This window comes from Ralstonia mannitolilytica (assembly GCF_000954135.1).
Classification (GTDB): domain Bacteria; phylum Pseudomonadota; class Gammaproteobacteria; order Burkholderiales; family Burkholderiaceae; genus Ralstonia; species Ralstonia mannitolilytica.
Genome location: NZ_CP010799.1, coordinates 2,658,489 through 2,715,731, shown reverse-complemented (window position 1 = coordinate 2,715,731; position 57,243 = coordinate 2,658,489). Strand labels below are relative to the sequence as shown.

The 57,243-nt window shown below is 63.6% G+C and carries 51 protein-coding genes and 1 tRNA gene (2 of these 52 running past the window's edge); 29 read left to right on the top strand and 23 right to left on the bottom strand.

Going from position 1 to position 57,243, the window contains the following annotated elements:
- The 5 genes from TK49_RS12820 to TK49_RS12800 form a co-directional block, all read left to right on the top strand.
- Positions 1-2,778, top strand: partial view of an efflux RND transporter permease subunit gene (locus TK49_RS12820; protein ID WP_045787042.1) — the 3' portion only. 390 nt of this gene lie to the left of the window's left edge; 2,778 of the gene's 3,168 nt are visible here — the last part of the coding sequence; its start codon lies off the left edge, out of view; the stop codon is at positions 2,776-2,778.
- Between the two features lie 2 nt (positions 2,779-2,780).
- Positions 2,781-4,244, top strand: coding sequence for an efflux transporter outer membrane subunit (locus TK49_RS12815; protein ID WP_045787041.1), 1,464 nt, complete (start codon positions 2,781-2,783; stop codon positions 4,242-4,244).
- A gap of 99 nt (positions 4,245-4,343) precedes the next feature.
- On the top strand, positions 4,344-5,681 hold the full coding sequence (locus tag TK49_RS12810; protein WP_045787040.1) for a paraquat-inducible protein A: 1,338 nt from the start codon (positions 4,344-4,346) through the stop codon (positions 5,679-5,681).
- A 47-nt stretch (positions 5,682-5,728) separates the two neighbouring features.
- The gene (locus TK49_RS12805; protein WP_045787039.1) at positions 5,729-7,324 is read left to right on the top strand and encodes a PqiB family protein; all 1,596 of its coding nucleotides are present in this window, start codon (positions 5,729-5,731) and stop codon (positions 7,322-7,324) included.
- Entirely contained in the window at positions 7,324-7,995 is a 672-nt protein-coding gene (locus TK49_RS12800; RefSeq protein WP_045787038.1) for a PqiC family protein, read from the top strand. The genes TK49_RS12805 and TK49_RS12800 overlap by 1 nt, the downstream gene beginning before the upstream one ends.
- Before the next feature lie 42 nt (positions 7,996-8,037).
- On the opposite strand, the gene TK49_RS12795 is transcribed toward TK49_RS12800, so the two are convergent.
- Entirely contained in the window at positions 8,038-8,793 is a 756-nt protein-coding gene (locus tag TK49_RS12795) for a TetR/AcrR family transcriptional regulator (protein ID WP_045787037.1), read from the bottom strand.
- A gap of 218 nt (positions 8,794-9,011) precedes the next feature.
- On the opposite strand from TK49_RS12795, the gene TK49_RS12790 reads away from it, so the two are divergent.
- The 5 genes from TK49_RS12790 (at position 9,012) to TK49_RS12770 (ending at position 15,558) form a co-directional block, all read left to right on the top strand.
- Positions 9,012-10,643 carry a bifunctional 3-(3-hydroxy-phenyl)propionate/3-hydroxycinnamic acid hydroxylase gene (locus TK49_RS12790; RefSeq protein WP_045787036.1) on the top strand — a complete coding sequence of 544 codons (1,632 nt, stop codon included), beginning with the start codon at positions 9,012-9,014 and terminating at the stop codon, positions 10,641-10,643.
- Between the two features lie 10 nt (positions 10,644-10,653).
- The gene (locus TK49_RS12785; RefSeq protein WP_045787035.1) at positions 10,654-11,724 is read left to right on the top strand and encodes a VOC family protein; all 1,071 of its coding nucleotides are present in this window, start codon (positions 10,654-10,656) and stop codon (positions 11,722-11,724) included.
- A gap of 48 nt (positions 11,725-11,772) precedes the next feature.
- A complete protein-coding gene (locus TK49_RS12780; RefSeq protein ID WP_045787034.1) occupies positions 11,773-12,726 on the top strand; it encodes a fumarylacetoacetate hydrolase family protein in 954 nt (317 codons plus the stop codon).
- Between the two features lie 5 nt (positions 12,727-12,731).
- Positions 12,732-14,672 carry an acyl-CoA synthetase gene (locus tag TK49_RS12775; RefSeq protein WP_045787033.1) on the top strand — a complete coding sequence of 647 codons (1,941 nt, stop codon included), beginning with the start codon at positions 12,732-12,734 and terminating at the stop codon, positions 14,670-14,672.
- Between the two features lie 160 nt (positions 14,673-14,832).
- Positions 14,833-15,558 carry an OmpW/AlkL family protein gene (locus TK49_RS12770; protein WP_045787032.1) on the top strand — a complete coding sequence of 242 codons (726 nt, stop codon included), beginning with the start codon at positions 14,833-14,835 and terminating at the stop codon, positions 15,556-15,558.
- A gap of 602 nt (positions 15,559-16,160) precedes the next feature.
- On the opposite strand, the gene TK49_RS12765 is transcribed toward TK49_RS12770, so the two are convergent.
- From TK49_RS12765 to TK49_RS12725, 9 genes are all read right to left on the bottom strand, one after another.
- Complete coding sequence (locus TK49_RS12765) at positions 16,161-16,898, bottom strand: response regulator transcription factor (RefSeq protein WP_045787031.1); 738 nt, start codon at positions 16,896-16,898, stop codon at positions 16,161-16,163.
- A gap of 88 nt (positions 16,899-16,986) precedes the next feature.
- The gene (locus TK49_RS12760) at positions 16,987-17,772 is read right to left on the bottom strand and encodes a winged helix-turn-helix domain-containing protein (protein ID WP_052698608.1); all 786 of its coding nucleotides are present in this window, start codon (positions 17,770-17,772) and stop codon (positions 16,987-16,989) included.
- Positions 17,773-17,916: 144 nt separating this feature from the next.
- Positions 17,917-18,933: a fimbrial protein gene (locus TK49_RS12755; protein ID WP_045787030.1), complete on the bottom strand. Its 1,017-nt coding sequence runs from the start codon at positions 18,931-18,933 to the stop codon at positions 17,917-17,919.
- The gene (locus TK49_RS12750) at positions 18,930-19,613 is read right to left on the bottom strand and encodes a fimbrial biogenesis chaperone (protein ID WP_240479985.1); all 684 of its coding nucleotides are present in this window, start codon (positions 19,611-19,613) and stop codon (positions 18,930-18,932) included. Before TK49_RS12750 ends, TK49_RS12755 begins: the two co-directional genes overlap by 4 nt.
- A gap of 50 nt (positions 19,614-19,663) precedes the next feature.
- Positions 19,664-22,147 (bottom strand): fimbria/pilus outer membrane usher protein, encoded by a 2,484-nt coding sequence (locus TK49_RS12745; protein WP_045787028.1) that lies wholly within the window; start codon positions 22,145-22,147, stop codon positions 19,664-19,666.
- Positions 22,148-22,241: 94 nt separating this feature from the next.
- Complete coding sequence (locus TK49_RS12740) at positions 22,242-22,760, bottom strand: fimbrial protein (RefSeq protein WP_045787027.1); 519 nt, start codon at positions 22,758-22,760, stop codon at positions 22,242-22,244.
- A gap of 137 nt (positions 22,761-22,897) precedes the next feature.
- Positions 22,898-23,641: a response regulator gene (locus tag TK49_RS12735; protein WP_240479879.1), complete on the bottom strand. Its 744-nt coding sequence runs from the start codon at positions 23,639-23,641 to the stop codon at positions 22,898-22,900.
- Between the two features lie 62 nt (positions 23,642-23,703).
- The gene (locus TK49_RS12730) at positions 23,704-27,159 is read right to left on the bottom strand and encodes a YadA-like family protein (protein WP_045787025.1); all 3,456 of its coding nucleotides are present in this window, start codon (positions 27,157-27,159) and stop codon (positions 23,704-23,706) included.
- 157 nt (positions 27,160-27,316) lie between these two features.
- Positions 27,317-27,994, bottom strand: coding sequence for a response regulator (locus tag TK49_RS12725; RefSeq protein ID WP_045787024.1), 678 nt, complete (start codon positions 27,992-27,994; stop codon positions 27,317-27,319).
- Positions 27,995-28,420: 426 nt separating this feature from the next.
- Here TK49_RS12725 and TK49_RS12720 point away from each other — a divergent pair, with 426 nt between their 5' ends.
- Positions 28,421-31,795, top strand: a complete 3,375-nt coding sequence (locus tag TK49_RS12720; RefSeq protein ID WP_082076319.1) for a hybrid sensor histidine kinase/response regulator — start codon at positions 28,421-28,423, stop codon at positions 31,793-31,795.
- Positions 31,796-32,301: 506 nt separating this feature from the next.
- On the top strand, positions 32,302-33,321 hold the full coding sequence (locus TK49_RS12715) for a site-specific integrase (protein ID WP_045787023.1): 1,020 nt from the start codon (positions 32,302-32,304) through the stop codon (positions 33,319-33,321).
- Between the two features lie 14 nt (positions 33,322-33,335).
- Here the strand turns inward: TK49_RS12715 and TK49_RS12710 are convergent, their stop codons facing one another.
- From TK49_RS12710 to TK49_RS24190, 3 genes are all read right to left on the bottom strand, one after another.
- Positions 33,336-33,806, bottom strand: a complete 471-nt coding sequence (locus TK49_RS12710) for a hypothetical protein (RefSeq protein WP_197742978.1) — start codon at positions 33,804-33,806, stop codon at positions 33,336-33,338.
- Between the two features lie 191 nt (positions 33,807-33,997).
- On the bottom strand, positions 33,998-34,522 hold the full coding sequence (locus tag TK49_RS12705; RefSeq protein ID WP_045787022.1) for a hypothetical protein: 525 nt from the start codon (positions 34,520-34,522) through the stop codon (positions 33,998-34,000).
- 81 nt (positions 34,523-34,603) lie between these two features.
- Positions 34,604-35,080 carry a DUF4145 domain-containing protein gene (locus tag TK49_RS24190; protein ID WP_240479878.1) on the bottom strand — a complete coding sequence of 159 codons (477 nt, stop codon included), beginning with the start codon at positions 35,078-35,080 and terminating at the stop codon, positions 34,604-34,606.
- Positions 35,081-35,655: 575 nt separating this feature from the next.
- On the opposite strand from TK49_RS24190, the gene TK49_RS12695 reads away from it, so the two are divergent.
- The 14 genes from TK49_RS12695 (at position 35,656) to TK49_RS12635 (ending at position 47,382) form a co-directional block, all read left to right on the top strand.
- Positions 35,656-35,871 carry a recombinase family protein gene (locus tag TK49_RS12695; RefSeq protein WP_045787021.1) on the top strand — a complete coding sequence of 72 codons (216 nt, stop codon included), beginning with the start codon at positions 35,656-35,658 and terminating at the stop codon, positions 35,869-35,871.
- 52 nt (positions 35,872-35,923) lie between these two features.
- Positions 35,924-36,295 (top strand): IS66-like element accessory protein TnpA, encoded by a 372-nt coding sequence (tnpA, locus tag TK49_RS12690; RefSeq protein ID WP_004633552.1) that lies wholly within the window; start codon positions 35,924-35,926, stop codon positions 36,293-36,295.
- Positions 36,283-36,627 carry an IS66 family insertion sequence element accessory protein TnpB gene (gene tnpB, locus TK49_RS12685; protein ID WP_146049720.1) on the top strand — a complete coding sequence of 115 codons (345 nt, stop codon included), beginning with the start codon at positions 36,283-36,285 and terminating at the stop codon, positions 36,625-36,627. Before tnpA ends, tnpB begins: the two co-directional genes overlap by 13 nt.
- Positions 36,628-36,689: 62 nt before the next feature.
- The gene (gene tnpC / locus TK49_RS12680; RefSeq protein WP_009238807.1) at positions 36,690-38,219 is read left to right on the top strand and encodes an IS66 family transposase; all 1,530 of its coding nucleotides are present in this window, start codon (positions 36,690-36,692) and stop codon (positions 38,217-38,219) included.
- A gap of 36 nt (positions 38,220-38,255) precedes the next feature.
- A complete protein-coding gene (locus tag TK49_RS12675) occupies positions 38,256-38,732 on the top strand; it encodes a recombinase family protein (RefSeq protein ID WP_240479877.1) in 477 nt (158 codons plus the stop codon).
- A 463-nt stretch (positions 38,733-39,195) separates the two neighbouring features.
- On the top strand, positions 39,196-40,179 hold the full coding sequence (locus TK49_RS12670) for a hypothetical protein (protein WP_045787020.1): 984 nt from the start codon (positions 39,196-39,198) through the stop codon (positions 40,177-40,179).
- 530 nt (positions 40,180-40,709) lie between these two features.
- The gene (locus TK49_RS24560) at positions 40,710-40,940 is read left to right on the top strand and encodes a hypothetical protein (RefSeq protein ID WP_157773999.1); all 231 of its coding nucleotides are present in this window, start codon (positions 40,710-40,712) and stop codon (positions 40,938-40,940) included.
- A gap of 125 nt (positions 40,941-41,065) precedes the next feature.
- Complete coding sequence (locus TK49_RS12665; RefSeq protein ID WP_045787019.1) at positions 41,066-41,584, top strand: hypothetical protein; 519 nt, start codon at positions 41,066-41,068, stop codon at positions 41,582-41,584.
- Entirely contained in the window at positions 41,584-42,111 is a 528-nt protein-coding gene (locus tag TK49_RS12660; RefSeq protein ID WP_045787018.1) for a hypothetical protein, read from the top strand. The genes TK49_RS12665 and TK49_RS12660 overlap by 1 nt, the downstream gene beginning before the upstream one ends.
- Positions 42,112-42,253: 142 nt before the next feature.
- Entirely contained in the window at positions 42,254-42,577 is a 324-nt protein-coding gene (locus tag TK49_RS12655; protein WP_045787017.1) for a hypothetical protein, read from the top strand.
- A gap of 7 nt (positions 42,578-42,584) precedes the next feature.
- Positions 42,585-42,995 carry a hypothetical protein gene (locus tag TK49_RS12650; RefSeq protein WP_045787016.1) on the top strand — a complete coding sequence of 137 codons (411 nt, stop codon included), beginning with the start codon at positions 42,585-42,587 and terminating at the stop codon, positions 42,993-42,995.
- A gap of 441 nt (positions 42,996-43,436) precedes the next feature.
- Positions 43,437-43,910, top strand: coding sequence for a hypothetical protein (locus TK49_RS12645; RefSeq protein WP_045787015.1), 474 nt, complete (start codon positions 43,437-43,439; stop codon positions 43,908-43,910).
- Between the two features lie 120 nt (positions 43,911-44,030).
- Entirely contained in the window at positions 44,031-46,427 is a 2,397-nt protein-coding gene (locus TK49_RS12640; RefSeq protein WP_157773998.1) for a hypothetical protein, read from the top strand.
- A gap of 172 nt (positions 46,428-46,599) precedes the next feature.
- Positions 46,600-47,382, top strand: a complete 783-nt coding sequence (locus TK49_RS12635; protein ID WP_045787013.1) for a TIR domain-containing protein — start codon at positions 46,600-46,602, stop codon at positions 47,380-47,382.
- A gap of 97 nt (positions 47,383-47,479) precedes the next feature.
- On the opposite strand, the gene TK49_RS12630 is transcribed toward TK49_RS12635, so the two are convergent.
- The 4 genes from TK49_RS12630 to TK49_RS24185 all read right to left on the bottom strand — a co-directional run bounded on the left by TK49_RS12630 (position 47,480) and on the right by TK49_RS24185 (position 49,932).
- The gene (locus tag TK49_RS12630; RefSeq protein ID WP_045787012.1) at positions 47,480-48,130 is read right to left on the bottom strand and encodes a hypothetical protein; all 651 of its coding nucleotides are present in this window, start codon (positions 48,128-48,130) and stop codon (positions 47,480-47,482) included.
- Between the two features lie 64 nt (positions 48,131-48,194).
- Positions 48,195-49,280, bottom strand: a complete 1,086-nt coding sequence (locus TK49_RS12625) for a tyrosine-type recombinase/integrase (protein WP_045787011.1) — start codon at positions 49,278-49,280, stop codon at positions 48,195-48,197.
- Between the two features lie 281 nt (positions 49,281-49,561).
- Positions 49,562-49,638, bottom strand: a tRNA-Arg gene (locus tag TK49_RS12620).
- Between the two features lie 93 nt (positions 49,639-49,731).
- Positions 49,732-49,932 carry a hypothetical protein gene (locus tag TK49_RS24185; protein WP_082076316.1) on the bottom strand — a complete coding sequence of 67 codons (201 nt, stop codon included), beginning with the start codon at positions 49,930-49,932 and terminating at the stop codon, positions 49,732-49,734.
- A 363-nt stretch (positions 49,933-50,295) separates the two neighbouring features.
- Between TK49_RS24185 and TK49_RS12615 the strand changes: the two genes are divergently transcribed.
- Positions 50,296-50,499, top strand: a complete 204-nt coding sequence (locus tag TK49_RS12615) for a hypothetical protein (RefSeq protein WP_045787875.1) — start codon at positions 50,296-50,298, stop codon at positions 50,497-50,499.
- A 12-nt stretch (positions 50,500-50,511) separates the two neighbouring features.
- Here the strand turns inward: TK49_RS12615 and TK49_RS12610 are convergent, their stop codons facing one another.
- From TK49_RS12610 to wrbA, 3 genes are read right to left on the bottom strand one after another with little or no spacing between them, the layout of a single operon-like run.
- Positions 50,512-51,924: an FAD-binding oxidoreductase gene (locus TK49_RS12610; RefSeq protein WP_045787010.1), complete on the bottom strand. Its 1,413-nt coding sequence runs from the start codon at positions 51,922-51,924 to the stop codon at positions 50,512-50,514.
- 6 nt (positions 51,925-51,930) lie between these two features.
- Positions 51,931-52,323, bottom strand: coding sequence for a DUF2069 domain-containing protein (locus TK49_RS12605; protein WP_045787009.1), 393 nt, complete (start codon positions 52,321-52,323; stop codon positions 51,931-51,933).
- Positions 52,320-52,913, bottom strand: a complete 594-nt coding sequence (gene wrbA, locus TK49_RS12600; RefSeq protein WP_045787008.1) for an NAD(P)H:quinone oxidoreductase — start codon at positions 52,911-52,913, stop codon at positions 52,320-52,322. Before wrbA ends, TK49_RS12605 begins: the two co-directional genes overlap by 4 nt.
- A gap of 68 nt (positions 52,914-52,981) precedes the next feature.
- On the opposite strand from wrbA, the gene TK49_RS12595 reads away from it, so the two are divergent.
- Positions 52,982-54,298, top strand: a complete 1,317-nt coding sequence (locus tag TK49_RS12595) for a YihY family inner membrane protein (protein ID WP_045787007.1) — start codon at positions 52,982-52,984, stop codon at positions 54,296-54,298.
- A 9-nt stretch (positions 54,299-54,307) separates the two neighbouring features.
- On the opposite strand, the gene TK49_RS12590 is transcribed toward TK49_RS12595, so the two are convergent.
- From TK49_RS12590 to TK49_RS12580, 3 genes are read right to left on the bottom strand one after another with little or no spacing between them, the layout of a single operon-like run.
- Positions 54,308-54,625 carry an Mpo1-like protein gene (locus TK49_RS12590; RefSeq protein WP_045787006.1) on the bottom strand — a complete coding sequence of 106 codons (318 nt, stop codon included), beginning with the start codon at positions 54,623-54,625 and terminating at the stop codon, positions 54,308-54,310.
- A 25-nt stretch (positions 54,626-54,650) separates the two neighbouring features.
- Positions 54,651-55,475 (bottom strand): alpha/beta fold hydrolase, encoded by an 825-nt coding sequence (locus TK49_RS12585; protein ID WP_045787005.1) that lies wholly within the window; start codon positions 55,473-55,475, stop codon positions 54,651-54,653.
- Complete coding sequence (locus TK49_RS12580) at positions 55,475-56,809, bottom strand: O-acetylhomoserine aminocarboxypropyltransferase (RefSeq protein ID WP_045787004.1); 1,335 nt, start codon at positions 56,807-56,809, stop codon at positions 55,475-55,477. The genes TK49_RS12585 and TK49_RS12580 overlap by 1 nt, the downstream gene beginning before the upstream one ends.
- Before the next feature lie 241 nt (positions 56,810-57,050).
- Here TK49_RS12580 and TK49_RS12575 point away from each other — a divergent pair, with 241 nt between their 5' ends.
- A protein-coding gene (locus TK49_RS12575) for a CBS domain-containing protein (RefSeq protein WP_045787003.1) crosses the window boundary here: on the top strand, positions 57,051-57,243 show its 5' portion. The gene runs 263 nt beyond the window's last position; the window shows 193 of its 456 coding nt (coding positions 1-193); it begins with the start codon at positions 57,051-57,053; its stop codon lies beyond the right edge, outside the window.

The following is a 57,243-nucleotide window of genomic DNA, read 5'->3' as shown; positions in this document are numbered from 1 at the left end:
CCCGAGACCTGGTATCAGGTGAGAAAGAAAGTGGGCGACATCCGCGCGACATTGCCCAAGGGCACGGTCGGACCGTTCTTCAACGATGAGTTCGGCGATGTCTACACCAATATCTATGCGCTGGAAGGCGATGGCTTCTCGCCGGCGCAGCTGCACGACTATGCAGACAAGCTGCGGACCGTTCTGCTGCGCGTGCCCGGCGTCGCCAAGGTGGACTACTTCGGCGATCCGGCCCAGCACGTCTTCATCGAAATCTCAAACACGCAGCTGACCCGCCTCGCCATCACGCCGCAGCAGATCGCACAGGCCATCGACGCACAGAACACCGTGGCACCGGTCGGCACGATCACGACCGCCGATGACCGCGTCTTCGTGCGGCCGACCGGCGCGTTCAAGGATGTGCAGGCGCTGGCCGACATGCTCATCACCGTCAACAAGCGCACCTTCCGGCTGGGCGACATCGCCAAGATCACACGCGGCTATGACGACCCGCCCGTGACGCAGATGCGCGCCAACGGCCATGCCGTGCTGGGCATCGGCGTCACGATGCAAAAGGGCGGCGATGTGATCGACCTCGGCAAAGCCCTCGACGCAACGGCGGGTGAACTGCAGGCGACGCTGCCGGCAGGGCTGAAGCTGTCTCCGATTTCGAGCATGCCGCATGCCGTCAAGCACTCGGTGGACGAATTCGTGCGGTCGGTCGGTGAAGCCGTGGCGATTGTGCTGATCGTGAGCCTTGTATCGCTGGGCTTGCGCACGGGCATGGTGGTGGTGATTTCCATCCCCATCGTGCTGGCGGTGACCGCACTGTGCATGCACATCTTCGGCATCGGGCTCGACAAGGTTTCGCTCGGCACCCTGGTGCTGGCGCTGGGGCTGCTCGTGGACGACGCCATCATTGCCGTCGAGATGATGGCCGTGAAGCTGGAACAAGGGTGGAGCCGCCTGCGCGCCGCCGCCTTTGCCTACTCGAGCACGGCATTCCCGATGCTGACCGGCACGCTGGTGACGGTGTCCGGCTTCCTTCCGATCGCGCTCGCCAAGTCGAGCACGGGCGAGTACACGCGCTCGATTTTCGAGGTGTCCGCCATCTCGCTGATCGTGTCGTGGTTTGCTGCCGTGGTGCTGGTGCCGCTGCTGGGTTATCACATGCTGCCCGAGCACAAGAACGGCGCCTCTGAACATGGCCATGACCACGACATCTACAACACCGGCTTTTATCAGCGCCTGTCGGGGTGGATCGCGTTCTGCATCCAGCGCCGATGGGTGATCCTGGGTGTGACGGCGGTGCTGTTCGCGCTGGCCATGGCGGCGTTCACGCGCGTGCCCCAGCAGTTCTTCCCGAATTCGGAACGCCCCGAATTGCTGGTGGATCTGCGCTTGCCCGAAGGGGCGTCGTTTGACGCCACGCTGCGCGAGGCCAAGCGCCTGGAGAAAGCGCTCGACGGTCGAAAGGAGATCGAACACTTTGTCGACTACGTCGGCACCGGCGCTCCGCGTTTCTATCTGCCGCTGGATCAGCAGCTTCAGCAGCCGAACTTCGCGCAGTTCGTGATCACGGCCAAGAACGTTGAAGAACGCGACGCGCTCTCGCGCTGGCTCAACGCCACGCTCGAGAAGGATTTCTCCGGCGTGCGCACCCGTGTGGCCCAGCTCGAGAACGGCCCGCCCGTGGGCTTCCCGATCAAGTTCCGCGTGAGCGGCGACGACATCGCCACCGTGCGCAGCATCGCCGAGAAGGTGGCCGAGAAGGTCCGTGCCGACGCGCGCACCCAGAACGTGCAGTTCGACTGGGATGAACCGGCAGAACGTTCGATGTCGTTCGAGATCGACCAGATCAAGGCGCGTCAGCTTGGCGTGACGTCGGAGGATGTCTCCAACTTCCTCGCCATGACGCTGTCCGGCTATACGGTCACGCAGTATCGCGAACGCGACAAGCTCATCAACGTCGACCTGCGCGCGCCGAAGACGGAACGCGTCGACCCCGCCAGGCTGGCCGGCCTGGCCATGCCGACGCCCAACGGCCCGGTTCCGCTCGGCGCGCTTGGGCATATGCAGAACAAGCTCGAGTACGGCGTGATCTGGGAACGCGATCGCCAGCCGACCATCACGGTGCAGGCCGACGTCCGCGGCAACGCGCAGGGCATTGGCGTGACGCGTGACATCGATCAGGCCCTGGCCGACGAACGCGCCAAGCTGCCGGTGGGCTATCGCATCCAGATTGGCGGCGCGGTGGAAGAGAGCGTGAAGGGACAGACGTCCATTAATGCCGAGATGCCGCTGATGATCATTGCCGTACTGACGCTGCTGATGATCCAGCTCAAGAGCTTTTCGCGCACGTTCATCGTCGTGCTGACGGCACCGTTGGGCCTGATTGGCGTGGTGACTGCGCTGTTGCTGTTCGGCAAGCCGTTCGGGTTCGTGGCGCTGCTCGGCGTGATTGCCATGTTCGGGATCATCATGCGCAACTCCGTGATCCTGGTGGACCAGATCGACCAGGACATCGCGGCCGGCCAGAAACGCTTCGATGCCATCATCGGCGCAACGGTGCGGCGCTTCCGACCCATCATGCTCACGGCGGCCGCCGCTGTGCTGGCGCTGATTCCGCTGCTGCGCTCCGGCTTCTTCGGGCCGATGGCCACCGCGCTGATGGGCGGTATCACCATCGCCACGGTACTGACCATCTTCTTCCTGCCGGCGCTGTATGCCGCGTGTTTCAAGGTGCGGCCGGACGAACGGCAAGTGCCTCCGACCGGCACCGCAGCCCTGGAGAATTGATCATGAAACTCTCTCGTATGACGTGCGCGCTTGCAGCGACATCGGTGCTCGCGCTCACGGCGTGCTCCTTGGCACCGACCAGCACGCCGCCAGCCGTGCCTTCGCCGGAGCACTATGGCGTGACCACGCCGCCTGCAAAGACGGTGGAAGCTGCAGGCGTTGCCCAGCAGTTTGATGTGGGCGCCGCACCTGTGCCGCAGTGGTGGAAGCTCTATCGCTCCGATGCATTGAACGCGCTGGTGGAAGAGGGCTTGCGCAACAACCCCACGCTGGCCGCAACGCAGAAGACCTTGTCCGCCGCGCAGGAGGAATTGCGTGCGCAGGTAGGGGCATCAACACTGCCGTCCCTTGACGCCGGGGCGCAGGTCGCGCGCCAGCGTACGCCAAACCTCGCTGGCGTGGGGCCCGAGGCGCTGCGCTACAACGTGTTTGTTGGGCAGTTGCAGGCGCATTACACCTTCGATCTCTTCGGTGCGACGCGCTATGCCAACGCCGCGAGCGCGGCGCGGGTGGATGTGCGTGGCTGCCAACTGGAGGCAGCACGGCGTGCGCTCGCAGCGAATATTGTCGGCACGGTCATCAATGCGGCCGCGCTGGATCAGCAGATCGCCTTGACGGAGCGTCTCGTTGTGGTGGCAGACGCCACGGCGCGGGATGCCCAACGGCGGTACGAGCTGGGGGCGCTCTCACATGCGCAGGCGCTGGCATCCACGCAGAGCGCCGCATCGCTGGCGGCGACGCTGCCTCAGCTGCGTCAACAGCGTGCGGTGTCCATCCATGCATTGGCCGTGTTGCTGGGCCGCACGCCGGACGCAGCGCCCGCGGTGCCGGAATTCAGCAGCCTTTCGCTCCCGAACCAGGTGCCTGTGGCGGTGCCATCGGATCTGCTGCGGGCACGGCCGGATATCCGCGCTGCCGCCGCTGCAGTCAGGGCAGCGTCCGCAGACGCGGGCGAGGCCACCGCGCAGCTGTTCCCAAGCCTGTCGCTCACAGCCTCGCTCGGTCGCGGTGGGTTGAGCTGGCCGGCGTTGCTCTCAGGTGCAGGCGGCTTATGGGCGGTGGGTGCCGGGCTGTCGCAGCCGATCTTCCACGGCGGCGCATTGATGGCGCACCGCCGGGCCACGCTGGAGCTGTATGACGCCGCGGTCCTGCAATACAAGTCGGCTGTGTTGTCGGCATTTGAAAACGTTGCCGATGCGCTCGCCGCGCTCGAGAACGACGCGCAGACGCTCGCTTCAGCCGAAGTGGCGTCGTCCGCAGCGCGTACAGCGTTCAACGAGACCGCATCGCGCCGCCGCCTCGGTGCGCTGCCGGCATCCGCGGAGCAGTCGAGCGAGCAGCAGTACCTGACTGCGCAACTCGACACCGTGCGTGCGACCAGCCGCCGGATGAGCGACACGGCGGCGCTGCTCCAGGCCATGGGCGAACTGCCCGAAACCACCGCTCAGACGATCGCCAAAGACTGACATTGCCTTGGGTCGGGCTCGGCCTCCACGCCACAAGCGTGGAGTGCCGTGCTTCGCCTGCAATGTCGCTTGGCTAGTCGATTGGCTTAGTCCACGCCCATGGAATCCGCCCACCTGATTGCCTGTCATGAGTGCGACCGCATGTTTCGGCGGCCGCCAATGTTGGACGGTTTGAACGTCCGGTGCTCGCGTTGTGCGAGCGACCTGACCAGTGTCCACAGCGCCCGCCCGACATTGGACGCCGTATCGGCAATGGCGGTTGCGGCGCTCATTACGCTGCTGATCGCCCAATGCTTCCCGATCATTACCCTCAGGGCGCAGGGCATGGCGTCGCAAGCCACGTTGTTTGACGCGGTGTCTTCGCTATGGGCGGGGCACATGCGCTTGGTGGCTGCGGCCGTGTGGTTCACGACCACGCTGTTTCCGTCGATGGAACTGGTCGCCTTGCTGTACGTGTTGCTTCCCTTGCGCGCGGGCACTGTGACGCCTGGCTTTCGCCACGTCATCCGCTTCCTGCAATGGCTGCGGCCTTGGGGAATGATCGAAGTGTTCATGCTGGGCGTGCTCGTCACGACGGTGAAGATGATCAGCCTCGCGCGGGTGATTCCCGGTGCCGGCCTGTTTGCATTCGCCGCGTTGACGGTGCTGCTGGCGCTTGTGTCGCGGTTCGATCCACACAGGCTCTGGCATGCCTGCGACGAAATCAGGGCAGGGGATGGCGCAACGCCGTCTGCTGAACTGCGAGCTGACTCGCCGCAGAACGAAGCCGTCGTGGCCGACCCGGTCAAGGGCGTCTGCACGAAGCAGGCGGGGCTCGTGGCGTGCCACACATGCGGCAGCGTCCAACCGTTTCAGCGGGGCGAGGCACACCAGCGGTGCCATCGTTGTCATTCGATCCTGCACGAACGCCGCCCGGCCAGCGTTTCGCGGACAACCGCCTTGCTGCTTGCCGCTGCGCTGCTTTACATCCCCGCCAACCTGTTGCCGGTGATGCACAGCACTTCGCTCGGCCGTTCGGAAGACGACACCATCCTGAGCGGCGTGGCGTACTTCTGGACGTCCGGCGATTGGGGTCTGGCCGCCGTCGTCTTCATTGCCAGCGTGGTGGTGCCGATGCTCAAGCTCGCCATTCTTGCGGTGCTGGTATTTGCGGCACATCGGCGCTCCACATGGCGTCCGCACGAAAGGACACGGCTCTATCGCTTGGTCGAACGCATCGGCCGGTGGTCGATGCTCGATGTGTTCGTCGTGGCGCTCACGGTTGCGTTGGTGCACTTCGGCTCCTTCGCCGTCATCACCGCGGGCCCGGGCGCACTGGCCTTTGGCGCGGTGGTGATCCTGACCATGATCGCCTCCATGCAATTCGACCCCCGGCTTATCTGGGACCCGATCCCCGACGCCGACGCCCATGCCGACGCCGCGCAAAGCGACTCCTGAACGCATCCCGCGCACACCCCTCGTTCGCCACCTCTTCTTTCCAAGCAATGCGTCCTATCGATCTCCCCCTTCCCGACATCACGCCGCCGCGGCGCTGGCTTCCGTCCTTGGTCTGGCTCGTGCCGTTGATCGCCGCGCTGATCGGGCTCGCGCTCGTCGCCAAGACCATCTCCGAGAAAGGCCCGGTCGTCACCGTCACCTTTGCCAATGCGGAAGGCCTCGAAGCTGGCAAGACGAAGGTCAAATACAAGGATGTCGAGATCGGCACGATTCAGGCCATCTCGCTCACGCCGGATCTGAAGCGCGTGATGGTGACGATTCAACTGGCGCGTGAAGCTGAGCGCTTTGCGGCCAAGGACACCCGGTTCTGGGTGGTCCGCCCGCGCGTGGGCGCGAGCGGCATCTCCGGGCTGGGCACGTTGCTTTCCGGCGCGTATATCGGCGTGGATATTGGGCATTCCAAAGAGAGCCGGACCCAGTTTGTCGGGCTGGAGAGTCCGCCATCCGTCACCACCGATCAGCAAGGGCGCCAGTTTTCGCTGCACGGCGATTCGCTGGGTTCGGTCGATATTGGTGCGCCGGTTTTCTATCGCCATCTGCAAGTGGGGCAGGTGGTGGGTTTTGCATTGGACAAGCAAGGTGGGGGCGTGCAGGTGAAGGTGTTCGTCAACGCCCCCTACGACAAATACGTGGGCACCAACACGCGCTGGTGGCATGCCAGCGGGGTCGACCTGCGGCTCGATTCCAGCGGCTTGAAGCTGAATACGCAGTCGCTGGCGACAGTCATCGTCGGTGGGCTGGCGTTTCAGTCGCCGCCGGGCCAGGCGGATGGGCCCCCGCCACCGGATAGCACCGTGTTCCACCTGGCGTCCGATGAAGCCGATGCGATGCGCGAGCCCGACGGTGCGCCGCTGACTGTGGTCATGCGGTTCAACCAGTCGCTGCGCGGCCTGTCGGTTGGCGCACCCGTGGACCTGCGCGGCATTGCGCTGGGCAACGTTACCGACATCGGCATCGAATACGACGAGGCTGGCAAAACGTTCAGCATGCGCGTCACGATGGCGCTGTATCCGTCGCGGCTGAGCCGGCGCACCAACACCTCGCTTCCTGCGCCAGACACGCCAGGCGGCCATGAACTGCTGCAGCACTTGGTCATGCAAGGGCTGCGCGGGCAGTTGCGCATGGGCAACCTCCTGACGGGCCAGTTGTACGTGGCGCTCGACATGTTCCCCAAGGCACCACGTGCGACGGTCGATGTCCACCGGTCCCCGGTCGAGTTGCCGACCGTGCCGAATTCGCTGGATGAACTGCAGGTGCAGCTTGCCGACATCGCGAAGAAGCTGAACCAGGTGCCGTTCGACAAGATCGGCAACAACCTGAATGGCACGCTCGAAAATGCGAACCGCCTGTTCGGTCATCTCGACGCAGACGTGGTGCCGCAGGCGCGGGACACGCTGGCCTCCGCACAGCAGACCTTCAATGCAGCGCAGGCGACGTTGCGGCAGGACTCACCGCTCCAGTCGGACGTGCATGACGCGGTGCAGGAACTGACGCGCACGCTTCAATCGGTCAATGCGCTGACGGACTATCTGGAGCGTCACCCGGAATCGCTGCTGTTCGGCAAAAAAGGAGATGCACGGTGATGGTGTCGTGGCTCCGAATTTGCCGCGTCGATGCCGGCGTGGTTGTCTGCGCAGCGCTCGCGGCATGCAGCTCGCCGCCGGCGCGCTTTCACAGCTTGCTAGGTGGTGATGCCGATAGCGTTGCGGTGGCCGCACGGGCGCAGGCACCCGCACGCGCCTTTTTCGTTGATGTGGTGTCGGTGCGCGTTCCGCCGTCGGTGGCGGGCAGGCGGCTCGTCGTCCAGGCCGGTTCAGGGCAGGTCGACGTCCTGGAAATGGACCGCTGGGCGTCGCCAGTGGGCGATGAGATCCGTGCGGCGCTGTCGTCCGGGCTGGCGTTGCAGACCGGCACGATGGACCTGCACGGCCTTCCCTACGATGGGAAAAGGCCGATCTACCGCGTGGCCGTGGATGTACAGCGGTTTGATGCGTGGCGCGGCTCGCACGTCCTCATCGATGCCGTCTGGACGATTCGTACTGCGGATGACCGTCAACTGCTGACGTGCCGCAGCGTCGTCCAGGAGGACGTCTCCGCCGGTATTGAGGGCGTGGTAGAAGGCCATCGGCGCGCGCTGAAGGCGCTGGCTTCGCAGATGGCCGATGCGGTGGTGGCTGACGCTGCCGAACCGTCAGAGGTCGCGCGATCGAAGCGAGATTGCGTGGATTCGGCGGCCAGTACCGTCGCCAGGTAGGTTATTTGCGTAGACGCCCGCGTTGCCACGCGGGCGCTCAGGTCAGCTTGCGCTGTCGGCTGTTTCCACAACGGGCAGCGGCCGGGCGGCCACTTTTTCGGCTTCAGCGCGCTTGAGCCCCAGCGTCTGCAGCAGCGCCGCCGCCGTGCGCTCGGGGAAATGGTCCCCAGAAAATCCCAACTCCTTGACGACATCCGCGGCCGGCGCACCGGGCGCCAGAAAGTTGAGTTCGGCCGAGATGGCGGTCAGCACGGTGCCGCCGACCGACAGGAATCCGATGAACGGATCCACCACGACAAACCGCTTTGCCGCGATGCCGCGCTCGATATCGCGCAGCAGGCGCTGACCGAGGCCGTGCGTCAGCACGCGCGCCGAGAAGCCCTCGCGAATGAGGAAGCGTCCCCACACAGGCTCGCGCCGCGCCCGAACCAACGTATGCCGCACCGACACCGAGATGATCTCGGCCGGGTCGGATAACCCTTCCGTCAGCTTGTCGAGCGAATCGGCGAACTCCTCGAACACCGCGCTCACCAGTGCGGCGTAGATGGCTTCTTTCGATTCGAAGTGGTTGTAGAACGACCCGAAACCCACATCCGCGGCCTCGGTGATTTCGTTGATGGCCACGCCCTCCATGCCCCGATCCGCCATGAGCCGGAGCGCGGCGTCGAGCAGCCGCGCGCGTGTTTCCCGTTTGCGGCGTGCGCCACGGGGCTCGCGCTCGTCGGTGGCAGGCGCCGCAGGGGTAGGCGTCTTTGCGACGGAGCGCTTCGGGGTTCGGCGAGTCTCGGTGGTGGCCATGATGGTCTTGGGGTCCGTCCTGTGGTCCTTGTCGTGGCTGCAATTATAGATTTGAATGTCGATATTGAAAAAATCATCAGCGATGACTCTAATGTCAGAAAAGGTGAAAAACCTGACCAAGACGTAGACAAAGAAACGGAGTAGCGGTGGAGACAAATGCACATGCGCGTGCCAGTTCACGCGCCACGGCTGGCGCACGCCCCCGGGCGGCTGGCGCGATGCCATCTGAGGTGGACGTCCTTGTCGTCGGGCTCGGCCCCGTCGGGGCCATGCTGGCGCATCTGCTTGCGCGCCACGGCGTGAGCGTGATGGCGATCGACAAGGCTCCCGACATCTACATGGCCCCGCGTGCCATTGCGCTGGATAACGAGGCCCTGCGGATCCTGCAACAGGCCGGCATCGGGCAAGGGGATTTCGAAACGGTAGCCATTCCCCACGTCCGCATGCATTCACCCTGGCTGGGCGAATTCGGGCGGGTGAACACGCTGGGCAGCCTGGATGGCCATCCGAAGCTCGTCACGTTCTATCAGCCCGATCTGGAGCGCTGCCTGCGCGCACGCCTGGCCGCGCACGAGGATGTGCATGTCGCGCTCGGCACCACGCTGCTCAGCCTCACGAATCTGCCGGATGGCGTACTGGCTTCGCTGGACATCGGCCGCGGGCAGGTGCACCGGGTCCGCGCCCGCTACCTGGTGGGCGCAGACGGGGCGAGTTCGCTCGTGCGCCACCTGATCGGGCAGGAATTTCGCGGCACCACGTATGCGGAGGATTGGCTCATCGTCGATGCGCGTCACGTTCCACGGCCGATTGACCATGTGGAATTCCTCTGCGACCACCGGCGCCCCACGCCGCACATGGTCGCCCCAGGCGCGCGCGAGCGCTGGGAGTTCATGCTCCAGCCGGGCGAGCGACGTGAAGAGATGGAGTCGGACGGCCGCATTCGCGAGCTGCTGGCGCCATGGACCGACGTTGACAACATCACGATCGAACGCAAGGCGGTCTATCGCTTTCACGCCAGAACCGTCGACCGGTTCAGCGTGGGCCGGGTGTTCCTCGTTGGCGATGCGGCGCACATCACCCCGCCGTTTGTCGGCCAAGGGCTGGTCGCCGGGCTGCGGGACGCCGCCAACCTGAGCTGGAAACTGGCCTGGGTGCTGCAAGGACGGGCCGATGCGCGGATTCTCGACACCTACGACGAGGAGCGCCGCCCGCACGCGAAAGCCATGATCAATCTCGCGCGGTTCATGGGCAAGCTGGTGATGCCGCGCAGTGCGCCCATCGCGCTGCTGACGCACGGCTTGATGCGCTTGACGCGGCTGGTGCCCAGCCTGCGCTCGCAGTTTGAAGAACTGCGCATCAAGCCGAAGAATGCGTTCAAGACCGGGCTGTTCGTCAAAGGATGTTCGTCAACCAAGCTGATGCGCGGTGGCGTGATACCGCAGGGCTGGGTCAGGAATGCCGAGGGGCACACGTGCCTGAGCGACGACGTGCTCGGCCACGGCTACACGCTAGTCGGTTTCGGCTGCGACGCCCGCGCGGCGCTGGAGCCCGCAACGGCAGCGGCATTCGAACGCCTGGGCGGCACGTTCGTTCGGATCGCGCATCGCGGGCAGCCTCTGCACCGCGAGGTGCCCGGCGTTTGGGAAGACCTCAACGGCACATTCCTTCCCGACGCGGTGCCGGTGGGTTGGGCGGCCGTCGTGCGTCCGGACCGCACGGTCGCCCATGACGGGCCAGCTGCCGAGGCAGACCGCCTCGTTTGCGAAAGCCTGGCGCTGCTCGGCAACCAACCTGCGCCCATGCCCGCAGCGGACACCGCCGCTGCCGTTGCTGCCGTTCAATCCGCCTGAGTGCCTTGCCATGAAACTCACCACAGCACAGCCTGCACGCCATCCGCAGCCGACGACCAAGGCGTTGGCGCTGGCCTACCTGATGTTCGATCGGCCCGACCTCGAGCGCGCCGAGCGGTTCCTCAATGACTTTGGTCTCGTGACGGTTCAGCGCGACGAGGCGACATTGCTCTTGCGCGGCACCGGCCCCGCGCCGTTCTGCTATGTCGTGCGCAAGGCGCCAAAGGCCGCCTTTGCCGGCTTCGGCTTGCAGGTGGCCGGACGCGCCGCCTTGGATGCCCTGGCGAAACTACCCGGAGCCTCGACCGTGGAGCCGTCGGATTGGCCGGGTGGTGGCGATCGCGTGCGACTCGTCGATCCGTCCGGGTTCCGCGTCGATGCGATTGCGGGTCAGGCGCAGACAACCGAATTGCCGCACCGTTCACCGTTGCCGCTCAACTCGGCAGACGCCGCCGTGCGCATCAACGCAACGCAGCGGCCACCCGTGGGCACGCCGGAGGTGATTCGCCTCGGGCATGTCGTCCTGGAGCTGGCCGACTTTCAGGCCACTTGCGCCTGGTACACGCAGCACTTCGGTTTCATCCCGAGCGACGTGCAGGTGTTGCCCGACGGCTCGCCTGCGGTTGCATTCATGCGGCTGGATCTGGGCGATACGCCGGCCGACCACCACACGCTCGCGCTGGCGCAGGGCTTTGTGTCGAAGTACAGCCACAGCGCCTTCGAACTGATCGACGCCGATGCCGTCGGCATGGGCCACCGCATGCTGCGCGAGCAGGGGTGGAAGCACGCCTGGGGGCTGGGCCGGCACATCCTCGGCAGCCAGATTTTCGATTACTGGCAAGACCCGTGGGGCGACAAGCACGAGCACTACTGCGACGGTGACCTGTTCACCGCCGATCTGCCCACCGGCATTCACCCCGTCAGCCGCGAGGCCATGTCGCAGTGGGGCCAGGCCATGCCGGCCAGCTTCACCAAGCCGAAGCTGACACCGGCGGCCATTGCGGCCCTGATCCGCAACCTGCGGCGCAGCCCCGACCTGACGCTGCGCAAGCTCGTCACGCTCGCCCGGCTCTTTGCCTGAGGCCGCACAAGCGACGTCGGCCGTCATCCATCCAACGCATCGTTCGCCATGTCCATCAATATCGTTCGCTTTGAATACCAGGATCAGACCCAATGGGGCGTGATCCGCGATACCCGCATCACGCCCGTGCCCGGCACTTATGCCACGACGGGTGACTTGGTTCGCAACACCACGTTTGCTGAGCTTGCTGCGCTGAGTGGAGAAACACTGCTCGTGTCGGCGGTGAAGCTGCTGTCTCCGGTCACGCGCAACCAGCAGTTCATCTGCCAGGGCGCGAACTACCGCCAGCACATGATCGAGTCCGGCATGGACCCGGACGTGAAGACGTACAACATGATCTTCACCAAGGCATCGAGCTGCATCGTCGCGGCCGACAGCGACGTGATCAAACCGAAGCGCGTGCAGTTTCTCGACTACGAGATCGAGCTTGGCCTGGTGATGCGCAAGGCGATGCATGGGCCAGTCGACGTGACCGAAGACAACCTGCACGAATATGTGGCGGGCGCCGTGATCGTGAACGACTATTCCGCGCGCGACGTGCAGATCCCGCAGATGCAGTTCTACAAGGGCAAGTCGTTCCGCACGTTCGGGCCGGTGGGCCCGTGGCTCACGCTGCTGGAACCGCGCGAGATCCCGGCGCTCCGGAGTCTGCAGCTCAAGCTGACCGTCAACGACAAGCTGCGGCAGAACGACACGACGGCCAACCTCGTCTACGGCCCGGCCGAGACGCTGACCGAGCTGTCCCGCGTGCATGACCTGGAAGCAGGCGATCTGCTGGCCACGGGCACGCCGGCGGGCTGCGCGTTGTCGATTCCCTCGCCGACCAAGCAGAAGATGGCCGCGATGCTGCCCGAGAAGGCGAAGTGGGAGATGTTCCTGAAAGTGCAGGCCGCGCGCCCTCAGTACCTGAAGCCGGGCGACGTGGTGGAAGCACGGATCCATTCGGCGGATGGGCGGATCGATCTGGGCATGCAGCGCAATCGCATCGTTGCCGAGGAGTAAGCGCCATGTCCGGTTTTTCCAGCCTGCAGGACGTGGAAGCCGCGGAAGGGCAGGGTCTTCCGCCCGATCTTCCGTCGAGCACCTACGAAATGATCCGTCGCGGCGCCAGCCTGAATCCGCAGGCGCCGGCATTGAGCTTCTTTCTGAGCGTCAATGACCACCGCACCCCGCAGACGTGGAGCTACGCGGCGCTTCTTGAACGCATCACGCAGACGGCCAATTTCTTCGACAGCATCGGCGTCAAGAAAGACAGCGTGATCGCATTTGTGCTGCCCAACCTGCCGGAAACACATTTCGTGATCTGGGGCGGCCAGGCGGCCGGCATCGTCGCAGCGTTCAATCCGCTGCTCGAAGGGCCCGCGCTGGCCGAGCTGCTCAATGCCGCCGGTGCGTCGGTGCTGGTCACGTTGGCACCGTTTCCCGGCACCGATACGTGGGTCAAGTTGCAGCCGCACTTGCCCGCGATCAAGAGCCTGCGGCACCTGGTGCTGGTCAACCTGGCCGACCGCGTGCATGGCGCGGCGCAATGTGCCGCGCAGATCCAGAAGAACGAAGTGCTGCGCTTGCTGGGCCCGCAGGGCGTGCATGGTGCAGTCCCGATGTCGGTGCGCGTCCACGATTTCAACAGCGCGATCCAGGCGCAGCGTGCAGACGGCCTGAACAGCCGACGGCACATTGCTGCGCACGATGCGTCTTCGTACTTCTGCACCGGCGGCACCACGGGCTTGCCGAAGATCGCGATGCGCACGCATGGCAATGAAGTTGCCAACGCGTGGAGCACGGCGCAGGTGTTGGGCGAAGGCATCGGCCCCGGCAAGGTGGTGTTTTGCGGCTTGCCGTTGTTCCATGTGAATGGCGTTCTGGTGACCGGGCTGCTGCCGTTTTCCAGGGGCGCGCATGTCGTGCTCGGCACGCCACAAGGCTATCGCGGCGAGGGCGTGATCCAGCGCTTCTGGGAGATCGTGGAGCACCACCGCGTGAACTTCTTCAGCGGCGTGCCGACGCTCTACGCTTCGCTGTTGCAGGTGCCCGTTGGAGAGCGCGATGTTCGATCGCTCGAATACGGCCTCTGCGGCGCCGCGCCCATGCCGGTCGAAGTCTTTCGCCGCTTCCAGGAGCAGACCGGCATCAAGATTCTCGAAGGCTATGGGCTGACCGAAGCGACGTGCGTGAGCAGCGTCAACCCGCCCATGGGCGAGCGCCGTCTTGGCTCCATCGGCCTGCGCGTGCCCATGCAGCCGATGAAGACCGTCGTGCTGGACGAGGGTGGCACGTACGTGCGGGATTGCGCGGTAGACGAGGTGGGCGTGGTGCTGGTGTCGGGCCCCAACGTCTTTTCGGGCTACCGCCAGGCCGCGCAGAACGAGGGACTCTGGATCGATACGGGCGATGGCCGGCGGTGGCTCAATACCGGCGACCTGGCTCGGCAGGATAAACAGGGCTACTTCTGGCTCACGGGCCGCAAGAAGGAGCTGATCATCCGCGGCGGTCACAACATCGATCCGCAGACCATTGAAGCGCCGCTGCATCGTCACCCCGCCGTGCAGATTGCCGCCGCCGTCGGGCGCCCGGATGTGCATGCGGGCGAGCTGCCGGTTGCCTACGTGCAGCTGCGCGCCGGTGCGTCCGCCACCGAAGCCGATCTGCTCGCCTTCCTGAAGGCGGAAATTGCCGAACGTGCGGCGCTGCCCCGGCAGGTCAACATCATTGAAACCATGCCCCTGACCGCGGTGGGCAAGATCTTCAAGCCGGCACTCAAGCACCGTGAAACGCGTGATGCGCTGTCTACTGCCCTCAAGGATGCGGGTATCTCATTTGAGGCGCTGGAGGTGGCGGAAGACAAGTCCAGAGGTCTCGTTGCGTCGGTCAAGCTCGACGCCTGCGCATCGATTGCCACCGCGCGTGAAGTGCTTGGACGTTTCCCATTTCCCTTTTCCATCAATTGAAGTGCGGATGCGCCAGCGTTGTGGCGCATCGAAACGAAGGAGGAATTCCTCGCCCGCCCACCGTCGCATTCAATGTCGCATGAGCGGGTGAAGTGCCCCGCGCCGCATCACGGCGCATTCCAGCAGTTGCAGTCCCTACATTAAAAAAAACGGAGACAACATGAAGACCACACGCGCGGCAATGCTCTTGTCGCTCGCGGCGACCTCGCTCGCCCATGCGCAGTCGGCAGGGCAGTGGGTCGTCAACGCGGGCTGGGTGCATCTTGCCCCTCAGGATTCCAGCCAACCGCTGACGGTGAATGCGCTCGGGCAATCGGCCGTGGTGCCGGGCAGCGGGTCCACGCTGGCCAACGCCAATACCTTTGCGCTCACCACGCGGTATTTCGTCACTGACCATGTAGCGTTGGAAACGGTGTTCGGCATTCCGCCCAAGCTGCACCTGCGCGGCACCGGATCGCTGGCGGCGGTCGGCGAAATGGGCACCGCACGGGCGTGGAGCCCGGCCGTGCAACTGCAATACCACTTTGGTGACCCGGATGCGCGCCTCAGGCCGTATCTTGGCGCGGGGCTGGCCTATGTGTGGTATCGGGATATCGAGTTGAGCCGGCCGCTGGCAACGGGGCAGATACTGGCCTCGCCCACCACGGGCTCCATGCTGGTCGGCCCGACCACGGCATCGCTGAGCAAGTCGTTCGCGCCCCTCGTCAATGCCGGGTTGACGTACAACCTCGACGCACATTGGTCGATCGGCGCATCGGTGTCGTATATGTGGCTATCCACCAAGACCACGCTGACGACGCAAGCGCCCGTGGGCACCGTGACAACGACGACGAAGGTGCGGATCAACCCGTTGGCGAGCTTTCTGTCGGTGGGGTATCGGTTCTAAAACGGGGGAAGGGCGCAAAAGGCATGCGGCACGGGAGCCATACGCCTTCCACGGCTGACCCGGAGGTAGCGGGAATGCAGGCATGCGTCGGGCGCCCACCTTGCGGGTTGGCATTCCGGCTCGACGCGGGAATGCGCCGGACCGGCAGCGGCCAACCCGGCCCCGTCGCCCCACGTCGTCCTCTCGCAGAGCGCCGAGTGTCACGGTGTTGATTGCGTATGCCGATGTCAAACGCCCGATGTTGACCGTCCAACATCGGCGCGCAACCGTCAAACAGTGGCGCGCGGCCCTCAGAGGCCCGAACGCGGCCCAAAAACATCCGACCCATCGGAGCTTCGAGGGCCGAGCTTCGCCGTCAAAGACTCGACGTTGACCTGTTGAGGCTGAAGCGCCACCGTCCGAGGCTCGAAGGCGGCTGTCGGAGGTCGGAAATGTCGAGCTTCAAGAGCGGAAGGCGAGTGTTTGAGGTGCGTCTTCCACGCGCTGAGGGTCGATGCCGGGTGTGGGAGGGGCATGTTCCGGCGTCAGAGGCTCGTGTGCGGGGGTTTTAGGCCCGGTTTCGCAACACAGGCCCCAAGCAACCGCACCGCAGCGCCAGAACGCTACGCACGGAGAGCGTAAGGCAGTGCCGGTGCAAATTCCTGGCCGCTCTGGGCGGAATAGCGCTCAAGCCGATAGCCGACGTTGTAGACCGCGCGCAGGACTACGCCATTGTCTTCATACAGGCCGAGCTTGGTCCGCAGCCGCGATACATGGGTGTCGATGGTCCGCGTCATCAGTGGAACAGTGCGTCCCCAGGCCAACGCAAAGATCTGGCTGCGTGACAGGGTGCGATCGATGTTGGTAAACAGCAGCAGCGCAAGGCGCGTCTCTATGTCGGTCAGGTCGGCAGGAATACCGTGCACCCGAACCATGCGTCGCAAGGGCATGACGTCGAACGCGCCCACGGTAAAGCTGGCCTGGTGCATGCGGGCGGGATACACGCGTCGCAATAGCGCCGTGACGCGGGCTGAGAACGCCAGTGCTCCGGTTGGCATTTCCACATAGTCGTCCGCCCCACCGTCAAGCAGGCGGGCGATGGCAAGCTGGTCTGGTTTGCTGCCGTAGATCAGAGCCGGGACAGTCTGGAGAGCGCGTGAGCGCAGGAACGTCAGCGCTTCAAGAATGTCCGCATGATCTGCGGCGTCATGCAAGACAACAAGATCGTACGAAGCCTGATGAAGGGTGCTGACAAGCGCTTCCAGCGTTGTCAAGCGAACAACCTCGTGGCCGAGGTGCCTCAAGGTGCTTTCCACCCAATCTCCGTCGTTCGATGCGGAATGGACGAGCGCGATGTGCATAGAAATTCCTGATGTGAATCGGGCGTGCTATCCGGAAGCCGCCGGCCGTTGGCGATGATGTCGACGGTGTCGATGTCGGCATGCCGAGTTACCGACCCAGAGTCAGCGCCTCGCCTTCTCTGCCGGTGTATTCGAATGTCGCGCCATCGGTGGGTTCGAGGTCCTCAGCCGGAGAGAATCGATATCCGCCGGATCGCACGGTCTGCACCCACCCCTCGGAGTGGGTGCCTTCGAGCGCCATGCGCAGCTTGCGTATGTGCACATCCACCGTACGTTTTCCGATGCAGAGGCAGTTGCCCCAGACCTGCGCCAACAGTTCTTCTCGTGAGTGCACGCGCCGCGGGTTGGCTACGAGAAAGCGCAGCAGCCGGAAGGCAATGGGGCTGAGCACAATCCTTCGGGGGCCGAGTTCGGTTTGTGCAGTCACGGAATGCGACATCGCGTGCAGTTGGAGACTGTGCATTCGGCTTTCCAGCTCCGTTGCAACCCAGCCGCTGCGCCGTAGAAGCGCACGGATGCGGGCGTGCAGCTCTCCCGCGTGGCACTGTCCGCTCCAGACCTCATCGGCACCCGCATCGAAGGCTGAGATACGTGCTGCGGGTGTGGCATCGCGCACCGCCGCGATTACCGGCAGCCGGGCGGTGTGCGCATTGGAACGCAGAGAACGCAGGTCGCGAAGTGCTTCTTCATCGATTGCGCCGAGCGACAAAAGGACAACGTCGGCCTTCGCAGTGATGACGGCCGCGTGTGCGCCTGTCGGGTCATTGACGTGCGTTGTGCTGTAGCCGCCTTCGCGCAGCGCCGCTATCACGCGATCGAGCCACCAGCGATCAGTCCCGACGACGAGCGTCCGAACAGCCCATGCCTGATTCATCTTTGACCTCGAATGACGATCGGACGCGACCAGAAAGAGGGCGCCATTCCGTGCATCGCAATTGGACGGATACGATCCCGTGCGGAGCCCGCCGGGCCGTGTTCTGCGTAGGTGTGCATTGTTTTCACTGGTTGTCGACTCTCGCTAGTCGTACAGAATCTGAACGGTGACCACGGCCGTGAACGGCCCGATCTTCGGGGCGCCCAGCGGCTTGAGCGTTGCCGTCATCGGCACATCGATGTAGGTGTCCGATGGCGAAAACGTGGCCAGCGAAAACGGCTCGCCGATCGGAAGCATCTTGCCGGTCCGGTCCTGGATGCTGATGCCGAAGTGGCTGTCAGCCGATGGCAGCACGAGCCCATCTTGCAGCGGGTTCGATGTCTGGAAATAGCCATTGATCTTGACCGAGGTTGTGCACTGCTGCTTGGTCAGCGCGAGGCTGAACGGCCGGGTCGGAGCCGTGGGCGAAAAGCCTGTCGGTGTGGCTTGAACCTGTCCGAAGTCGACGATGCCGGGCTCCGGTGTGACCGTGACATCGACAATGCACGGCGTCGGCTTCAGGTTCTCCAGCCCGCTCAGGATGTATTGAAAGCTCGTATTGCAGCAGTTCAAGCCCCGTGCGCCGTCGAACTGGAATACGGGATAGGTGTCCTGCGGCACGCCCGTCCACGTGCCCCGCTTTCTGACGACGACTTGATACGTGATGCTGACCGGCACCTTGGGGCACAGGCCTGCATCGAAATCCGCGGTCGTACACACGGGCACGATGTCGCCCGTCGGCACGCCGGTGCCCACTTGGTTGCTGGCTCCGAAGTGGTCGACGCCCTTGTAGCGGATACCGATCTCCAGGCCCCAGGCAGCGGGGTCCATGTTGGCGGGATTGGCGTAGAAGAAGACGGGGTCCTCCCACGACACGCCGGCACGCAGATCCTTGTAGCAGTAGCCGGTCGTCGTGCGCGTGGGCGATATCCAGATGATGTAGCCGTCTGGCGCGTTGACAGGATACGTTTGCACGGAGCCGATCGGCTCGACAAACTTGTCGGCACCACCGGAAGCGACGCAGCGCATGGCCATCGCCGATTGCGATCCGAGCACACAAGCCAGTGCAAGCATGGCTTGGAAAGCGAGCTTCGCCACGAACCGTTGAGCAGACGTCGTCATGGCTGCGCGCTCCGGCACGTTGCGCCGTCGCAGGTGTACTTGACGGCGTTCTGTCCACCCCAGTCGTTCATATGAGAGACGTACAGCGTGGCCGGCAGCGCGCCGGAGAAATCAGCTTCAGCGGTGGCCTTGGGCGCGACCATGACCGCATCGAACTTCAGCGTCTTTTTCTCCTCACCCGCAGCAAGCTCCACCACCGTGATGTGAAGAGGCGTCGGGTTGTCGAGCACCAACTTATGGCGTGATGCGTCGAGCCGCAGCGTCATCGGCAGAGACGGATCGTCTTCGGGCTTGGGTTGCACGCCCTTGGGCCGGTAGAACAGTTTGATCTTCGAGTGCAGTGCGATCTGGATCGCATTCTGCGCGTCCGTCTTGGGCGGAATCTCCCTCACGTTCAGATAGAAGACCGATTCCCGGTCCGTCGGCAGCATATCGCCGGGCAGCTTCACGATGCGGAGGATGTTGCGCTCGTTCGGTTCAATGCGCTGCAGCGGAGGCAGCACCATGAAAGGCGAGGTGATGCGCTTGCCTGCAGCGTCCTCGATCCACGACTGGACCACGTAGGGATACTTCTCGCTCTTGTTGGCGACGGTCAGGCTTTCCGATTGCGACTCGGCGTTGTAGATGATGCGTGTGCGGTCCGGAATGACCGCCGCGTGCACCGGTGAGCAAAGCTGCATCAGGATGCTCAGGCCTGCGAAGTACGGGATGGGGGCGAAAGCGGATCGGATCATGAAGGTTTCCTCTCAGAAATATCGGCGCCCGCCGTGCAGGGCAGGGCAATGGGATCAGGGGTGAGCGTGAGTGCGGCAGGCACGTTGGCCACATCGCACAGGCGCTTGTCCGACTGCCTGACAGACAGCACGGTGCCGGGGCGCACGCCGGCCAGATAAACGACACCATGTTCGCCAACGATGCCCAGCTCCTTGCCGGTTCCCACGTCCACGACAGAAGCGCCGAAAGGAACGGCCTTGCCCGCCGCGTCGATGAGCGCGACAAGTACGTTGCTTCCGTGCGTGGTGTCGAAGCGCAGGAAGCCGATGGCGCCATCCGTCAGGACGACGCGCTGGACTGGGTTATTCACCGTGGTCTCCAGCGACGTGCGCTTCGTGTTGATGCGCGCGTCGTAGATGTTGAATGGCGCGACGGAGCCGATCACGGCATAGCCGCGCGAGTCCGTCCGCGCCTGCGTGCCGGCAAAGGCCACGCCGGGTACGCCGTCTGCGGAGACGAGCAGACGGGTGTCGCCGTTCATCCCCATGGCATGCGCGGCGACGCCATACCGGGTGGCCACCAGCGAGCCATCGAGTTCGAGGGATGCCGCGCGATAGGTATCGCCCGTGGCGGATGCCTGCGCGTTGACCTGCATGGTGCTGGTCTGCTTGCGCAGGTTTGCGGCCAGTGATGCGCGCCCGTTCGTGGTGCCCGTGTATGCGGCATAGCTCAGCCCCTGGTCGTCGCTGCCCGAGTAGCCCGTACTGAAGTTCAGGCCGCCGGCGCCGGACGTCGTGACGCTGGACGACGCCACCTGCCGGTTCCCAAGCGGGATCGTCATCGCGAGGAACACCTGGTTGCTTTCGCCCGCAAAACCGCGTGTGTGGTACGCAGACAGGTTCAGCGATACGTTGTGCAGACTGCCGAGCGAGACCGTTCTGGCAAGCGTCAATCCGATGCGGTCGTCCGGCGTCCGATCCCAATAGCTGGTCCGGTCGTATGTCAGGAAGGTCGAAAGCATGCCGAGGCGCTTGGCCAACGAAACCGAAACGCGTTGACGGCTGCCGGCCAACCCGGCCACCGTCGGATCTCCGAAGAACTGGGGAAAGCTCGTGTAGGTACGGTCCGAGAATCGATAGCCGAAGAAGCGCAGATCCGAATCCAGGGTGTCGAAGTGCTTGGCGTAGTTGAATCGATAGGAGCGTCCGGTCTGCGTCTCGCCGCTCCACCACAGGTGCGCGCGCGCGTAGGTTACGTCGGCAGAGACGGCGCCCAGTTTGCCGAGATTCTTGCCGGCGCCCAAAGCAATGGAGCCGTATCCGGACGCGCCGATGCCGCCGCCGTACAGGGTCACTTCATGCGGCAGCCCGTACGCCACTTCAGCAAATCCGAAGACCGGCGTGATGCCGTTGCCGCCAAAGAGCCGGGGCGTGCCCGTTGCGGCCTTGTAGCGCAGTTCACCCTCGCGCGCGAGGAAGGGCACTGCGGCGGTGGTGACGGTAAAGCGTTGCTCCGTGCCATCTTCTTCCTGCACGGTCACATCCAGCGTGCCTTGCACATTTGCCGAAAAATCCTGCAGCGAAAACGCGCCGGGCGGTACCCGCGTCGCATACAGCACGCGGCCCTGCTGCGAGACCGTCACCGTGGCATAGGTGCGCGCAACGCCGGTAATGGGTGCTGCGTAGCCCCGCATGCCCGGCGGCAGCATGCGGTCGTCGCTCTGCACGGCTGCGCCGGTCAGTGCAAAGGTGTCGAAGATGTCGGAGTTCAGGTAGGTCTGCCCGAGCGATACCGTCGAGCGGATCGTGGGGAGCGCCCGATATGCATACAGCCGATTGAACTGGAATGTATTGGACGATCCACCAAAATCGGACGCCGCGCCGGAAGCCAGCTGAGCCTGGTAGTCGCCTCGAACGCGCCATGCCCCGGCGTTTGCGCCAACCGTGCCGTAGCCTTGTAGCGTGGTCGTGTGTCCGGACTGACTCTGCTGGGTGGTGCCGATGAGCCGGTAGTCGAGCATCGCTCCGGGGATGCCATCGCTCCAGCGTTGCGGCGGGACGTAATTCGCATCCGCATATTCGAGTGCGGCCTGGGGGACTGAAATCAGCAAGCGGCCCGATGCCTTGTCATGCCGGACGACGGCGCCGTCGATGCTGGTGAGGTCAACACACTTGCCATCCTGGGTGATGTTCAGCGACTTTGATACCCCGGGCTTCAGGTCGAACTGGGCGACCAGGCCTGATGGCAGGCATGCCCGCGTGTTGTCGCCCGGTGCCGCCACGAATTCAATCTGTTCTCGGGAAAGCAACTGCCCATTGAAGACAACGTCGAGCAGATAGGCGCCGGGCGGCGTGTAATCGGCGCGCGCGAATTGCGTCAGATCCACATCGCTCGCGCCGTCGATGCTGAGGAACGAGGTATTGAATTCAGTGGCGCCGGCGTCTGCAGCCAACCAGATGGCCGCAATGCTGGCGCAGAGGATCCGTTGCTTGAAGTTCACGTCTGAATGGGCCGGCGGTTTCTCCGGCGAGCAAGGAGTGGGCAAGAAAAAGGGGGCTTGCGCCCCCTCTGCCGCTCAGGCTGAAAAGATCGCTTTACTGGTAGCGCACCGTGAAGTTGGCGACCGAGTTGGCCAGGCCGGGGGTGACGGTGGCTGCGGTCGACTCGTACATCGCCGCGAACTGCACCGTGTTGTTGCCGTTGGACAGAACGACCGGTGCCTTTTGCTCGGCGCCGTTGTCCAGGTATTCACCCGAGGCGGTCTGCAGGCGTACGCCGACGTTGGCAGCGCTGCCCGTGGTTGCGAACAGGCCCGGGGTGACGGTGTCGGCCGTGCCCGTGAACGTGAAGTACGCGTTCTTGGCCGTGCTGGTGTCGCAGTCCGTCAACTGGATGTTGAAGGGCGTCGCCTGCGAGCGGTCGCCGAGCTTGCTGAACAGGTTGGCCGGCACTTGACCCAACGAGACGGTTTGGTCGAGCGTGTCACCGCTGATGCCGCAGGCGCCGGCGACGATTTCGCCGTTGAAGGTGATGGTGCCCGGGTTGCCGTTGCCAGCAGCAAATGCGGAGGCGGAGAGTGCTGCGATAACGGCGGCTGCAAATGCTTGTTTCATAGGAGTGGAGACTTGTTGATGTTTGTCAGGGCCTGCACGGGATGTGCACGCAGGTTGATTATTGGAAATGCAGTCGGGCAGGAACATCAGTCCAGTACGAAATGCGTCGCGATGTCTCGTCGTAGCAACCCGGCAGGTCAGTGGTCTGTTGGCATGACTGGACGATTGGCAACGCGGTACTCCGCAGTCGTCTCCCAACCGAGTTCGAGGGCGTAGCGATAAAGGTCCGCCTCACGGTCGATACCCAGCTTGCGCATGGCAGAGACCTTCTGTGCGCTGATGGTCTGCTTGCCGCGTTCCAGGCGTTGCGCAATCTGGCCGACGGATAGGCCCGACACGAACAGACGGATGACCTGTTCTTCACGCACAGTGAGGGCTGGGCGTGCCTTTCCGCCGACACCGCGTGATCCATCAAGCGTTGCCTGCATGAGCGGTGACAGGTAGGTCCGCCCGCGCTCGACGCAGCGTATGGCCAGCGGGATATGCGACAGCTCGTCGGCCTTGCTGACGAGGCCGTGAATGCCTGTTGCCGCGAGTCGCGGGAGGATGGCGCCGTTGTCGAGCATGGTCAGCACAACGATGCGGAGCAGCGGATAGCGGCCCAGCAGAAAGCCCATCAACGGAATGCCGTCGCCGTAGTCGCCGCCCGGCATGGCGTAGTCGGTCAGGAGGACGTCGCACGGATAGCGGTCCAGCAGCGCAACCATTTCGCTGGAGTTGCACGCTGTGCCGACGATCTCCATGTCGCCGGATTCTTCAATGATGGCGGTGACGCCCGCGACAACGACAGGATGGTCGTCCGCGAGCACAACTCGGATTCGTGCGTTCATTGGAATGGGGATGTTGCGGCGGAATGCGGAAAAAAGGCGGCGGTAGAACACCGCCGCCTCGTGGCGCAGACCGATCGCTGTTCAGGCTGGCCTGAGCAGCGCGGCAGCCTGGCTTACCACTGGTACGAGACGCCAGCGCCGTAGGTGCTGCCCGAGCCGCTGATGCTGGCGCCGAACTTGGCCTTGATGCGATCGCTCAGGCGGGTGCTCACGCCGATGGCCGATGCGGTATAGCCCTCGTACGTCGCCACCCCCACGCCCACGGCAACCGTCTTGCCAGCGTCCACGTCCGGAATCATCGTGAGCGCCGTGGCGCCTGCAATGCCGGAGTAAGCCTTGCGCGACACATCGCCCAGCGCCTGCTGCACCATGCCGACCTTCTGGTCGGTGTAGCTGTTGGCGCCCGACACGGCCGCGTCCATGCTGCGCTTGTTCACGGCATCGGTGCTCATGACGGCATCTGCCACATTCGCCACGACACGCTCGCTGCCGACCGAGCCGACCGACACCGTGTTGTCGCGGTCGGTGGTCGAACCCGCGCCAAGTGCCACGCTGTTGTCGTGCTTGGCAGCCGCGCCCGCGCCAATGGCGACCGCGGTGTTGCCGGTGGCGCTTGCCGTGCTGGCTTGGTCGCCCGTCGTCGCCACGTGCGCGTTGGACGCGCCGGTGGAAATCACCTTCTCGATTGTCGTCACACGATCGCCGGTCTGGCCGATCGATACCGCCAGCCCATTCAGTGCGTCGCCGACGGTGTTGTACGTCGTGTTGTTGAGCGTGTAGGTCGGTGCGACGAACGAGCCGTCCGGTGCGAAGCCCGCACCGCCGCCCAGCGAGCCTGCCAGGCCGCGCAGTTGCCCCACGTTCGCAGCGTCCGTGTCGGCCATGCCGGCGCGCACATTGGACAGCAGCACTGGCGTACCGGCAGAGCCGAACGTCACAGAGGTGCGGTTCGAGCCGGCGTCGTACGTGACGGCGTCCAACGCGGTGCCGTTCTGGTCGATCAGGCCGGCTTGCTTGAGCTGTCGCAGGTTCACGGCGTCGGTGTCGGCCGCACCGTCGGCCACGTTGTGCAACTGCACGGGGCCGCTTGCCTGCGTGCCGCCGAGCGTCACGCTGTTGTAGTTGGCCGTACCGTCGGCATGCACGTCGTAGGTCACCGCTGCAAGCGTATTGCCGTTGTTGTCGATCAGGCCCGTCTTCTTGAGCTGGCTCACGTTCACTGCATCGGTATCCGCGCTGCCTTCGGCCACGCCGGTCAGACGGCGTGCGCCTGCGGTGCCCGTGAAGTCGACCACGGTGCCGTCGGTGCCGCCAGCCACGGTGATGTTGCGCGTGGCCGCATCCTGCTGCACCAGGCCGATCGAACCCTGCCCAAGCTGCTGCTGCAGGTTGAGGATGTTGGTTTCGTTGTTGGTGACGCGACCGTCCAGGTTCACGATGTTGCTCTGTGCCGTCTTCAGGCCGCCGTCGATGGCGTCGAGTGCCGTGCCGACATCGTGCTGCGTTCCGCCCTGCACGTTGTAGGTCGGGCCAGACACCACACCGGTGTTGGCGTCAATCCTTGCACCGCCACCCAGGCTCGCGATGACGGGCGTGAGCTGTTGAACGTTGACCGCGTCGGTCGCTTGGTTACCGTTGGCCACGTTGACGATCTGGCGTGTGCCATTGCCGCCCATGCCCCAGCCGACGGAGACCACGTTGTCGCGGTCGGCCACCGAGTTGGCCCCCAGGGCTACCGAGTTTTCGCCGGTGGCGCTCGCGTTCGAGCCAATCGCCACGCCATAGGAACCGGCGGCGACCTGGGCTTTGTCGCCCTTGTTGCTCCAGCCGTCTGCCTGGAAATAGGCCGTATCCGTCGCGCTCGACTTGGCAATTTCCGTCCGCAGTTGCTGCACGTTTACCGCGTCGGTATCGGCCACGCCGCTGCTGATGTTGGCCAGCGTGCGGGTATTGCCGTTCTTGTCGGCAAAGTTGACGCGCACGCCGTCGGTGGCGGCACCCACCGTCAGATCTGCGCCGGCTGTGGCTTGTTGCACGAGGCCGATCTGCCCGGAAGAGATCTGGTCGCCCAGCTGCGTCACGTTGTTGCTGACGTTCGTAATCTGGTTGCCAAGCTGCGTGGCAGTGTCGTTCAGTTGGCGGACGTTGACTGCATCGGTGTCGGCCGTGCCAGCAGCGAGATTCGTGATCTGACGCTGATTAGTGTCGGAGCCCACCGAGATGGTGTTGCTGCGCGTGTTCGTGCTGTTCGAGCCCAGCGCAACTGCGTCGGTTACGTTGGCGGCGACAGTGGCACGGTAGCCAATGGCGCTCGAGTTTGCGGCGCTGGCATTGACATTAGCGGCTCCGCCAATGGCAACCGCACCCTGCGCGGCTGCGCTGGAGTTCGTGCCCATGGCGAACGAGTTGCCACCTGATGCGTTGGACGCGTAGCCGATCGCGGTCGCATTGTTGCCGCCGGCCGTTGAACCGCTGCCGACCGCAGTGGCGCCGTTGGCAGCCGCGCGGGCGTTCGAGCCGAACGCGTTGGCTGAGTTGCCGCTGGCGTAAGCAGCTTGCCCCACTGCGAGCGAGTTCGGCCCTGCCGGCGTGGCGGCGGCTGCGCCCGTGTTCTCGAAGGCGGAGATGAAGCGGCTGCGGTCCGTCAGGTTTTGGATTGCCGTCGTGTGCTGCGTCACCGTTGCGTTGACGGCGTTCAACTGCGCCACGTTCACGGCATCGGTGTCAGCCGTACCTGCGGCAACGTTGGTGATCTGGCGCTGAGCCGTGCTGGAGCCGACGGACACCGTGTTGGCACGATCGGCGATGCTCGCCTGGCCCAGTGCCACGCTGCCCGCAACGGCCGACGTGTTGGCACCCAGCGCCATGGCGTTGTCACCAGTGGTCTTGGCTGCCGAGCCCAGGGCAACCGATTTGTCACCGGCAACGGTGACGCTGCGGCCGAATGCCATCGAATCAACGCCTTGTGCGTTGGCGCTGTAACCAAGTGCGAAGGAATTGGTACCGGTTGCCTTAGCGCCGCTGCCCACCGCTACGCTGGCGTCGCCGGTTGCAGACGAGTTGGTGCCAAGCGAGAGCGCATTGGTGGCGCTTGCTACTGCGCTCTGGCCAATGGCAGTTGCCCAGCCGCCGGTTGCTTTGGCGCCGGCACCGATGGCTTGCGACCAGCTGCTTGCCGTCGCATATGCACCGATGGCGACACTGTTTGCGCCAGTCGTACTGGCATGGTCACCGATCGCCGTTGTCGCGCCAGCGGTCGAGGATGCGCTGTTGCCGATGATCGTGCTGCATGCGGAGCCCGGCAGATAGCTGCTGTTACAACCGGCGGCGCTGCCGTCGGCGTTATCGCCAATGACCGTGTTGTTGGCATTGCCTTGCTGCGCGCCGTTGCCGGCGACGTAGGCGAATGCCTGCGTCGCGCCCAGCCCCAGCGTGACGGCTGCGAGAGCGATTGCGTGACGGACCAGTGCGCGTTGGCCGCCGGCCTTCGTGCGGCTCTTTGCGGTTTCGGATGCTGCCACCCACGTGCCGGTGGCGATGTTGAAGATGGTGCGATGCGTCTTGTTCATGGTGACTCCGTAGGTGTGTTGTTCCGACGGGTTCACTGTATTTTTTTGACGCAGTGCACACTATCTGACGAGTACTAAAACGCCCCGCATCCTGAACGGGGACGAGGCTTTTCGTACTTGTACGAGTTGCCGCGGCTCTGAGGGATGAGGGTGCCGCTCAGGCCTGCTCTTCAGGGGATTGCGGCGTCGCTGCCGATACCAGGCCGGTCTCGATTGCGTACCGGAACAGGTCGACATCGCGCTCGATGCCGAGCTTGCGCATGGCCGTCGACTTCTGCGTGCTGACGGTCTGTTTGCTGCGGTGCAGGCGCTGTGCGATCTCGTTCACGGACAGACCGGAGACGTACAAGCGAAGGACTTCGCTTTCCCTGCGGGTGAGCGCTTGGTCGCCGTCGCCTTGTACGCGTTTCGCAGCGTCCAGGGCTGCACGTGTGGTGGGCGAGAAATACGGCTGGCCCTGCATCGCCGCATGGACGGCAGGAATGATGTGCGAGAGATCGTCCGACTTGCTCAGAACGCCATGCACGCCGGCCGCGGCAATGGCCGACAGAATGGCGGGGTTGTCCATCATGGTCAGCACGATCACTTTCATGGCCGGATACCGGCGCATGACGAACGAGAGCAGCGGGATGCCGTCGCCGTATGCCCCGCCCGGCATGGAGTAATCCGTTACGAGCACATCGCACGCGTGCGTATCGAGAAAGGCGACCATCTCGGTAGAGCTCCGCGAGGTGCCGACAATCTCGATGCCATGCGCGTTTTCGACGGCGACTTTCACCCCGAGAATGATCGCAGGATGATCGTCAGCAAGCAGCAGCCGAATACGCTCGTTCATGGAAATCCCCGGTGGTGCGTTGGTTTTGCGTTGGGATATGGCACCTAAGTCGGCTCTACGGCCTTTGCATCCCATTGCGCGATGAGCGCGCGCCTTCCATGCGGAGAGGCATACAGGAAGGCGTTGAGATGCAGTATAAAACGCCGTCGCTGTTCGCAGGGCAACTGCGCAAACGCCAGCAGTGCTTGTGCGGATTGCGATGAGATGGGTGCGAGAGACTGTGTCGGCGCAGCCAGTTTGGCATCCATGATGAGCGGTCCAACGTTGCGGGAACGTTCATTCTCCGCGCCTTGTTGCGCTCCGCTAATAGGACATAGTCGAAATCGCTTCGGCACGTAGGACAAGTACGAACTTTCGGGCTTGGATGCGCACAGCGCGCACGATTTCAATAAAGTAGTGGTTCGGCATCCCTACCACCTACAGATCATGACCACTGAAACGCAACCTTGGTATCGCCGGGTACCCCGTTTCAAAGAGCTTGGTGCACTGGGCCTCATGCAGCGCGGCATGTTGTTCGGCGGCGCGGTTGTCCTGTCACTTGTGATGGTGGGAGTCGCCGGGCTGGCGACCTATGCGAAGGTTTCAAACTACATTGCCGCCGGGCGAGAGATTTTTCTCACGCACAAAGCGCTGCTGCTGATCGACGTTGAGACGAAGCAGGCAGCGCTGCAGCGCGGTGTGATCAACGCCGAGTTTCTCTGGAGCGAGCACCGCCCGGCGCGAGAGGCACTGCTACGCGACTTCAGGATGCAAGGGGGCCGTGCCTACCTCAGGGCGAGTCCTGAGCTGGAAGCGCAGCTATCGATGGGCGATATCGAGCAGAAGCGCCCAGAGAGCTACAGCAACTACCTGGCGTTCAGCGAGGAGCAGGCGTTTACCGCCAGCGCCAGTGCTCGGCAGCGCGGCAGGCCGTTGACCGGCTACTACTACTCTCCAGACGAACGCTTCATCACGATCATGCCGCCGCCGCGCTCGGGCGACCCGATGCGCGACGTCAAGGCGCATTCCCTTGCCGAACTCATTCACCTGCTTGCAAAGGACGTTGGCGATCTGAACGACCCTGAAGTCGATCGCCGCCTGCTGGAAACACGCAAGGTGACCTGGGTGGCGCCGCACGTCGACCCGTTTACCGGAGACAGCGTTTTCAAGCTTGTGCAGCCTGCGTTTGAAGGGGGCAAACCTTTCATCGTCTTCGTCAGTGACCTGCCGGTGAAGGTCCTGGCGGACCGCCTTGCCCAGGCGCCTTATGACGGCAACATGCTGCTGCTGTCCAAGGGCGGAGACGTGCTGCTGGAGGGCATCGGCAGCAAAGCCACGTCGACGGAAGCCGCTCGTGCCCTCACGACGAAGGTTGTGAAAGACCGCATGTGGGAGCGCGGGCTGGTACGTCCGGACAGCAGTTATCACGACGGCATTTTCACCATCAGTGAGCCGCTCTCCGAAACCGGCTGGGTGTTGGTGTACACCTATTCGTGGCGAACGATTCTGAACGCGCTGCGTGAGCCGCTGCTTGCCTATGCGGCGGCGTTGTTCATCGTGCTGGCCGTGCTCTGGAGTTTTGTCCTGCTGTTTCACTACCGCGTGTTTCAGCCAGCGTACCGGCGGTCCTTGCGGGTGTTCGAAAGCGAAAACCTGAGCCGCACCATCATTGGTGCTGCGCCTGTCGGACTCAGTCTGGTGGCGCTCGACTCCGGCGCCCCGCTGCTGCAGAACGATGTCGCCGGCCAGTATCGGGCAGGTGGGCAGCCTTTGCACAGGCGGCTCCTTGACGCCTACGGCGCCGGGCAGGCCAAAGCCGGCGCCGTCGTCAGTCAGGACATCGCAGTCGATGGTCCGGATGGTCGGCCGGCTGAACTGCACGTCGATCTTCTGCCCACCAAATATCAGGGCGAGGATGCGTTGCTTTGCAGCTTTGTCGACATCACCTCGCGCAAGCAGACGCAGCGTGCGTTGGAAGAAGCCCGCGCGGCGGCAGACGCTGCGAACCGCGCGAAGTCTTCGTTCCTGGCGATGATGAGCCACGAGATCCGTACGCCGCTGAACGCGATTCTGGGCAACCTCGAACTCATTCAACGCTCGCATGCCTTGCATGGTGTGGAGCGAGACCGCCTGAATGTGGTGGCCGCGTCGTCCCATACGCTGGTTGCGTTGATCGACGATATTCTCGATTTCTCGAAAATCGAAGCTGGCCAGATGCAGCTGGAGTCCATCGCTTTTGACGTGGTGGACGTTGTGGAATCCGTGATCGCGGTCTTTCTTCCGGTTGCCGAAGCGAAGGGGCTTGCGCTCTATTACCAGATCGACCCTACCGTCGCACAACGTTATGTGGGCGACCCAACGCGCTTGCGACAGATCCTCAACAACTTGATGAGCAATGCCATCAAGTTCACGCAGGCTGGGTCCGTCAGGGTTGGCGTGCAGTTGCTGCGCAAACAAGGCGGGCAGGCTCGACTCGCCTTCAGCGTGACGGACACCGGCATCGGTATTTCGGCTGACAAGCAGGAAGCACTGTTCCAGCCGTTCGTGCAGGCGGATACGTCCATTACGCGCCAGTTTGGCGGCACCGGGCTGGGGCTGGCCTTATGCCGGCGGCTTGCAGAACTGATGAGCGGCGCCGTGAGGGTAGAGAGTGCGCCAGGGAGCGGCTCCACATTCACGGTAGAGCTGGTGCTGGATGCGCCTACCGCCTCCGAAAGCCCGATGCAGCCGCTCAGAGGCCTGTCCGTATCGTTTCTGTGTGAGGACGAGACCTGGAAGCAGGCGCTTGTCCCGCATCTACAGGCTTCAGGTGCCAACCTGCGCGTGAGCGCGCGCCCCACCGACCTTGCGGGCGAGTGCGACGTGCTGCTGATTCATCACAGCGACGCGCGTTGGCTTCTTGCCGATGAGGATGCGTTGGTCCGCCGTGCCCAGCGCGTTGTAGATGTGCTTGATGATGGTCCGCGTGAGCCTGTGACCGAGCGCGGTCGAACCGTGGTGTCGAGCTATAGCCTGCGCAACCTGCTACAGGCATTGCGCACGTCTGCACCAAAGATGCAGGCATTCGAAGAACAGCCTGGGGAGGCCGACACCCAACCTCACGCAGCACTGCGTGTGCTGGTTGCAGAAGACAATCCGGTGAACCGTCTGCTGCTGCGTGACCAACTGAAGACGCTCGGGCATGACGTCACACTCGCAGCAAGCGGCGGCGAAGCACTGGAGCGATTCAATGCCGCGCAGTACGACGTCGTGTTGACCGATCTGAGCATGCCGGGGATGGACGGGTTTGCCCTGTGCCGGACGCTACGGAATCAGGGGACGACCGTGCCTGTGCTGGCAGTGACCGCGCATGCGAGCGCCGAAGAGCGTTTGGCATGCGAGGCGGCCGGCATGAACGACATGCTCGTCAAGCCGTTGTCGATCGAGGCGCTTGCGCAAGCATTGAGCGGCATTGCGGTAAGCAAGGCAGCTGTCATGCAGCATGCAGTGGCCCAAGCCCCAGTCGAAGGTGGGAGCAGAGGCATCAGGCCGCTATCGCAGGAAATCTGGTCGGCGCTGACCTCGTCGTTCCGAACGTCTGTGAGCGAGGCGCGGGCGGCCATCGAGGCCTCGGACTATGGCCGAGCCGCGAAGTCTCTGCATTTCATCAAGGGCGGCTTTGCGGTGGTGGGTGAAGTGTCGTTGACCGAGGCTTCACACGCGCTGGAGACCCTGTTGCTGAATGGGGGCGACCGGGACGCCATCCTGACGCGTTTGCAAGGCCTTGTGGAAGATGCGGAGCGCATGTTCGCGAAACGGGAGCCGGTGCCACGGCCATCGTAGCGGCTGGAGTTCGGTCTAAAAGTTAACAAAAGCCCAAATTGCCCTGCTCGCGTTCGTCACTGCAGCTCCCCCGCTGCAACCCGTACATGAAGGTGAACCAGCGCCGTCGACGTTCGTACCGGTCAATCAACAAGCGAAAGCTGGTCCGCTCGGACAATGAGGGGCACGACAATGTTCTTGGACGCGATGTCCGGTGCGCCCGTGCAGGATTGCCCAGGCGCAGCACCGCTCTGCTGGCTCGGGTGGGGTGTCCCCAGAACTCTCGTGAATTTGCTTACAACACAGTTACACGGCGAAAGTCCCGAAATCGAGTTGCCTCGAGTTTCTGTGTAACTCATTGATTTTCTTGGCCTGCCCAGAGGGATTCGAACCCCCGACCGTCGGCTTAGAAGGGCCTCAGCGTCTGGTCGCCGCGCCTTTGCTGGCGCGGCTTCTATCCAACTGAGCGGCGTTTTGGTGCAATTTTGGTGCAGTGAGGACACAGCATCGGTCTACCGAGACCGAGCATGGCAACGTTCACAAAGCGCGATGGCGCATGGCGGGCACAAGTCCGAAAAAAGGGGCATCCGCTCCTGAGCAGGACCTTCACTACGAAAGCCGCTGCCGAACGATGGACGCGGAGCGTGGAGGCAGGGATAGAGCAGGGCGTGCACCTGCCGAACAAGCAGGCCGAGGGCACCATCCTGGCCGATCTGTTGGACCGCTATCTCGCGGAAGTCTCCCCGAAGAAGCGCAGCGGGAACAGTGATAAGAGCCGAGTGGCGGCGGTCAAGAAGCGCCTCGGCGCGTACAAGCTCGCAGCTCTGACACCCCAGCTCTTGGCCGAGTACCGTGACGAGAAGCTACGCACGCTGAACCCGCAGACCGTCATCCATCACCTCGCCCTCATCAACCGTGCCCTGACTCTGGCAACGCGGGAGTGGGGCATTGTGCTGCCCGGTGGTGTGCCCAAGGTTGTGAAGCCGAAGCTGCCGCCAGGGCGCGACCGGCGAGTGCAGCAGGGCGAGCTGGATGCCATTGTTGCGGCCACGGAGTCCGCCGTCCTGGCCGACCTGATTCCGTTCGCTGTCGAGACGGGCATGCGCCGTGGCGAGATACTGGCCTTGGACTGGGAGTACATCGACTTCGAGCGGCGGACGGCCTACCTACCTAAGACCAAGACGGACACACCGAGGACGGTCCCGCTGTCCAGCAAGGCTCTTGCCATCCTCCAGACGCGTCAGGAGGCCGGTGAGGGCGCCCCGTTCGCCATGCAGGAGGATGCGGTAACGACGGCCTTCATGCGTGCTGTGCGGCGCGGTAGGCGCGTCTATGAGGCTGCATGTATGGCGGAGGGCAAACCGCCCTCGGCCCGCTGGCTTGTCGGCATCCGCCTGCACGACCTACGCCACGAGGCAACTAGCCGGTTTTTTGAGAAGGGCCTGAACGTCATGGAGGTGACAACGATCACAGGCCACAAGACGATGGAGATGTTAAAGCGCTACACCCATTTGCGGGCGCACGATGTGGCGTTGAAACTCGGGTAAGAGCTGCGAGGGCATTATGCGAGCAGCGAACTGAGGAAGGGGAACTCCTGGCAACACAGGTCGTCAATCTTCTTTCTCAGTACGTCATCCCCACTATTGTGTTCGCCAAGGCAGAGGTAGTAGTTTTGCCCCTCATGCTGAGCGTAGATGATCCACTCGCCGGTGAGTTCGGCGGCATGGGAGCGACGCATGTAGTTCTCGACGACGGCGTCGTGAACAATGGCCGCCACGTCTTCTTTGGACAGATACCGCTCCTCGTTCGCTTCTTGCGCCTCCCGCACTCGTTGCTCGAAGAGTGGTAACCCATGTCGCTGCAGGGCGAGCCGCAAGTTACGCGCCATCGAGTGAAGTCCATCTTGCAGGTAGTGCTTATGCCATAGCCCTTGCAGAGGCGGGTGCTTGAATGGTGTAGCCGGTTTCGTTCCTACCGTTTGCGTCCCTGCTTCGAGATTCCGAATCTCGTGAACGACCTTGGCGGGGTTCATTCGGCGTTTCACTATCGTCTCCGCATACAACTCTATTAGGAGCAGAGTGCTATAGCGACGTGGGGCAGCTGCGTCGAGTCCAATGGCATGACCGAACCCCTGTATCTCCGCAGTCTTATCTTCCCCATTTACGCAGAGTTTTGTGTATCGAGTCGCAGGTGTATTGGATGGCGTGCTGCCATCTTCCGGTTTCATTTGGCTGCTGTGCTGGCGGCTGAGAAAGCTTCCCGAATGTGTTTGGGTATTACGCCTCTTGTGGATGGTAAGTTGACAGCCAGCACTCCGATGATTGCCTGTAGCCGGTTAGCCAGTGTGTGCAATTCCTCCAAGTCGAATGATTCCGAACGGATGTCACCGCCGACGCGTTGCTTGGTGATGTCGCTGATCGATGGTACGCCCGCTACCCCAACGCCCCATTGCCAATGCACGAACTTGTTGCGCTGCTGCGTGAGTCGGTCGAACTCCTTAAGCGCGTCTTGAACCCGCTGGTCAGCCTCGGCGTCATCAGAAGGGAAGTGCTCGATGAATGCCTTTATGATCTTCGGCATGTCGGCGACTTTGACGCGGCCATGTTCTTGGATGATGCGTAACCGGTCTGCGTCGATGGCGCTGTAGTCCATGAAAGCCGTATACACCAGCGCCTCGCAGTGGGCGTGCGTCGTTACCACTTCACCAAGGGCGCGTAGCCGGGCTTCGTATTCGTCAACGTGGTTCATGGGTAAGGCTTCATCTCGGTGGGTGGTGGCACGGCGAGACGGCGTGAGTAGGAGGCCACCCTAGCCGGCGGAACAATCAATCTAGCTGGGAGGGTTGTCCTCAATTTCCCTGTCTTCGTCCGGAACGCGGCCCTTGCTCCGGAGTAGCGCAAGCACGGATTCTCGGTCATCGTAGAAGTCTTCCAAGATGCGCTGGGCGTATTGCCGCGCTGCCTCCACATCAGCTTCGGGTATTTCCCGCCATTTCTCATGTAATACGTCGTTGCCTAGCACTCGAATTTCATCGTGGGCTTTTCGTTGGCGGGATGCTGTAATTGCACCGTCTGCCGCCGCTGCGTCTATTTGTTGCTCAAGGTTCGTCCCACGCTTCTCCTTGTAGCCATTGGCTCGCAATGTTTTGTCCAGCACCGAGCGAAACATCCCGGCGGCAGCGCGATAACATCCAGATGCAAGGCAGCGCTCTCCCTCCCGAAACTCCTTGGTAATGCCCGTAGGTACGTCCGGCGGCAGATTTAAGCTTCCCTTTGATTCAGGGTAGAAGTCCATGAGCACCGGCATCTGCACGCTGCCTCTCTGTTCAACGTGGGCGGCAATCGCGCCCGCACCGCACCCGAGGCATCTCAGTAACCGGTAAGTTTCGACCAAGGTGGGACTGACCTGTCGTCTAAGTAAGCCAATCTGATGGCCGTCAGGGGTTGCATCTACGAACATCGAAAGGGCGCCGTCGCAGGTTGTGCAACGTGCCCTGATGTTTCCTGTGTTGGTATCTAGATCGGCCATGTATGGAGTCAGTAGCAGAGGTCGGTCTTGCTCATAGATGATGCCGTAGCGTACACCTTCATGTGACGAGGCGGCGTCGTCCCGAACCAAAATCTGAATGGCATTTTCGCGGGGCCAGCGCCGCCCGTGCCGCAGCCAATGTCCCCGATGGCCCCTCCCCATGAATTGCAGCGGACGCGCCAGGAGGTGTCCTGGCTCGACGCAACGCACGAACAGCCACCGAGAGGCGGCCCGATGCCGGGAGCGATTGCAGCCCCTCTGGCCGCGTCCTGCCGCATCCCGCGCTTGACACACGGCACGCCATCGCCCAATCTGTACACACATTAAATGAACATCTTTTCATGTGAACAGACATGGCAAACGGCAAGTTCGTCACGTACTACCGCGTATCAACGCAGAAGCAAGGGCAGTCCGGGCTTGGTATCGAAGCGCAGCAGCAACTTGTGCAGGCGTACCTGAACGGCGGGGAGTGGACAGTCTTAGGCGAGTTCACGGAGGTGGAGACCGGCAAGGGCGCGGACGCGCTGGCGAAGCGGCCTAAGTGTAAGCACCCGGTGAACCCGTCTTGAAGGGGACCCGCGTAGCAAGGAGCATCGTGTCCATCTAGTTCTAGGTGGACACGTGGACACTATCGAAGAGAGCGCGCCAATACGGCGCCGACGTCGGCATAGCGCCGAGTTCAAGGCCAAGGCAGTGCAGGAGTGCATGCAGCCGGGTGTTTCGATCGCGGCGATAGCCCTGCACCATCGCCTCAATGCGAATCTGCTGCGGCGCTGGGTCGCCGAGCAGGAAGCAAAGAATGGCGCGCCTGAGGACCGCGAGTTGATGAGGGTGCCGCAAGGCGAGTTCATCCCGTTGCGGATCGGCGAGCCGACCACTGCCGTGCCGGACATCCAGATCGAAGTCCGCCGTGGCGCGACGACGATCAGTCTTCGCTGGCCGGGATCGGCCGCAGCGCAGTGCGCCCAGTGGCTGCAAGGGTGGTTGCGTTGATTCGGGTGGACGCGATCTGGTTGGCCGTGGAGCCGCTGGACATGCGCGCCGGTACCGAAACGATCCTCGCGCGGGTCGTCAAGGTGTTCGGCGCGGCACGCCCCCACCACGCCTACCTGTTTGCCAATAAGAGTTCGACGCGCATGAAGGTGCTGGTCTACGACGGCTTCGGCATCTGGCTGGCCGCGCGGCGCCTCAACAAGGGGCGCTTCATCTGGACGAACGGCGACCAGGCGATCGCCACGGCGCTCAATCCCGAGCAATTGCGTGCGCTGGTGACGGGGCTGCCTTGGCAGACGCTCACCCACGACCACGCGATCACGGTCGTGTAATACCCCCAAAGCCGTAAACTGGCTTCCTTCCAGAGGACTTGGGGTTCTGGCAGACTCGCCGCATGAACCTACCCACCAACCTCGATGCCCTGAGCCCGGACGAACTGCGCACACTGGCTGCGCAGTTGATGGCCCAGGTCGGCGAGAAGGACCGGGAGTTGCGGTACCGGCAAGCCAAGATCGACCAGCTCACACACGAGCTGGCCATCCACAAGCGCTGGAAGTTCGGCAAGCGCAGCGAGCAACTGACATCTGAACAGGCGAGTCTGCTGGACGAAGCCATTGACGCAGACCTCGAGGCGATTGAGACCGAACTGGAAGCGCTCCTGCCGTCGTCCAAATCTGAAGCCAAGAGCAAGCCCAAGCGCCAGGCATTGCCGCCGCAGTTGCCGCGCACCGACATCCACCACGAGCCGGACGCAGAGACCTGCACCTGTGGGTGTGCGCTCAAGCGCATTGGCGAAGACATCAGCGAGAAGCTGGACTACACGCCGGGCACGTTCACCGTGGAGCGTCACATCCGCGGCAAATGGGTGTGCGATCAGTGTGAGACGCTGGTGCAGACGCCGGTGCCACCCCACGTCATCGACAAAGGCATCCCGACGGCCGGACTGCTGGCACATACGCTGGTGTCCAAGTTCGGCGACCACCTTCCCCTGTATCGGCAGGAGCGCATCTATGCGCGCGCCGGTCTGGCCATCCCGCAATCGACACTGGGCGCGTGGGTGGGCATCTGTGGCGTGCGTCTGCAACCGCTGGTGGACGCCCTGCAAGAAGAGGTTCTGAGCCACGGTGTTCTGCACGCCGACGAAACGCCAGTGCAGATGCTCGCGCCCGGCAATGGCAAGACGCACCGCGCCTACCTGTGGGCCTATGCGCCGAGCGAGTTCGAGAAGATGCGCGCGGTGATTTACCAGTTTGCGCCCAGCCGCAGCGGCGAGCACGCTCGCGCGTTCCTGGGGCAGTGGCAAGGCAAGCTGGTATGTGATGACTTCGCCGGCTACAAGGCCAGCTTCGACGGTGGCGTCACTGAGATCGGTTGCATGGCCCATTCGCGGCGCAAGTTCTTTGAACTGCACGACAAGCACAAGAGCGAATTGGCGGGCCAGGCACTGCGCTACATGGTGAGCTTGTACGAGATCGAGGCGCAAGTGCGGGATGCTGAGCCAGACCAGCGCCTGGCAGCGCGGCAACAAAGGGCTGGCCCGATTCTAGAGCGGCTGCACGCCTGGCTCGAGGAACAGCGACGCCGCGTCCCAGACGGCTCGGCGATCGCGCGGGCCATTGACTACAGCCTCAAGCGGTGGCCGGCTCTCGTGCGTTACCTCGACGACCCGACGGTGCCCATCGACAACAACCACGTCGAGCGACAGATCCGGCCGGTTGCCCTGGGTCGCTCCAATTGGTTGTTTGCAGGCTCACTGCGCGCCGGTCAACGCGCGGCTGCCGTCATGAGCCTGATCCAATCGGCCAAGCTCAACGGGCACGATCCCTACGCCTATCTGAAAGACGTCCTCACGCGACTGCCGACCCACAAGGCGGCCGACATCGCCGAACTGCTCCCGCATCGCTGGACGCCCAGCGCCACCTAGCTGGCAAGACGGGTTCACCGGGTGCTTACGCCTAAGTTGGCCGAGGCGCTGGCCCTGTGCAAGAAGCACGGCGCTACGCTGGTGATTGCCAAGCTGGACCGACTGGCTCGGAACGTCCACTTCATTTCTGGTCTGCTGGAGAGTGGTGTGGACTTTGTGGCAGCGGACATGCCGCAGGCCAACAAGGTCATGATCCAGATGCACGCCGTCATGTCCGAATGGGAGCGGGACCAGATCAGCGCCCGGACAAAGGCAGCGCTGGCAGCCGCTAAGGGTCGTGGCGTGAAGCTCGGGGTGGCTGGACCCGCCAATCTCAAACCGAACGTCGAAGAGCGCCAGCAACAGGCAGACGCATTTGCCGAGAAGCTGCGGGGCGTGCTGGACGGTATGCGGGCTAGAGGCCTGACGAGGCGGGCGATGGTCGATGAACTGAACGGCCTAGGCATCAAATCCGCTACGGGCGGGGCGTGGCATTTAACGCAGCTACAGCGCACGCTGGCACGACTGGCGTAACCGGTTTCTGCTTACACTAATGAGGGCCGCTTCGGAGCAATCCGGGCGGCCCTTTTCTTTTGCGCCTGTGTCCCCTGCCTTTTCGTGTCCCCCAAAGACACACAGCGCTGTGCGTGTGTCGTCAGACCTAAAGCGTGGCGTGGCTTCGGGCCGAATTGTAGGCAGTTTAATTTGTGTCCCCCATGAGACGGAGAGCAGCCGTAGCTCCTCGCTGAGTTCTCGCTGGCCTCGTTGCCGAAGTCGCAACCGTGGCCGGGCGGGCTCTGGAGGAGTTCGCATCCACGCCTACTACCCGTAGGGTTCAGTACAGGTTTCAACGGCTGCCCTCATGTGTCCGGCGCAGCCAAGGCGACCCTCATTGGGAGGGGCGTCACCCACCAATAGCCCAAGTGCGTACTCGGTACGCGCCGTTTCGGGGAACTTCTCTATAGGTACTACGTACCTTATTGGACTGGAGCAATTCATGTACAGCAATCTACAAGCCGACATCAACGCGGCGTCGGCGCAGGAGGAGGCTCGTGCCAAGAAAATCGCCGCTCTCGGAAAGCTGGTGCAGACCGGCCAGATTGCCATAGACCACCTGTCGGAGCGTAATCGCGAGGCCGTAGAGAAGTACCTTGCAGGCAGTCGCACCACGCCAGCACGGTTCTACGCCAAGCAGGACGCCGAGAAGGCGCAGTACTTCCGGGAGCTACGTGCACAAGGCGTCGAGTTCCACCGCATCTCGCAGAACGACCACGACTTCATCTTCGACAGCATCCTGAACACCGTGCACGCAGGGACGAAGCCCGCAGTAAAACCAATGCTCCGGGAGTACGGCCAGCGACAGGGGTATGCGCCTGAATGGGCGGAGAGAGTTGCCACGCGGACATCCCCCAAGCGAATGCGCCGTTCACTTAAAGCCAAACAGAACCATCCCGTAATCCGCGACCTGAAGGACGGCCACATGTTCACGCAGACACACCAATCGGCATTGCAGACGTCCACTTACAGCGGACTGGCCGCGTTGCTGTTCTCCGGTTCTCAGTCCACGCGCGAAAAGCGAGCGATGCAAGCGCGCATGGATGCATTGGAAACACGACTCGCCGCAGCTGAAGCGGAGGCAGCCCGAGCGAACGCCCGCCTCGACACCAAGGACGCTGGCCTTGACTGGAAGGAGGCGGCACGGGCCATTCTGGCGGCAGAGCCGGGTATCTCAAAGCGAGCGCTTGCGCGCCGGTTGGGCGTTCACGAAAGCACCGTTCGGAAGTATCTAGCGGAGATTTTTGGCAGCGATAGCACTCAATCCACCATAGGGCCGCGCAAGCGGCCTTTGTCACATCTGGAGCACAAGAAACATCATGACCAATACCACGACAGCGTATGCCTAGGCCCGGCCAGAGGTACGGCCCCAAGCACGACTCCCGGTTCACCGTGCATCACCGGCAGCCCCGTGGCGGCAAGCTGACTCGTGAGCAGCTACGCCTCTGCCGAACCGACCCCGCTTATGAGGCTGCACTACGACCCCGAGTGTCTGATCCCGCCCGCTGGACTGCATTTCTGTCCGGTCGATCCCAGTACCACGGCAGAGCCTGTAGCAGATGCGGCTCACACCTGCGTCGTGTTCGTGACAGCTCCTGCTACGCGTGCATGTTGGCGACAAACAGCAGCGACTGGGAGAAGCTGCGAGCCGGTATCGCACCACCCGCACAGCGTTCGATAGCGGGTTGGGCAGACCTCCGCGAGCGCCGACGTAGGGAAGCGTCCGGCGAGTACCTGGAGCATACCTTCGGACCGTTTGTGGCTCGCAGATACCCCACGGGGAGATTGTCTGTCCAAGCCGACTCTCTCCACATCAATCAGCCCAACTGGGCAAGCGTTCCGCGCACGCGGGTCATCCAACTATGCGGAGTGTTCCCCGACCTGCGCGATGTACTTGCGTGGGCGGGCTGGCCCGTGCCGGGATGAATTCCAAACGTCCCACATCTAGGAGCAACTATGAGCAACACCAGCGCCCGCTTCGGCCACCCGCTGGAGCACAACCAAGCCGAGCGTGATTACTTCACGAACTCAGTTGTCCACTGCGGCACATCCGCTGCGGCCGCATACCGCCGCGCAGTCGAAGCCCTGACAGGCGGGTTACCAACCTGGGCCCAGCGAAAGCCTGCGGGCCGCCCGCGAAAGGCTGTAGCCCGCAAGTACGGCGTCGATCCGATGTCGGTCCGATGAGCGGACGTCAAAAGGGACGCACGCCGTGACCGGTGCGTGAGCGTCCATCACCCCGGGCCATCGCCAACCGGCAAGCCATCAAGCGGCTATGCAATGTCGTACTTATCTAACAGGAGAAAGCAACCATGACGAGCAAAATCACCAAGCCCACAGTGAAATCCACCAAGACGTACCGCAGCCCCGAAGCAATCGAGGGCCACATTGCTCAACTTGGAGCGCGCATCAACGAGTTACGTCCGATGGCCGAACAGTTCGCAAAGATGGCGGCCGCCGCTGACGCCATGCAGCAGGCGCTCCAACAGGTGGAAGAGCTGCGCGCCGAACTTGATGAGTCCAAGGCACACCTCCTGCGCACGCAGGCGAATGCTCTACGAGTTCTCAGCGTCCACAAGGCGGACAACAAGCATGAGGGGATTATTGTCTGCACCGTGGTGGAAATCGAGCAGGACCAGTATTCGCAGGACTATGGCCGCTCGGTCCCGGTGCGGCGCACGGTACCACTGCATAGCCTGAACGCTGCCGAGCAGTTGGCAGTGTTGGAATCGCAGAAGCTGCCTCCGTACATCTTGAAGCTCGCCGATACGCCCACCGAGGCGCTAGCGAAGTGGCAAGCAGCGTACCGTCGCGGCTACCTCACCGACTGATGGAGCAGCAAGCCCGGAAACTCATCGCGCTAGAGGCACAGGAGCCCCTTGCACGCCGCGCCGATGGCATGTGGTCGATCTGGCTTGATGCGGTCAAACGCATGCCAGCCGAGCAGAAACAGGCCGAGCTGGACATCCTTTTCCAGCGGTGGGCCGACATGTCCGCAAAGGAGCCGCCGTACCTGCCAGCTCAGGCCGATTGGGACGCCTTGTTTTGCATGATGCGCCCGCTGGCTGACTGGTGGCACCGTGCCGACCGGGAGCGCTTTGAGAACTGGAGGCAGGCGTTGCACGCAGAGCCTGGGGAACAGGTGGCGAAGGTGTGGGCAGCCGAGATTGCTGCGGTTGAAGTAGGGAGAAGCGCCGCCAAGCCGCAGCGCTCGCTCTCAGTGTTCGACATTCACTGCAACGAATACGGCGAGTTCCGCAAGCAGTTCCCGATGCCGCCCGCGCTGGCGGCGCTTGGCAGGTGGAAGAGTCCGCCGTCCTACCTAGCGATTAGCCGCGATCTCTGGAACGCCCGATAGAGGCTGCTGCGCACTTCAAGGCGCGGGCACTACGCAAAGGTCACCCATCCAACTCAATCGCTCCACGGGCCTCTCATTGCCCCACGAGCACACGCTGTGCGCCACTGGCGTGCAGCTCTACACCAACCCACAAGGAGCCAACATGGAAATCGAACAAACCTCCGGCTACAAGGAATTCCAACAACAGACGCAGCGAGAGCTGGCCCGGAACCACGCGCTGACAACGGCACCCGATTACGTCTCGCTGTCGCAGTACCGGCAGTCTCAGGCCATCCTGAACGCCGCTGGCGTCGGCGGCATTGACCCGCATGGAAGTCTGTCGCCGGACGCAGCTCAACAGGTGGCAATCATCAACGAACGCCGCTTCGGGTCGGCACAGCGTGGCGGCGGCTACACAACGGTGACTGACGAGCAGTACCCGCCGGGACATCCGCTGCGCACGCGTCGTGTGTCATACACGTATTGAGGTGAGCATGAGTGCTACGACCATCGCGTGGACGGAACGTGCCGTGACGGACCTGGGATCGAACACGATGCATCAAAACTGCATCCAATCCAGCCAGCAAGTCCGCGACCTCCTCACAGGGACAGTGCCCAAAAACAAGGGGCTGGATGTGCCGACCAATAGCGTGCTGCGGGCGCTTGCAACAGAGCAGGCAGGGCCATTCATGCTGCTGGCAAGGCTGTACCCGGCGTGGGAGCGTGGGTACACGGCTGCCGACATACGCGAGGCGGGCCGCCGCTGGCCGGATGTCTACCCTCCGCGTGTCGTTGCATTGGCGGAGGCGTTTGAGGCTACGGACCCTGCTGTTGCAGTAGCCGACGTGCTTGCACGCCCGTTGCTCCCGGAGGAGTTGCAGATGCTGATGCGCGGGATGCGCTGACTCTGCTGGAGGCAGTCTCATCCGTGGGATCGTGGCGGGTATACAACGCCAGCCCTTCGCCATGCGTTCGGCACAGCAGTTGACACTTCGGGCGCGCAAAGCGCAGGACACTTGGAGCGACTGTGGACGTTCGAGAATCGCGGGACAAATCAAGCCCTTTCTGCGTGCTTGTCGACCTGTACGCACGTCACTAGACTGCGCGCCGTTGCGTAGACAAACGCGACCGGGCTTGGCCGCTCGACTACCAGAGGCGCAACTCCGCCGTCGCGGCGGTATCATCTGCGCGCTGCTTTCGCACGCCCCTTCAATGGCGGGCCGAGGCGGGGACACCTTCGGGTGTGCCGGTTCCTGGTAGCCGGTCGGCCAACCCCACCTTCGGTCCGCCGCCCGTATCTTGGCCGATGCATGGCGGACCTCCACCCACTACCAGGAGGCCGCACCATGCGCCACGCCGTCGCTCGTCATTCCCAAACCACCCACCAATCCGGCTACCCCAAGTGCGAGGTAAAGGCTGCATACAACCTCGGCAAGTTCGCCGCGACGTACTGGCCCGCTGCCCGTAAGGCGCTGCCCGCTGGAGCGACCGTCGGTGACTACCGCATCAAGTGCGAAGTCGATCTGCTGGCGACCTTCTCGCCCGAAGGGCATGGCCTTCTGGACCCGTTTCTCGATGGGTTCAACGACGAAGTTGCCCGCCGGGCCATGCGTCGCATGCCCGGATTCGAGGATGCCCGCGAGGTGTTGGCCGCAGAGGCTCACATGTACGAGCAACAGCACCTCGAAGCCGATGCTGCGCACGAAGCTGCGTGGCAGGCCATCGCGCACTTGCGTGAGGCCGACGTGCAAGCGCATGCGCGGTGCGTTGGCGCAAACAGAGCCGTGATGGCTTTTGACGCGCTAGTTACCTCGCCATAAGCGATAGGCGCACGGGGCAGCCTGTCAGCCGTGCGGCCTCATCAACAGTGACTCCACAAGAGTCGAGCATCCACGCCATTAGGCGCGATGGCACCACATTCAAAAATTAAGGAGTAACACATGGCAGGATCAATGGGGCCGAACTCGTTCGCACTGAACCCGGACGGCAGCGTTGTCGTCCAGAACCCGGTCAACAACACGTCGGGCGTCCAGACGACGCTCACGGGCGGCCCGAGCAGCGCGACACCCAACGCACCGGGCGCGCGCATCGCGCCAACCGACTGGAACGGCGTCATGTCGTCCAGCTTTCAAACGCTGGACGCGATCAACAAGCTCGCGGGCAACGTACTCAAACCGTACGTCGAGGCCGAGGAGAAGAAGGCTTACTTCGAGGGCGCGGCCCGTGTGGCGCAGGGCCAGTCCCTCCAGCAGATCGAGAACGATCAGCCGTGGTTCACCAAAATCTTCGGCCCATCCGCCACCGTACGCGGGGCGCAGGCGATGGCTGCAACGACAGCACTGACGCAGGCGGAATCGCAGACGCTGGAGGACATGCAGGACTTGAAGCAGAAGTCGCCTGACGAGTTCCGCTCGTACCTCGTCTCGCAGGCGGCGAGCATCAAGGCCACGGGCGACCCGCTGGTGGACGCCACGGTGCAGGCAAAGCTGGCCGAGCAGTGGGGGCCGCTGATGAAAACCCACATGCGCGAGCACATCGCGTGGCAACAGGCCGACATGCTGGAGAAGCAGGTCAACCTGAACGTTTCGCAAGCCGCCGCGCTGGCGAGCAAGCGGAAGGCGAACTCGACAGGTTGGTCGGACGAGGACCGCGCGATGGCGTACCGGGATGCCGTCATCGCAGCACAGCCCGCAGCCGGTCAGCCCAAGCAGTCCTGGAGCAAGGGCATGGTGCGCTCGCTCAAGGGCGCGCTGAACGGTGGTTACTTCGACTACTACAACGCGATCAAGGCGTCACCGCTCTGGAACGAGATTGACGCCGACGCACGCGAGGCGTTGGAGGCAGCCGTCCCGCAGTACGTGATGAAGGACGCCCGGAACAACCCGGCCATTACCAACATCACGAACGACCTGGGCGCGCTGGAGTTCAACCTCACCCACGGGGCCAGCGGCATCACGCGCCCCGAGGAGCTGCACTCGGTGATCGACGAGTACAACGCCCGCCACCGTAAGGAGACGGGTAGCGAGGAACCGCTCATCAACAACACCAAGCGCGCACAGATGCTCAAGGAGTGGATGACGGGGCAGCTCCACGCGCAGACGCAGGGGCTCGCGCTGGCGAAGAAGGAGGACAACTTCCGGCTGTCGGGCGACCTTGCGCGCACCGCGTTCATGACGGGTAACGCATCGAGCATCAAGGGTCTGGAGCTGGACTCGAAAGCCGTGAACGACGCGATGAACGCTGAGTTCGACGCAGCCGTCGGCTCGAACGACCCCGCCGCCATCCAGCGCTACTTCGACCGCGCCGCCCAGGTATCGCACGACGAGAAGCTGCGCAGCTCCAAGCTGCAAGAGCTGATGCGCGTCCAAATCCCTGCCCTCACCAGTGGCAACGGTCCGCTCACCGAGCAGCAGATTACAGCCTTGAACTACGCGAAGGGTCTGTACAAGACCCTGAACGGGCCACAGGCCGTGGCCGACTACGTGGGCGCGGACAACGCAGGCAAGGTTATCCAGCTCATCAACAGTGGCGTCGATACCAACGACGTGCAGGCACTGAACGCGCAGCGGCAGGTCATCGCCCACACGCAGTACAAGCAGGCCAGCACCGCCGACCGCACGGCCATGCAGGATGTCATCAACAAGGCGGACCCAGGGACACTGCGTGCCATCATGCCGTTCATCGGCGGTAAGGGCGCATTGACGGGGTGGGAACTGACGCCCGAGGTGAAGAAGAACTTGGCCGACGAGTACGCCAGCGAGGCGGCACAGTTCGCCCGGTCGTACAACTTGCCGATGGAGCAGGCTGCCCAAATCGTTCTGAACAAACGGCTTGCCAATGCGGACTTGGTGCCCGGCGCTATCATCCAGGCCAACAACACCGTGCAGGGCGACGTGTCCCTGAACTCGGCGGTAGCCCGCGTGCTGCGCTCTAAGGCAGCCGCGAGCCAGTCCACGACGGTTTATCAAGCCGCGCTGCGGGAGATGATCCGCGACAAGATGACCACCATCGTCAAGGCCAAGAGCGATCCGGCCAAGATCGCCGAGACGGAGAGCAGGGGCGGCATCGTGGTGGACTTCGACCCCTACGATTGGGAGGTCCGCTCCGGCGCGCAGCTTGGTGACGGACAGCTAGCGTTGTTCGTTTGGCCCAAGGATGACGACCTCAAGGTTCGTTGGGGTGCTCCCACGATGATCCGTATTGGTGCAGGCAGCGACGAGAACGACAAGGACGGATTGGCTTGGTACATCAACAAGCACACGGCACGGGAAAGCGAAGTGGCCCGGCCCGCTCTAATCAAGTCCCTGAGGGACCAGTTCGGCTTGCAGTTCCAGTAGGCCGCTGCCCGATCTCGGCCCGTAGAAATGTGCCCCGCTTCGGCGGGGCATTTTCATGTCGATCTGCGATGCTTGATGAAGCTGAGCGGTGGCTAAATGCACTACCATTCACGCAGTTGTGCGCGAACACTGCGATTGAGCAGGGGCGGATTTCGTCTACTAGGGGGGGCGTATGAACGTTGCAATGGTGATGGCAAAGCTGTCGGGTGTTCGTAAGGCGCTCGACGCAGTGCTCACTGAAAACGTTTCGCGAAACAGGAGTCAAGGCGAGGTACTGCTTCGCCGCAGCTACCAGCCCGACGTGGTGCAGCACTACTTCACGCATGCACACGAGCTGATAAGCGATCTGCGCCTACTGCTCCCCGATCTGTATGCGGACTTTCAACAGACTGAGGTTGAGCCCAATACCGAAGTCGTGCCCGCAGGGGGCGGGCCGTACATCAAGCACTTCGGGCGACAGCAACTTGAGCGGCTCGCGCGCGACATCGACCAAGTGTTTGAGATTCGTGCGAATACCGAACTGGCTCAGCCTGCGGTGCCCCCGTCGCGCCGCGTGTTCATCACGCATGGCCGAGCTCAGGACTGGCGTGCGGTCCAGGCGTACATAGAGAAGGACGCCAAGCTGCCAACCATCGAGCTAGCGCAGGAGCCAAACTCGGGACAGACGATCATCGAGAAGCTAGAGACCGGTGCGGCGAAGTGCGACAGCGCCGTGATCGTGATGACAGGCGACGATCTCGCGGAAGACGAGGTTCGGGTTCGTGAAAACGTAATGCACGAGATTGGATACTTCCACGGGCGGTACGGCCGCAAGCGCGTGGTTCTGCTGCACGAGGACGGCGTACATGTGCCAACGAACCTAGCGGGCATCGCGTACGTGCCGTTCCCCAAGGGGCAAGTCGACGCTGGACTCCATGTGCTACGCCGTGAGCTTGACACAATGTATGGTCAATAGCTCGGTGCTTCAGTCATGCCGGTTGTGGCGGTCATGGTGAACATGGCCGGCCCGCTGTCCGGCTCGATGAGCCGTATGATGGCCGAAAGTGTAGGCTCTACGGCTTAACAGCGTCTGGCAGTGTGAGTGGATGGCTTGCGAGGCGAAGCTCGTAAGCGGTTCGCGCATCATCGATCTTTTTTATCACGTCTCGCAGCTCTTCGTCTCGGCACCACTCGCCCGGCTTGGGCTCTTCTACAGGCATCCCGGCGTGCTTGCGGAGTCGCCGAGCTAGGTCCGACGTTTGGAGCCCTAGGTCGGCGTAGTCGCGCCTTCTTGCCCAGAAGAACTCGGTGTGATCAGGGTAGTCGTCGTCAAATTCCGCGATGCCCGCGAGCCTGTTTTGTATCTGCTCCTGTTGGTCGGGGAGCCGCAGGATGGGGTACATAAGCTCCTGCGGCAATACCTTCCACTCGACGTCGATGTCCAGTGGTTGAAACACAGGAGGTTTTACTGTTGCTACGTGCTCTTCCTCGTAGCGACCTGCAGGGCGGCCATACTCGGTGCCGTCATCAAGGGCAACATGCAAGCAGCCATTGGCGAACCGATCCAGATGGGACACGACGAGAATCGTAAGGTACGCTGTGTCCTTCTGACGCTTGGACCGGCTGGTCAGCCACTCCTTAATGGCGACGAATGAATTGCCGAGCAGTACCCCACTGATACCGGCTACGGCGGAGATGATGGCTGACGTGTTCCCCGCGTCCATGTTTCCCCCCGTTTGCGTGATCGACTAGATTCAAGTTTGGCACACACACACGGCTGTGCTCTGGTTAGTCGGTCTCGGGTTCAGGGTCCAGCTTGCCGGCCAGCTTGGATGCATCCAGGTGCGTGTACCGCATCAACATCCGGGTGTCCTTGTGCCCGGTGATGGATGCCACCTCTGCGACGTTCAACCCCTTCTCGAAGAGACGGGACGTGGCCTCATGGCGTAAGTCGTGAAAGTGGAAGTTTTTGATGCCAGCACGCTCGCACGAGCGGATGAAGGACCGCTTGACCGCTTCTCCTGTCAGGCCGGGAAACACACGCCTGCGCCGCATACTCTGTGGGGTGATGCTCTCAAGGGTTTCGACTGCTCGGCGAGACAGCGGGACCGCGCGTCCGTGCCCGTTCTTGGTTTGGCCCGTCATCAACCGGATGGTCCGATTGGGCAGGAGCACCCGCTCCCAAGTCAGGGCAACCAGTTCGGACTGGCGCATGCCTGTCTCTAGGGCCAGCTCTACGATCTGGCGCAGGTAGCCTCCACGCGTTTCAGCGATTGCCGCGAAGAGCGCTGCTTCTTCCTTAGTAGAGAGACGGCGATCCCTGGGCGGCGGGTTCTTCGGGCGGCGAATTCCGTTGAGCACGCTTTTGGGAACGGCGACGTCCCACTCCTGGACTGCCAGCTTGAGCACGGCGTTCAACAGGTTTAGGTCGCGGTTGACTGTGCTTCCCGCTACTGTCTTGAGACGCTTATCCCGCCACTCGCGCAGGTCACGCTGGGTCAGCTCTCCAATGCGGATCAGGGCCAGCGGCGTTTTCATCAGGGCGCGGAGCCGTGTCGCCTCCACACTGGCCCCTTTCTTCTTCGGCGTCTCTTCGGCTGCGTAGCGCTTTAGTAGATCAGCCACGACGAGGCGCTGCTCAGGGGTTTCCCCGGGAGCCTTCGTCAGCGGCTCTGGTGGCATCTGTGACGGTGTGGTCGCTTGTTTGGCGGCAGCGATGCGCGAGAGCAACTCCGCCTCGGCTTCGAGCATCCATCGCTCGGCAGCGTCGCGGGTCGGGAATGTCTTTGAAACGGTAGGAAAGCCCTTGCGGCGAATCTTCGCCTGGAATGTGGCAGCGCCCGCGTTGTCGCTGCGCTCCGAGATCGTGCCCATTACCGCCATCCTCTGTGTGTGGGTTGGTGGTACTGGGCGCTTACGTGCCGTTCCTCGGAATGCGCCCGTTGGAGGCGCGAGGCAGATTATGTCACGGACGTTCGCCCCGCTGACGGTGCTGCTCTCTTTGGTGCAGTGAGTTCTCGGAGAGAGCTGCAGACCGGCCTGGGATGGCGGTTTGCAGGTAGTTTCCTTGGTGCACCTATGGCACACTGCGAGCGCAGTTTCCAGAAACCACACCGATGTGGTGATTCTCTAAGCCATTGATTTGCAACGATTCTTGGCCTGCCCAGAGGGATTCGAACCCCCGACCGTCGGCTTAGAAGGCCGATGCTCTATCCAGCTGAGCTATGGGCAGATCTGCATGGGCTGCCCAGACGTGCCAGCGCGGCCTCCGGTCTGGGTTTGCCTGGGAGGCCGCGATTCTAACAGATGGGGTTGGCGCCGCGCGTCAGTGCTGGGGCGGAATTTCCGGAGGGACTTCGCCCGGCGGCAGCTCGATCGGAGGGGTCTTCGGTTCGGGGTCGTGGACAGGGTCGTGCGCGGGCTCGTCGGGCGGCGGCATTTCCGGCGGCGGATGCGGCGGCTGCTCAGACGGCTGCGGTGGCGTGATGTGGGCGCGGCGGGTCGGGTGAGGCAGGGAGGGATGCATGGACGGCTCCATAACAAGGCGAATGGCAGGGTTGCCCCAATCCGGTCCGCAAATGTCGTTCCCACGCATCATCCAAACGGTCATAGGTGGAATGCGTACCCCCCTTTTGGGGGGATTCTTGATACATTTCGTGCCATCGCGTCGTGCTCCAGCATTGCGCGTCTACTCGAAATCCGTGCGACGACGCGGAACGACATGCCGACGCACGCCGACGAGCGTGGCGGATGCTTTGCGGTTTCGATGACCAGACGGGAAACCAAGGGGGAGTCTTGTTTGGCTGCCATGGAGTGATCCATGGGGCTGTTGTGTTTTGCCGGCAACAGGGCCGGCGAAGCCACGGTCTTGGGGCAGGGAGGAAACAACATGAGCACGCGTCATGCACGGCGCCCGGCGGGGGCGCCTCGTAGCACGTATATCCGGAGGGCCCAGGGCGGCCGCATTGGCGGCCGTTCCGGCGGCGCCGATCATCGCCTGCCGCCCACCGGCGTCCCGCGCCTGCTGCTGTGGATGCTGGCCGCCACGATCGCCCTGGCGGTCGTGAACGCCGTCTGGCGGCACTTCAACTGAGGGCGCGGCGCGTTACAGCACCTTTCCGGGGTTCATCAGGCCGCGCGGGTCCAGCGCCTGCTTGATGGCGCGCATGGCGGCCAGTTCGACGGCGCTCTTGTAGCGCGCGTTGTCCTCGCGCTTGAGCTGGCCGATGCCGTGTTCGGCAGAGATGGAGCCGCCGTGCGCGTGCACGCTGTCGTGCACGATGCGGTTGATGCCGCCCTGGTTAGCCAGGAAGGCGTCGTGCGCATGGCCTTCCGGCGGCGACACGTTGTAATGGAGGTTGCCGTCGCCGAGGTGTCCGAACGTCACCATGCGGATGTTCGGATAGGCCTGCGCCAACGCACGGTCCGTCACGTCGATGAAGTCTGCAATGCGCGAGATCGGCACGGCAATGTCGTGCTTGATGTTCTTGCCTTCCTCGGCCTGGGCCAGCGGGATGTGCTCGCGCAGGTTCCAGAAGTCGCGCGACTGGGCGACCGATTCGGCCACCGCCGCGTCGTCGATCACACCGCGCGCGAGCGCTTCTTCCATGAGCGATTCGAATAGCGCGCGGGCGTGCTCTTCGCTTTCGAGGTCGGACAGCTCCAGCAGCACGTATTGCGGATACCGCTGCGGGAACGGCACGCGCAGCTGCGGGTAGTGCTTGTGCACCAGATCCAGGCAGAACGCCGACATCAGCTCGAAGCCCGTCAGCAGCGTGCCCGCATGGCCTTGTGCCAGCGACAGGAACTCCAGCGCCTGACGCGGCGATTGCAGCGCCGCCAGCGCCGTCACCTTGGCGCGCGGTTGCGGAAACAGCTTCAGCATCGCTCCGGTGATGATGCCGAGCGTGCCTTCCGCGCCGATCAGCAAGTCGCGCAGGTCGTAGCCGGTGTTGTCCTTGCGCAGGCCTCGCAGGCCATTCCACAGTTCGCCGTTGGGCAGCACGGCTTCGATGCCGAGGCAGAGCTCGCGGGCGTTGCCGTAGCGCAGGACGGCGGTGCCGCCGGCGTTCGTCGCCAGGTTGCCGCCGATGGTGCAGCTGCCTTCCGCAGCCAGGCTGAGCGGGAACAGGCGCCCGGCATGGGCCGCGGCCTGCTGCACGTTGGCCAGGATGCAGCCGGCATCCACGGTGATGGTGTTGTTGACCGGGTCGACCGCACGCACACGCTGCAGACGCTGTAACGAGATCACCACGGCGTTGCCGGCCATGTCGGGCGTGGCGCCGCCGCACAGGCCTGTGTTGCCGCCTTGCGGAACGATCGGCACGCCGTGTTCGCCGCACAGTCGCACGAGCGCCGCGACTTCGTCCGGGCTGGCAGGACGCAGCACCGCACGCGCGCGGCCGGTGAAACGCTTGCGCCAGTCCGTCAGGTAGGGCGCCTGGTCTTGCGGCGCGGTCAGGACGTGCGCGGTGCCAATCGCATCAACGCAGGCTTGCAGGAACGCATCGTGGGTCATGGCCGATCAGGTTTGTTGGCGCGCGCGGGCCTTGGCGGCGCGCTTGAAGGGGCGCAGGTAGAAGATCGTCGCGCAGAAGAAGACCACGCTGAGCGTCACCTCGCCCCAGGCCAGGGCGCGCGACAGCCCCACGTCGGAAGTGGCGCGCACGATGCCTTCCGTAAAGAACAGCAGGATGAACATCGACGCCCACTGCATCGTGTAGTGGTTCCTGCGCAGCACGCCGGCCAGCGGCCACGCCAGCAGCAGCGCCTTGAGCGCGAGCCACGAGCCGCCGGGCCGCAAGGGGGCGAGCCACAACTCCCACGCAGCGCACAGCAGGATCAGCGCGATGAGGCTGCCCGCGCTGAGCCGTGCCAGGGCTGGAGACTCGACGGCGACAGGGTGGGCGGTGCTCATGCGGCGAGCTTCAGGGCGGTCTGTGCAAGCCGGCGGCCCATGGCCGTGGCCAGCGTGCGTTCGTGCGCGGTGAGCGGCGCGGTGTCGCCGCGATGCGCGACGTGAGACGGGCCGTACGGCGTTCCCCCGGCCTCGGTGGAAAGCAGTTCGCTGTGCTGATACGGCAAGCCGAGCAACACCATGCCATGGTGCAGCAACGGCAGCATCATCGAGAGCAGGGTGGTTTCCTGGCCGCCGTGCATGCTGCCCGTGGAGGTGAACACGCACGCCGGCTTGCCGGCCAGTGCACCCGCCAGCCACTGCGGTGTGGTGCCGTCCAGGAAATACTTCAGCGGTGCGGCCATGTTCCCGAAGCGTGTCGGCGAGCCCAGTGCCAGTCCAACGCATTCCTCCAGGTCGCGGACGTCCACATACGGTGGGCCGTCGTCAGGCACGTCGGGGTGCGTGGCCTCGCAGACGGCGGAGACCGCCGGCACGGTACGCACCCGTGCCTGCGCGCCGTCGACGCTTTCAATGCCTTGCGCGATGGCTTCGGCCAATGCGCGCGTGCTGCCGTGACGGCTGTAATACAGGACCAGGATATCTTTCATGACGAAGCGTTGAGAGCGTCGCGGTATTATAGTTGCGCCCCTTATTCCCGCCTCCCGCCTCATTTTTCATGCTTTTTGACACCCGAGCGCTTCGTCAATGGAATGCCGCCAAGCTGCGTGCGCTGGCGCGTTATGCGCTGCGCCGCGCGGGCGAGGACCGCCTGCCGCAGGTGGCGGGCAGCCTGACATTTACGACGGTGCTGTCGCTCGTACCGATTCTGACGGTGGCGTTTGCGCTGTTCACGGCGTTCCCGATGTTCAAGAGCTTTCGCGCGGACATCGAGGGCTACATGTTCAGCAACCTGGTGCCGGGCAACATCAGCCGTCCGATCCTGATGTACCTGAACCAGTTCTCGTCCAATGCCAAGGGGCTGACGGCGGCGGGCCTGATCGGTCTGGTGGTGACGTCGGTCCTGACGATGCTGACGGTGGAGAACGCGCTCAACGCCATCTGGCGCGTGCGTCAACGGCGGCCGCTGGCGCAGCGCGTGCTGGTGTTCTGGGCACTGATGACCTTCGCGCCCGTGCTGATCGGCGCGAGCCTGTCGGTCAGTTCGTACCTGGTATCGATTTCGGCGGGCTACGTGAACAAGCTGCCGTTCGGGCTGGGCGTGATCGTCGGCGTCATCCCGATTCTGCTGTCGGCGATTGCGTTTGCGATGCTCTACGTATTTGTGCCGAACACCTACGTGGAGCGGCGCGATGCCTTGACGGCAGGCCTCGTTGCAGCCGTCGCGTTCGAGTTTGCAAAGCGGGGCTTCGGGGCCTACGTTGCGCACATCCCCACGTATACAGCTGTGTATGGCGCCTTTGCGGCGTTACCGATCTTCCTGACCTGGATCTACGTCAGCTGGCTCGTCACGCTGCTCGGTGCCACGATCGCCTCGACGCTGCCGATCATCCGCCGGGGCTATTGGCAGCGGCGCACGTTTCCGGGCAGTCAGTTCTTCGACGCGCTGGGCGTCCTGCTGCTGTTGTATCGAGCCCGCGAGCAGGCCCCCCGCACGCTGGCGGAGCGGGATATCGGCCGCCGCCTGCAACTCGAGTCCGACTACCTGACCGATCTGCTGACCCAGCTCAAGGCGCTGCACCTGATCGGCAAGCTGCAGCAGGATCGCGGCGATGCCCACTGGGCCCTGCTGTGCGACGCGCACACGACCACGCTGCGGCCGCTGTATGAAAAGCTGGTGCTGAATCTGCCGCGCTTGCCTCGAACGGCCCTGGCACGCCACCTCGGAGACACCGGGTGGCTGGTCGCTCAACTGCGGAATCCGGCGCTCGATGCCACCCTGCAGAGCGTCTTCACCGCTGGCGAACATGGCGTCGCGGCTGCGGCGCAAGCGGTCGAGGCAGACCAGCCTGCGGCTGCGGCGCTCAGCGCCTGAACCGACGGTTCAGAACGGGATTTTTCCCGTCCACATGTCGCGGTACATCACCCAGTCGCCCACGAGGCTGTAGAGCGGGTGCCGGAAGGTGGCGGGGCGGTTCTTCTCGAAGCCGAAGTGGCCCACCCACGCGAACCCGTAGCCGCTGATGACGGCGCCGAGCAGCCACCACAGGCTGCCGGTCAACACCAGCAACACCAAGCACACCAGCGCCACGGTCGACCCCGCGAAATGCAGGCGCCGGCAGGTGCGGTCCTGGTGTTCGCTGAGGTAGTAGGGGTAGAACTCGGCGAAGCTGCTGAAGCCGTGGGTGTCGGTGGTGGCCATGGTGCGTCTCCTGTGGGTGACGGGGCTACGCGGCGACGGCGTCTCGTTCGCGCGCAAAGGCGATCAGCGCGTCGAGTGTGCCGTCAGGGCATTCTCCCATGATCGCGTGCCCGCCGGGCAGCCCTACCACGCGGCTCCCAGGCAGGCCCGCGGCGACCTGGCGGCCGGCCTTCGCGGGCGTCATCTGGTCTTTTTCGCCGACGATCACGAGGGAAGGGCACTTCACTGCGGCCATGGCTTCCGCGCCACGCGCATAAGCGTTGCAGGCGGCGAAATCCGTGTAGAAGACCGGTGCCTCGGAGCCGCGGGCGACGCGCTCCATCAGCCGCTGGCTGCCGCCATGCATCCAGAAACCCGGCCCCGGCGCAGACGGCTTGTTGGCCAGGCTGGAATGCGACCAGGCATTCACCATGTCGATGGCGCTCGCGGTGTTGTTGCGCGCCGCGTCCAGCAGCGCATCCGACACCTTCATCGGCCATGCCGTGGCCACCAGCGCAATACGGCGCACGCGATCGGCGTATCGCGCAGCGCACTCCAGCGCAATCAGCGAGCCCATGCTGTGCCCGACCACGATCACGGGCTGCGTGACGCCGGCTGCCTGCACGACGGCCATTACCCAGTCGGCCATGGCCTCCACCGTCTGCAGCGGGGCGCCGGTGCTACGCCCGTGGCCTGGCAGGTCCACCGCCAGCACGCTGAAGCCGTGGTGCGCAAACCAGCGCGTCTGCAGTCCCCAGACGGAATGATCGTTCTGCGCACCATGCACGAACACCACGCAGGGCAGTTCGGCGTTGAACGGCTTGCCGCCGGTGTAGGCGTAGGCACGCTGGCCTTGTACGGTGAATTCCATCAGCGGGCTCCGGTCGTGGTGGACGCGGCCTTGCCGGGCGCGGCGGACATCGCGCGCTCGGCGGCCTTGAGACCGCGCTTGAGGTCGTCGATCAGGTCGTCGGCATCTTCCAGGCCGATCGACAGCCGGATCGTGCCCTCGCTGATGCCGGCCCCGGCCAACGCATTTGCGTCCATGCGGAAATGCGTGGTCGACGCCGGATGAATCACCAGCGACCGCGCATCGCCCACGTTGGCCAGGTGCGAGAACAGGCCCAGCGATTCGATGAACTGCTGGCCCGCACGCCGGTCTCCCTTGAGATCGAAGCTGAAGACGGCGCCGCTGCCGCGCGGCAGCAGGCGCTTGGCGAGCGCATGGTCGGGGTGCGATTCGAGCTCCGGGTAGGCGACCGACGCCACCATCGGATGGCTCGCCAGGAAGGCGGCCACGCGGCGTGTGTTCTCCACGTGCCGGGCCATGCGCAACGGCAGCGTTTCAATGCCCTGGAGCAGCTGCCAGGCCGCCATCGGGTTCATGCAGGCACCGAAATCCCGCAGGCCCTCGCGGCGGGCGCGCAGCAGGAAAGGCGCGACGGTGCTTTCCTCGGCGAAGACCATGTCGTGAAAGCCCGCGTACCGCTCGGTCAGTTCGGGATGCTTGCCGGCCGCAACGTAGTCGAAGGTCCCGCCATCCACCAGCACGCCGCCGATGGTCGTGCCATGGCCGCCGAGGAACTTGGTCGCCGAGTGGTAGACGAGGTCGGCTCCGTGTGCGAAGGGCTGCAGCAGCCACGGCGTGGTGAACGTCGAATCGACGAGCAGCGGCACACCCGCGTCATGCGCAATGGAGGCAATGGTCGGGATGTCGAGCACATCGAGCCTCGGGTTGCCGAGCGTCTCGCCAAACAGCAGCCGCGTGTTCGGCCGGATGGCGGCGCGCCAGCCGTCGATGTCGCCAGGCTTGACGAAGGTCGTCTCGATGCCGAAGCGGCGCAGCGTGTAATGCAGCAGGTTGTGCGAGCCGCCGTACAGCGCGGACGAGGCCACGATATGCGAACCCGCACCCATCAGCGTGACGATGGCCAGGTGCAGGGCCGCCTGGCCCGAGGCGGTGGCGATGGCGCCCACGCCGTTCTCGAGCGCCGCCATGCGCTCCTCGAACACGGCCACGGTCGGGTTGGAGATGCGCGAGTAGACGTGGCCCGCGCGTTCCATATTGAACAATGACGCCGCGTGTTCGCTATCGCGGAACACGAACGACGTGCTGAGGTGGATGGGCGTGGCGCGCGCGCCGGTGGCCGGGTCGGGCGCGGCACCAGCGTGCAGGGCCAGCGTGTCGAAGCGGGCTTTGGACATGGATTGAGGCACCCCGAAAGGGAGCGGAAGCAGGTTTGGACGGGGCATGCTAGCACTGCTCCCTGTTGCGGTGCATCTCGGGCAAACGCCGAGCGGGCGCGGTTTTTGACAGGTTTTTTCTGCGCCGCATGCTTGTCGAAGCGCTTCGGTTTGGGCTAGGATCGAAACACAACCATAACCACAACCCGCGCGCGGTCGCCCCCCCGGCAGACCGGCACCCCGATACCCTGGGAGACGCACTATGAAAGTCAGCGACATCCTTCACGTGAAGGGCAACACGCTCTACACCGTGGCACCGGAAACCAAACTCCAGGTGGCCGTGCAGACGATGGCCGAGAAAGACATCGGCTCGCTCGTGGTCATGGAATACGGCGAGCTGGTCGGCATGCTGACCTTCCGCGAAATCATCAAGGTGCTCGCCAGGAACAACGGTA

Excerpts from the sequence above, each read along its gene's own strand:
- TK49_RS12815 (WP_045787041.1), top strand. The coding sequence starts at position 2,781 with ATGAAACTCTCTCGTATGACGTGCGCGCTTGCAGCGACATCGGTGCTC.
- TK49_RS12810 (WP_045787040.1), top strand. The coding sequence starts at position 4,344 with ATGGAATCCGCCCACCTGATTGCCTGTCATGAGTGCGACCGCATGTTT.
- TK49_RS12805 (WP_045787039.1), top strand. The coding sequence starts at position 5,729 with ATGCGTCCTATCGATCTCCCCCTTCCCGACATCACGCCGCCGCGGCGC.
- TK49_RS12800 (WP_045787038.1), top strand. The coding sequence starts at position 7,324 with ATGGTGTCGTGGCTCCGAATTTGCCGCGTCGATGCCGGCGTGGTTGTC.
- TK49_RS12795 (WP_045787037.1), bottom strand. The coding sequence starts at position 8,793 with ATGGCCACCACCGAGACTCGCCGAACCCCGAAGCGCTCCGTCGCAAAG.
- TK49_RS12790 (WP_045787036.1), top strand. The coding sequence starts at position 9,012 with ATGCCATCTGAGGTGGACGTCCTTGTCGTCGGGCTCGGCCCCGTCGGG.
- TK49_RS12785 (WP_045787035.1), top strand. The coding sequence starts at position 10,654 with ATGAAACTCACCACAGCACAGCCTGCACGCCATCCGCAGCCGACGACC.
- TK49_RS12780 (WP_045787034.1), top strand. The coding sequence starts at position 11,773 with ATGTCCATCAATATCGTTCGCTTTGAATACCAGGATCAGACCCAATGG.
- TK49_RS12775 (WP_045787033.1), top strand. The coding sequence starts at position 12,732 with ATGTCCGGTTTTTCCAGCCTGCAGGACGTGGAAGCCGCGGAAGGGCAG.
- TK49_RS12770 (WP_045787032.1), top strand. The coding sequence starts at position 14,833 with ATGAAGACCACACGCGCGGCAATGCTCTTGTCGCTCGCGGCGACCTCG.
- TK49_RS12765 (WP_045787031.1), bottom strand. The coding sequence starts at position 16,898 with ATGCACATCGCGCTCGTCCATTCCGCATCGAACGACGGAGATTGGGTG.
- TK49_RS12760 (WP_052698608.1), bottom strand. The coding sequence starts at position 17,772 with ATGAATCAGGCATGGGCTGTTCGGACGCTCGTCGTCGGGACTGATCGC.
- TK49_RS12755 (WP_045787030.1), bottom strand. The coding sequence starts at position 18,933 with ATGACGACGTCTGCTCAACGGTTCGTGGCGAAGCTCGCTTTCCAAGCC.
- TK49_RS12750 (WP_240479985.1), bottom strand. The coding sequence starts at position 19,613 with ATGCAGCTTTGCTCACCGGTGCACGCGGCGGTCATTCCGGACCGCACA.
- TK49_RS12740 (WP_045787027.1), bottom strand. The coding sequence starts at position 22,760 with ATGAAACAAGCATTTGCAGCCGCCGTTATCGCAGCACTCTCCGCCTCC.
- TK49_RS12730 (WP_045787025.1), bottom strand. The coding sequence starts at position 27,159 with ATGAACAAGACGCATCGCACCATCTTCAACATCGCCACCGGCACGTGG.
- TK49_RS12725 (WP_045787024.1), bottom strand. The coding sequence starts at position 27,994 with ATGAACGAGCGTATTCGGCTGCTGCTTGCTGACGATCATCCTGCGATC.
- TK49_RS12720 (WP_082076319.1), top strand. The coding sequence starts at position 28,421 with ATGACCACTGAAACGCAACCTTGGTATCGCCGGGTACCCCGTTTCAAA.
- TK49_RS12715 (WP_045787023.1), top strand. The coding sequence starts at position 32,302 with ATGGCAACGTTCACAAAGCGCGATGGCGCATGGCGGGCACAAGTCCGA.
- TK49_RS12710 (WP_197742978.1), bottom strand. The coding sequence starts at position 33,806 with ATGAACCCCGCCAAGGTCGTTCACGAGATTCGGAATCTCGAAGCAGGG.
- TK49_RS12705 (WP_045787022.1), bottom strand. The coding sequence starts at position 34,522 with ATGAACCACGTTGACGAATACGAAGCCCGGCTACGCGCCCTTGGTGAA.
- TK49_RS24190 (WP_240479878.1), bottom strand. The coding sequence starts at position 35,080 with ATGCCGGTGCTCATGGACTTCTACCCTGAATCAAAGGGAAGCTTAAAT.
- TK49_RS12695 (WP_045787021.1), top strand. The coding sequence starts at position 35,656 with ATGGCAAACGGCAAGTTCGTCACGTACTACCGCGTATCAACGCAGAAG.
- tnpC (WP_009238807.1), top strand. The coding sequence starts at position 36,690 with ATGAACCTACCCACCAACCTCGATGCCCTGAGCCCGGACGAACTGCGC.
- TK49_RS12670 (WP_045787020.1), top strand. The coding sequence starts at position 39,196 with ATGTACAGCAATCTACAAGCCGACATCAACGCGGCGTCGGCGCAGGAG.
- TK49_RS24560 (WP_157773999.1), top strand. The coding sequence starts at position 40,710 with ATGAGCAACACCAGCGCCCGCTTCGGCCACCCGCTGGAGCACAACCAA.
- TK49_RS12665 (WP_045787019.1), top strand. The coding sequence starts at position 41,066 with ATGACGAGCAAAATCACCAAGCCCACAGTGAAATCCACCAAGACGTAC.
- TK49_RS12660 (WP_045787018.1), top strand. The coding sequence starts at position 41,584 with ATGGAGCAGCAAGCCCGGAAACTCATCGCGCTAGAGGCACAGGAGCCC.
- TK49_RS12655 (WP_045787017.1), top strand. The coding sequence starts at position 42,254 with ATGGAAATCGAACAAACCTCCGGCTACAAGGAATTCCAACAACAGACG.
- TK49_RS12650 (WP_045787016.1), top strand. The coding sequence starts at position 42,585 with ATGAGTGCTACGACCATCGCGTGGACGGAACGTGCCGTGACGGACCTG.
- TK49_RS12645 (WP_045787015.1), top strand. The coding sequence starts at position 43,437 with ATGCGCCACGCCGTCGCTCGTCATTCCCAAACCACCCACCAATCCGGC.
- TK49_RS12640 (WP_157773998.1), top strand. The coding sequence starts at position 44,031 with ATGGCAGGATCAATGGGGCCGAACTCGTTCGCACTGAACCCGGACGGC.
- TK49_RS12635 (WP_045787013.1), top strand. The coding sequence starts at position 46,600 with ATGAACGTTGCAATGGTGATGGCAAAGCTGTCGGGTGTTCGTAAGGCG.
- TK49_RS12630 (WP_045787012.1), bottom strand. The coding sequence starts at position 48,130 with ATGGACGCGGGGAACACGTCAGCCATCATCTCCGCCGTAGCCGGTATC.
- TK49_RS12625 (WP_045787011.1), bottom strand. The coding sequence starts at position 49,280 with ATGGGCACGATCTCGGAGCGCAGCGACAACGCGGGCGCTGCCACATTC.
- TK49_RS24185 (WP_082076316.1), bottom strand. The coding sequence starts at position 49,932 with ATGCATCCCTCCCTGCCTCACCCGACCCGCCGCGCCCACATCACGCCA.
- TK49_RS12615 (WP_045787875.1), top strand. The coding sequence starts at position 50,296 with ATGAGCACGCGTCATGCACGGCGCCCGGCGGGGGCGCCTCGTAGCACG.
- TK49_RS12610 (WP_045787010.1), bottom strand. The coding sequence starts at position 51,924 with ATGACCCACGATGCGTTCCTGCAAGCCTGCGTTGATGCGATTGGCACC.
- TK49_RS12605 (WP_045787009.1), bottom strand. The coding sequence starts at position 52,323 with ATGAGCACCGCCCACCCTGTCGCCGTCGAGTCTCCAGCCCTGGCACGG.
- wrbA (WP_045787008.1), bottom strand. The coding sequence starts at position 52,913 with ATGAAAGATATCCTGGTCCTGTATTACAGCCGTCACGGCAGCACGCGC.
- TK49_RS12595 (WP_045787007.1), top strand. The coding sequence starts at position 52,982 with ATGCTTTTTGACACCCGAGCGCTTCGTCAATGGAATGCCGCCAAGCTG.
- TK49_RS12590 (WP_045787006.1), bottom strand. The coding sequence starts at position 54,625 with ATGGCCACCACCGACACCCACGGCTTCAGCAGCTTCGCCGAGTTCTAC.
- TK49_RS12585 (WP_045787005.1), bottom strand. The coding sequence starts at position 55,475 with ATGGAATTCACCGTACAAGGCCAGCGTGCCTACGCCTACACCGGCGGC.
- TK49_RS12580 (WP_045787004.1), bottom strand. The coding sequence starts at position 56,809 with ATGTCCAAAGCCCGCTTCGACACGCTGGCCCTGCACGCTGGTGCCGCG.